Genomic DNA, 57,671 nt, shown 5'->3' on the forward strand with positions numbered 1-57,671 from the left:
TCGATTTGCTCGATATGCTCTTCGGCCAGCAGTTCCTGATCGGAGGCGTCGCCAAAAAATACAATGGTGTCATGCAGCAGCTCCGCCAGCTCTGCCGCCCGCTGCTGGTCGCGTTCGATAAGCTTGACGCTGTAATCTTTTTCCAGTCGCTGCGCCAGCCCCGCGCCGATATTGCCGCCGCCGACAATCATGATGCGTTTATAGGGTTTTTCCAGGCGCTGCAGCTCGCTCATTACCGCCCGGATATGGGGCGATGCGGCGACAAAAAACACTTCGTCGCCGGCCTCGATCACCGTCGATCCCTGTGGGCGGATCGGGCGATCCTGGCGGAACACGGCGGCCACGCGGGTATCGATATGCGGCATATGTTCGCGTAGGGAGGACAGGGCATTGCCCACCAGCGGCCCGCCGTAATAGGCTTTTACCGCGGCGATGCTGACTTTCCCCTGGGCAAAATTCACCACCTGCAGCGCCCCGGGGTATTCGATCAGTTTATAAATATTGTCGATCACCAATTGTTCGGGGGAAATAAGATGATCGATGGGCACCGCCTCGGGCGAAAACAGCTTGGCGGCTTCGCGGATATAATCGGCCGAACGGATGCGCGCAATACGATTGGGCGTTTTAAATAGCGTATAGGCAATCTGGCAGGCGATCATATTGGTTTCATCGGAATTGGTCACCGCCACCAGCATGTCGGCATCCTCCGCGCCGGCTTCACGCAATACCCGTGGATGCGAGGCATGGCCCTGGATGGCGCGAAGATCGAATTTATCCTGTAATTGGCGGAGCTGGGCCGGGTTGGTATCGACGATGGTGATATCGTTGTTTTCGCCCACCAGGTTTTCAGCCAGGGTGCCGCCCACCTGTCCCGCCCCAAGGATTATTATTTTCATAGTCGGTTCTTCATGCCCATTCTGTGCGGGTCAATATGCCCGGTGCGTCACTCTTTATCATCTTAGCGTAAAAGAAGCCGTCACCGTCATCTGCGGCGGGAAAACATTGCCGGCCGGGGTGGTCGGCGTCGCCGGTTTCAACCAAAACGGCGTCGGCGTGGCTTGCCAGGAAGGCGCCGATTTGTTCGCTGTTCTCTTCGGGCAGTACTGAGCAGGTCGCGTAAAGCAGCGTGCCGCCGGGTTTAAGCAACGGCCAGATCGCAGTGAGGATCTGCCGCTGCAATGCCGCGAGCTCCCCGATATCACGATCGCGCCGTAGCCACTTGATATCCGGATGGCGGCGGATCACGCCGGTGGCGGAGCAGGGGGCGTCAAGCAGTATGCGGTCCCAGGTCCGATCCTGGTTCCATTCGCCAGGGCGGGTGCCGTCGCCCACCAGCACCTGGGCCCGCTGTCCCAGGCGCTGCAGGTTTTCCTCAATACGCGCCAGACGCAGGGGGTCGATATCCACCGCCGTGACACGGGCGTCGGGGGCCAGCTCAAGGATATGGGTGGTCTTGCCGCCGGGCGCGGCGCACAGATCCAGAATATCCTCTCCCGCCTGCGGCGCCAATAGCAGCGCGCAGCCCTGAGCCGACGCGTCCTGCACCGTTACCCAACCCTGTGCAAAGCCGGGCAGCCGGCCGACATTGCAGGCAACGTCCAGTTTAACCGCCTCAGGCAGGCTTGGATGGGCGCTGGCGGCAATGCCCTCCTGCGCCAGCAGGGCGAGATACGCCGCGCGGCTGTGATGCAGCCGGTTAACCCGCAGCCACATCGGCGGCCGTTGGTTATTGGCCTCGATAATGGCCTGCCAGTGAGCGGGATATGCCTGCTGGAGACGTTTTACCAGCCAGGACGGGTGGAGGAAACGGCTTTCCTCTTGCGCGGACGCTGCCAGCAATGCCTCCTGCTGACGCTGGAACTGACGCAGCACGCCGTTCACCAGGCCCTTCAACTGCGGCGTTTTCAGCACTACCGCGCCTTCCACCGTCTCGGCCAGCGCGGCATGGGGCGGGATGCGGGTATAGAGCAGTTGGTAAATGCCGACCATCAGCAGATAGTGCACCGGCCGCTGTTTACCGGTCAGCGGTTTTGCCATCAACTGCCTGATTATCCATTCCAGCTGCGGCAGGGTACGTAAAATGCCAAAGCACAATTCCTGCAGCAGCGCGCGGTCCTTATCGGCCAGAGGACTTTGCAGCATCGGTAGCAATTGGCTCAGCGACTGGCCGTGATCCAGCACTTGGGACACCGCCTTTGCTGTAATGGCGCGGAGGTTATATCGTTTATTCATAGTTGACCGAAGGAAAGTGAAGGTGGCCGCAATTAAACCGCCCGCGCCATTGCTGGCATTGCCGGGCGGTAGCCGGGAGGCATCAATCCAGGATGGCGCCGGGGGTAAACCACTCACGGCGGGAATTCAGTAAATCCTGCGCCGCCATGGGCTTTTTTCCCGCAGGCTGGAGCAGCGTCAAATTGAGCGCGCCGCTGGACGTCGCGACCTGAATGCCGTTTTTATCGGCGTGTAGAATCGTGCCGGGGGCGGACTGCGCCGGTAAATCCAATGCCGCCGCCTGCCAGACTTTAATGGTCTGGCCGCCGACGGTAAAAAAGCTTATCGGCCAGGGGTTAAAGGCACGCACGCAGCGCGCAAGCATAGCGGCCGGGCATGACCAGTCCAGGCGCGCTTCTTCTTTGCTCAGCTTTTCGGCGTAGGTTACCAGGCTCTCATCCTGCTTTTCCGGCGCCAGGGTGCCGGCGGCGCTGCGCGCCAGGGTATCGAGCAGCGCCCGCGGACCGATTGCAGCCAGTTTTTCATACAGGCTGGCGCTGGTGTCCCCGGGCTCTATGTCGCAGGCTGATTGATACAGCATATCGCCCGTATCCAGGCCCGCGTCCATTTGCATGATGGTGACGCCGGTGACGCTGTCGCCCGCCCACAGGGCGCGTTGAATCGGCGCCGCGCCGCGCCAGCGCGGCAATAACGAACCATGGACGTTCAGGCAGCCCAGGCGCGGCATATCCAGCACCGCCTGGGGCAGTATCAGTCCGTAGGCCACCACCACCATGATGTCGGCCCCAAGCTCCGCCACCAGGCGCTGGCTGTCCGCGGGGCGCAGGGATTTGGGCTGGTATACCGGCAACAGGTGCTGTTGCGCCAGAATTTTTACCGGACTGGCCGTAAGCCTGTTGCCCCGGCCCGCCGGGCGGTCGGGCTGGGTAAAGACGCCCACCACCCGATGCGCGGAATCGAGCAGCGCCAGGAGATGGCGCGCGGCGAAATCCGGCGTACCGGCAAAGATGACACGTAAAGAATCGGACACGTTAATTCCTGTATGGCGACGGTTATTTTTCGGCGCGGGCGTTGATTTTGGCCAGTTTTTCCATTTTCTGGCGGATGCGCTGGCGCTTTAGCGGCGAGAGGTAATCAACGAACAGTTTGCCGACCAGATGGTCCATTTCATGCTGGATGCAAATGGCCAATAGCCCGTCCGCCTCCAGCTCGAACGGCTTGCCGTCGCGATCGAGCGCGCGCACCGTAACCTTCTCCGCGCGGGGTACGAAACCGCGCTGATCGGGTATGGACAAACAGCCTTCCTCGATGCCGGTTTCACCGCTTTTGGCAATCAGTTCGGGATTGATAAATACGTGGCGCTCGTTGTGGTCTTCCGACACATCGATCACGATAATCCGCTGATGTATATCCACCTGGGTCGCGGCCAGGCCGATGCCCTCTTCTGCGTACATGGTTTCAAACATATCATCCACGATACGCCGAACAGCGTCGTTAACTTCTTTTACCGGTTTCGCAATAGTGCGAAGCCGCTCGTCGGGGTAATGTAACACCTGCAATACTGGCATATGAGTCTATATCTGTGTCCGATTATGAAAACGATTCTGTCTCTTATTCTAGACATTTCCCGCCCTGATTGACAGCATCCGCAAGCAAATGTCACGACATACGCCGGCAAAAGGCGCGGGGGAACCATGACTGAACTGGAAATGTGGCTGCGCATGGCGGCGGTAAAAGGCGTTAACGGCGCCAAAGTGCAGCGTTGCCTGTTACAATTGCCCCTTCCCGGCGATTTTAGCCCGCAACCGCTCCTTTACGCCTGTCTCACCCCCGGCCAGCGTCAACGCTTCCTGCAATATCCCGCCGGTGACATTGAGGCCGCCCTGCGCTGGCTGGAGCATCCGCTGCATCATTTTGTGCCCTTTACCGATCCCGGCTACCCCGATGCGCTCAGGTCCCTCGCCTGTCCGCCGCCGGCGCTATTTATCATCGGCGACCCCGCCTGCCTGGCCTCCCCGCAGCTGGCCATGGTCGGCAGCCGGGTATGCAGCCGCTACGGCGAGCAGTGGGGCACGTTCTTTGCCGCCGATCTGGCGCGGTGCGGCCTGACCATCACCAGCGGGCTGGCGCTCGGCATTGACGGGATATGCCATCGCTCGGCGCTGGACGCGCAGGGCAAAACCATCGCGGTACTGGGCAGCGGCCTGCAGAACATTTATCCGTCGCGGCACCGGGGGCTTGCCGGGCGCATCGTGGCGCAGGGCGGCGCGCTGGTATCCGAGCTGGCATTAGACGCCCCGCCCCTGGCGGCGCATTTCCCCTACCGCAACCGGATTATCAGCGGGCTGAGCCAGGCGGTGCTGGTGGTGGAGGCCGCCGCCCGCAGCGGTTCGCTGATTACCGCCCGTTACGCCCTCGATCAGGGCAAGGATGTCTATGCCTTGCCCGGTCCGCTGGGCAACGCGGCGAGCGCCGGCACTCATTGGCTTATCCAACAAGGCGCTTACCTGGTAACCCAGCCGAAGGAGATTATTGAACAGCTCGGCGGCGGCCTGCATTGGCTGCCTTTGCCGCCGCCGGAAATTATTTCTGCGCCAGAATGCGAACTTGAATTGCCATTTGCCGAGGTGTTGGCTAACGTAGGAGATGAGGTTACACCTGTTGACGTCGTCGCTGAACGTGCCGGCCGGTCTGTACCAGAGGTAGTGTCAAAGCTATTGCAACTGGAGTTAGCAGGCTGGATCGCAGTTGTACCCGGCGGCTATGTCCGTTTAAGGAGGGCAGGCCATGTTCGACGTTCTAATGTACTTGTTTGAAACATACATCCACAATGAAGTGGAAATGCGGGTCGATCAGGACAAGTTAACCGACGATCTCACCCGCGCGGGTTTTCATCAGGACGATATCTACAATGCGCTCAACTGGCTGGAGAAGTTGGCCGATCTGCAGGACGGACAGGGCAAATCCTTCGCCATGGGCGGTGATCCGCTGGCATTACGCATTTACACGGATGAAGAGAGTCAGTTCCTGGATACGGAATGCCGCGGATTTTTATTGTTTCTGGAACAGATTCAGGTGTTAAACCTTGAAACGCGTGAAATGGTGATCGATCGCGTCATGGCACTGGATGCCGTCGAGTTCGATCTGGAAGATCTTAAATGGGTAATCCTGATGGTGCTGTTTAATATCCCCGGATATGAAAATGCCTATCAGCAGATGGAAGATCTTGTATTCGAAGAAGATGAGAGCCGTCTGCACTAGAGAATCACTGACGATATATCCCTATGGCAAAAGCTGCGCTCTTTAACGCAAGGCAAACCGAACTCTGCCCTGAATGCGGGGCAGAGCTCGTGATTCGTTCCGGGCAGCATGGACCCTTTCTCGGATGTTCCCAGTATCCGCGCTGCGGTTATATTAAATCGCTTAAACAGCAGGCTGACGGCCATATCGTCACGGTGCTTGAGGGGCAGTCATGCCCGGTGTGCCAGGGTAGCCTGGTGCTGCGCCAGGGCCGCTACGGCATGTTTATCGGCTGTGGCAATTATCCTGACTGTGATTATATTGCCGCCATGGACCAGCCGGATGAAACCGCCTTCAGTTGCCCCGAATGCAAAACGGGCAAACTGGTACAACGCACTTCCCGGTTTGGCAAAATCTTTTATGCGTGCGACCAGTATCCCCACTGCCGGTTTGTGCTTAATTTCAAACCGGTGGCGGGTGAATGCGAATTTTGCCATTTTCCGCTGCTATATGAAAAAAACACCGCGCGCGGGCCCCGGCTTTTTTGTGCCGATAAGCGCTGCGCCAAGCCGGTATCGATAAACGAAAATGATGAAAAATAATCAACCGCCGGCATTGGCCGGACTGGTGGACACGCTGCGGCAAGGGCGCATCGTTGCTTACCCCACCGAAGCGGTCTTCGGCCTGGGATGCGATCCGGATAACGAGTCGGCGGTCCAGGCGCTGCTGGCCCTTAAGCAGCGCCCCTGGACCAAAGGCCTGATTCTCATTGCCGCCAATTATCAACAGCTATTGCCTTATATCGACGAGACCGCGCTTACCCCGCAGCAGCGGGAGCGTGTCTTTGCCCGCTGGCCGGGGCCGGTGACCTGGGTGATGCCCGCCCGTCCGGAAACGCCGCGCTGGCTAACCGGCCGGTTTTCCACCCTGGCGGTACGGGTTACCGCCTATGAGCCGGTGCGGCGCCTTTGCCTGGCGTTCGGCAAACCGCTGGTTTCAACCAGCGCCAATGTCACCGGCCAACCGCCTGGCCGCACGCCCGCCGAGGTTCGCCAGCAGTTGGGCAATAACTTTCCTGTGATGGAAGACCGGGTGGAAGGGCGGCTGAACCCTTCGGAAATTCGCGATGCATTAACCGGCAGCCTTATCCGGCAGGGTTAATCAGGAGAACCGCTTATGGATACTTACGCCGTTTTCGGCAATCCGATACACCACAGCAAATCGCCCCATATCCATGCGCTGTTTGCCGCGCAAACCGGTATCGTCCATCCGTACGGGCGGGTGTTGGCCCCGGAGGATGCGTTTGAGCAAACCCTGCGCGATTTTTTTGCCGCCGGCGGCGAAGGCGCCAATATCACCATGCCTTTTAAAGAACGGGCGTTTGCGCTATGCGATCAGTTAACCGAACGGGCTTCTCAGGCAGGCGCGGTCAATACGGTTAAAAAACAGCAGGACGGTACGTTGCTTGGGGATAATACCGATGGCATCGGCCTGCTGGCGGATTTGCAGCGCCTGGGGCTGATAACCCATGACAGCCGGATTTTGCTTATTGGCGCGGGCGGCGCGGCGCGCGGGGTCATCCTGCCGTTGCTCTCTTTTGGCTGCGCGATAGTACTCACCAATCGCACCTTCAAACGGGCGCAGGAACTGGTGTCCTTCTATCACCATGCCGGCGAAATCAGCGCGCGGCCGCTGGATGAATTGGCCGCACCGGATTTCGATCTGGTGATTAATGCCACCACCTCCGGCATCCATGGCGAGATCCCGTCACTGGCAACAACGCTGATTACCCCGGAGGTTCGCTGCTACGATATGTATTACCAGCGCGGACTGACGCCGTTTTTGCGCTGGTGCGCCGTGCAGGGTGCCGGGCATAGCGCCGATGGCCTGGGAATGCTGGTGGGCCAGGCGGCTTATTCGTTTATGCTGTGGCATGGGGTGATGCCCGATATCGCACCGGTACTGGAACAGTTGCGCAGCGAGCTGTCTGTCTGAAACGGCGAATTCGCCTGCCCTTTGCCGCCGCCGGGCAGGCGGTGTTATCCGCTATCCGGTCTGCTCGGTGGCGCCGGCGGCTATTTTTCCTGGGCCAGGTACTGATCCTTCCAGCGCACATAATTATTGGCTGAATAGAGCAGGCCCGCTATTTCCGCGGGCGTAAGCGCCCTGACCCTGCGAGCCGGGCTGCCGAGATACAGATAGCCGCTTTCCAGCCTTTTGCCCGGCGACACCAGACTTCCCGCACCTATCATGACGTCATCTTCCACCACCACCCCGTCCAGCAGGATAGACCCCATGCCGACCAGGACGCGATTGCCAATGGTGCAGCCGTGCAGCATAGCCTTATGCCCCACGGTAACATCCTCGCCGATAACCAGCGGATTGCCCGCCGGATTATGTTCTGATCTATGGGTGACATGCAGCACCGTGCCGTCCTGGATATTGGTGCGGGCTCCGATGATAATATTGTTGACGTCGCCGCGCATGGCAACCAGCGGCCAGATGCTGACGTCATCCGCCAGGGTGATCTCACCGATCACCACGCTTGAGGGATCGATCATCACCCGTTGACCCAGGATCGGAAACCGCTCCTGGAAGGGGCGCAATGATTTTGACAATTCCGACATGTTTCTACCTTTCCATCGATCTGTTTTTATCGACTGTATCGCCGTAACGGCATAGATATCAACACTGGAGATCCGGAAAAATCCCCTTTTTGGGGAAGCGATCGCTCAAGATCGGGGCATAAGGGATGAAAAATAGACAGTTGGCAAGAAAAGATCAAAAAACGCTTGTGCAATATGTCCGGATCCCTATAATGCGCCTCCATCGACCGGCACCGTGCAGCACATCGCAGGGTAGCGGAAACGAGTCAGAAGACAGGCCGAACGGGCTTGACACTGAAAGAGGAAAGCGTAACATACGCCACCTCGCGCCAGACTGATTACAGCGGCGCACTGCTCTTTAACAATTTATCAGACAATCTGTGTGGGCACTCACAAGACCGTATCGAAACACAAAATACCAAGTCTTGAAGAGTGAACAAACAGTTAATTCATAAGATTAACAGTATGACAATCTTTGAGCATCAAGCTTTTAATTGAAGAGTTTGATCATGGCTCAGATTGAACGCTGGCGGCAGGCCTAACACATGCAAGTCGAGCGGCAGCGGAAAGTAGCTTGCTACTTTGCCGGCGAGCGGCGGACGGGTGAGTAATGTCTGGGGATCTGCCTGATGGTGGGGGATAACTACTGGAAACGGTAGCTAATACCGCATAACGTCGCAAGACCAAAGTGGGGGACCTTCGGGCCTCACGCCATCGGATGAACCCAGATGGGATTAGCTAGTAGGTGAGGTAATGGCTCACCTAGGCGACGATCCCTAGCTGGTCTGAGAGGATGACCAGCCACACTGGAACTGAGACACGGTCCAGACTCCTACGGGAGGCAGCAGTGGGGAATATTGCACAATGGGCGCAAGCCTGATGCAGCCATGCCGCGTGTGTGAAGAAGGCCTTCGGGTTGTAAAGCACTTTCAGCGGGGAGGAAGGCGATAAGGTTAATAACCTTGTCGATTGACGTTACCCGCAGAAGAAGCACCGGCTAACTCCGTGCCAGCAGCCGCGGTAATACGGAGGGTGCGAGCGTTAATCGGAATTACTGGGCGTAAAGCGTACGCAGGCGGTCTGTTAAGTCAGATGTGAAATCCCCGGGCTTAACCCGGGAACTGCATTTGAAACTGGCAGGCTAGAGTCTCGTAGAGGGGGGTAGAATTCCAGGTGTAGCGGTGAAATGCGTAGAGATCTGGAGGAATACCGGTGGCGAAGGCGGCCCCCTGGACGAAGACTGACGCTCAGGTACGAAAGCGTGGGGAGCAAACAGGATTAGATACCCTGGTAGTCCACGCTGTAAACGATGTCGATTTGAAGGTTGTGGCCTTGAGCCGTGGCTTTCGGAGCTAACGCGTTAAATCGACCGCCTGGGGAGTACGGCCGCAAGGTTAAAACTCAAATGAATTGACGGGGGCCCGCACAAGCGGTGGAGCATGTGGTTTAATTCGATGCAACGCGAAGAACCTTACCTACTCTTGACATCCAGAGAAGACTTCAGAGATGAGGTTGTGCCTTCGGGAACTCTGAGACAGGTGCTGCATGGCTGTCGTCAGCTCGTGTTGTGAAATGTTGGGTTAAGTCCCGCAACGAGCGCAACCCTTATCCTTTGTTGCCAGCGAGTAATGTCGGGAACTCAAAGGAGACTGCCGGTGACAAACCGGAGGAAGGTGGGGATGACGTCAAGTCATCATGGCCCTTACGAGTAGGGCTACACACGTGCTACAATGGCGCATACAAAGAGAAGCGAACTCGCGAGAGTAAGCGGACCTCACAAAGTGCGTCGTAGTCCGGATTGGAGTCTGCAACTCGACTCCATGAAGTCGGAATCGCTAGTAATCGTGGATCAGAATGCCACGGTGAATACGTTCCCGGGCCTTGTACACACCGCCCGTCACACCATGGGAGTGGGTTGCAAAAGAAGTAGGTAGCTTAACCTTCGGGAGGGCGCTTACCACTTTGTGATTCATGACTGGGGTGAAGTCGTAACAAGGTAACCGTAGGGGAACCTGCGGTTGGATCACCTCCTTACCGAAATAGATACTAATTGTGTAGTGTCCACACAGATTGTCTGATAACTGTAACGAGCAAGAAAAACCTTCTATAGGCTTGTAGCTCAGGTGGTTAGAGCGCACCCCTGATAAGGGTGAGGTCGGTGGTTCGAGTCCACTCAGGCCTACCAGTTCTACTTACCCTGGTCATTTTCACCGCTGCGTGACTCATGTGCTTGCGCACACTGCGTTACTCGCGACGAAACTGTCTGCGGCTAAGCGAACTGGTCCATTCTTTACTGTGCAGGATTACGGCGCCACTCGTTTATTTCAATAAACTTCGTGACCCCACGCCTTGCCTGGAAACGAATGGGCTATCAAGTTGTTCTCCTTTCTAAATGCCATTGCTTTGTAGCTTAATTGATGCACAGCAATTTCAGTGCGGAAAAGAGTCTGGTTGATGTTAAAAGGTTAAACGACTTGGGGCTATAGCTCAGCTGGGAGAGCACCTGCTTTGCACGCAGGGGGTCAGCGGTTCGATCCCGCTTAGCTCCACCATTTCCTGACGGGGATGGGTGGTAAGATTGTCTGGTTTTTCTTATTTATTTCAGAGCACATTGTTACGCAACCGCGTATCAGTATGCTGCGAAATACATGCTCTTTAACAATCCGGAACAAGCTGAAAATTTGAAAAAAACATGCTGAGCAAAATCAGTATGCGATTCTCTCAAAGCAAACAAACCTAATGATTGCCGTGTCGATGGCAATCTCTGTAGCCCAGGCGAGGGTTTACTCTCACCAGGGTGAGACTGTGCGAACAGTGTCAGGGCAAGGCGCACGGCGCGCAGCCAGCGGAGTGGACTCAATGTCCATGAGCATGGCGAGCACCGCGCAACGATGCCATGGCAGTGTGCAGCCAGTCGCAACACAGACACTTTAGGGTTGTGAGGTTAAGTGAATAAGCGTACACGGTGGATGCCTAGGCAGTCAGAGGCGATGAAGGACGTGCTAATCCGCGAAATGCGCCGGTGAGCTGATATGAAGCGCTATCAGCCGGCGATGTCCGAATGGGGAAACCCAGTGCAATTCGTTGCACTATCATTACGTGAATCCATAGCGTATTGAGGCGAACCGGGGGAACTGAAACATCTCAGTACCCCGAGGAAAAGAAATCAACCGAGATTCCCCTAGTAGCGGCGAGCGAACGGGGAACAGCCCAGAGTCACCATCAGCATTTGCATCAGGAGAACGGTCTGGAAAGTCCGGCAACACAGGGTGATAGCCCCGTATCCGAAGGTACAAGTGCTGTGAGCTCGATGAGTAGGGCGGGACACGTGATATCCTGTCTGAAGATGGGGGGACCATCCTCCAAGGCTAAATACTCCTGACTGACCGATAGTGAACCAGTACCGTGAGGGAAAGGCGAAAAGAACCCCGGCGAGGGGAGTGAAATAGAACCTGAAACCGTGTACGTACAAGCAGTGGGAGCCTTGATTTATCAGGGTGACTGCGTACCTTTTGTATAATGGGTCAGCGACTTATATTCTGTAGCAAGGTTAACCGAATAGGGGAGCCGTAGGGAAACCGAGTCTTAACTGGGCGTTAAGTTGCAGGGTATAGACCCGAAACCCGGTGATCTAGCCATGGGCAGGTTGAAGGTTGGGTAACACTAACTGGAGGACCGAACCGACTAATGTTGAAAAATTAGCGGATGACTTGTGGCTGGGGGTGAAAGGCCAATCAAACCGGGAGATAGCTGGTTCTCCCCGAAAGCTATTTAGGTAGCGCCTCGTGAATTCATCTTCGGGGGTAGAGCACTGTTTCGGCTAGGGGTCCACCCCGGATTACCAACCCGATGCAAACTGCGAATACCGAAGAATGTTACCACGGGAGACACACGGCGGGTGCTAACGTCCGTCGTGAAGAGGGAAACAACCCAGACCGCCAGCTAAGGTCCCAAAGTCATGGTTAAGTGGGAAACGATGTGGGAAGGCATAGACAGCCAGGATGTTGGCTTAGAAGCAGCCATCATTTAAAGAAAGCGTAATAGCTCACTGGTCGAGTCGGCCTGCGCGGAAGATGTAACGGGGCTAAACCATGCACCGAAGCTGCGGCAGCGGACATATCACTTAAGACAATTGTACGGAAAAACGATTGACGGAGCGCAGCGACGTCAATGCGTTCATCACGTCGAGTTGACTTAAGGATATGTCCGTTGGGTAGGGGAGCGTTCTGTAAGCCTGCGAAGGTGGCCTGTGAGGGCTGCTGGAGGTATCAGAAGTGCGAATGCTGACATAAGTAACGATAAAGCGGGTGAAAAGCCCGCTCGCCGGAAGACCAAGGGTTCCTGTCCAACGTTAATCGGGGCAGGGTGAGTCGACCCCTAAGGCGAGGCCGAAAGGCGTAGTCGATGGGAAACAGGTTAATATTCCTGTACTGGGTGTGACTGCGAAGGGGGGACGGAGAAAGCTAGGTTCGCCGGGCGACGGTTGTCCCGGTTTAAGCGTGAAGGTGGAAAAAGCAGGTAAATCCGCTTTTTCATTCAACACTGAGGCGTGATAACGAGCCACTACGGTGGTGAAGGAATTGATGCTACGCTTCCAGGAAAAGCCTCTAAGCTCCAGGTCACATCGAATCGTACCCCAAACCGACACAGGTGGTCAGGTAGAGAATACCAAGGCGCTTGAGAGAACTCGGGTGAAGGAACTAGGCAAAATGGTGCCGTAACTTCGGGAGAAGGCACGCTGGCATTAGGTGGAGGGACTTGCTCCCCGAGCTGAAGCCAGTCGCAGATACCAGCTGGCTGCAACTGTTTATTAAAAACACAGCACTGTGCAAACACGAAAGTGGACGTATACGGTGTGACGCCTGCCCGGTGCCGGAAGGTTAATTGATGGGGTTATCCGTAAGGAGAAGCTCTTGATCGAAGCCCCGGTAAACGGCGGCCGTAACTATAACGGTCCTAAGGTAGCGAAATTCCTTGTCGGGTAAGTTCCGACCTGCACGAATGGCGTAATGATGGCCAGGCTGTCTCCACCCGAGACTCAGTGAAATTGAACTCGCTGTGAAGATGCAGTGTACCCGCGGCAAGACGGAAAGACCCCGTGAACCTTTACTATAGCTTGACACTGAACATTGAGCCTTGATGTGTAGGATAGGTGGGAGGCTTTGAAGTGTGGACGCCAGTCTGCATGGAGCCAACCTTGAAATACCACCCTTTAATGTTTGATGTTCTAACTCCGGCCCATAATCTGGGTCGAGGACAGTGTCTGGTGGGTAGTTTGACTGGGGCGGTCTCCTCCTAAAGAGTAACGGAGGAGCACGAAGGTTAGCTAATCACGGTCGGACATCGTGAGGTTAGTGCAAAGGCATAAGCTAGCTTGACTGCGAGAGTGACGGCTCGAGCAGGTGCGAAAGCAGGTCTTAGTGATCCGGTGGTTCTGAATGGAAGGGCCATCGCTCAACGGATAAAAGGTACTCCGGGGATAACAGGCTGATACCGCCCAAGAGTTCATATCGACGGCGGTGTTTGGCACCTCGATGTCGGCTCATCACATCCTGGGGCTGAAGTAGGTCCCAAGGGTATGGCTGTTCGCCATTTAAAGTGGTACGCGAGCTGGGTTTAGAACGTCGTGAGACAGTTCGGTCCCTATCTGCCGTGGGCGTTGGAAGATTGAGAGGGGCTGCTCCTAGTACGAGAGGACCGGAGTGGACGCACCACTGGTGTTCGGGTTGTCATGCCAATGGCATTGCCCGGTAGCTACGTGCGGAAGAGATAACCGCTGAAAGCATCTAAGCGGGAAACTTGCCTCGAGATGAGTCTTCCCTGTGGCTTTAAGCCACCTGAAGGGACGTTAAAGACGATGACGTTGATAGGTCGGGTGTGTAAGCGCAGCGATGCGTTGAGCTAACCGATACTAATGACCCGTGAGGCTTAACCTTACAACACCTAAAGTGTTTGACGCGAAGAGAGCGTCGCCCCAAGGGGCGACGAGAGAATTTTCAGCGAAGTTCCGGATAAACGGACGTGGCATAGAAGGATATGCGGCGGACGGTAACGAATTTGCCTGGCGGCACTAGCGCGGTGGTCCCACCTGACCCCATGCCGAACTCAGTAGTGAAACGCCGTAGCGCCGATGGTAGTGTGGGGTCTCCCCATGCGAGAGTAGGGAACTGCCAGGCATCCATTAAGACCAATACCTTGAGCGAAGCGAAAGGCGTTGGTAAAAAAGCTTTGAGCGCTGATATGGCTCAGTTGGTAGAGCGCACCCTTGGTAAGGGTGAGGTCCCCAGTTCGACTCTGGGTATCAGCACCAGTTTTAACGGTAGAGTTCGGCAAATAAAGAATTTGCCTGGCGGCACTAGCGCGGTGGTCCCACCTGACCCCATGCCGAACTCAGTAGTGAAACGCCGTAGCGCCGATGGTAGTGTGGGGTCTCCCCATGCGAGAGTAGGGAACTGCCAGGCATCCAATTGACGAAGCCCTCTGTGTAAACAGAGGGCTTTTTCATGTCCGTGACCCTGGCGGTTCGCTACTCGAGTAAGAGAGTAGGACAACAGGCGGAGCCTGTTGAACGCCGCTTGCGGCGGCCCGCAGGGTGCCTGACGCCGTCAGGCATCAACTGCCAGGCATCCAATTGACGAAGCCCTCTGTGTAAACAGAGGGCTTTTTCATGTCCGTGACCCTGGCGGTTCGCTACTCGAGTAAGAGAGTAGGACAACAGGCGGAGCCTGTTGAACGCCGCTTGCGGCGGCCCGCAGGGTGGCCGCCGCAGGCGGACATCAACTGCCAGGCATCCCATTGGCGAAGCCCTCTGTGCAAACAGAGGGCTTTTTCATGTCCATGACCCTGGCGGTTCGCTACCCGGCTTGCGTATAACGGGTAACAAACATTTATCTGAAGCTCCATTGCACGCTGATGACAAGTACGGTAGGAATGATTATTCCAGTTTCAATACCGAAGTAATCTGTAAAATTGTATTGAATAGCATGATAAATATATGGCGCAAATCCTATTCCAGTCGCTTTCTTAAAATTGTTATAAGCGCCATGATCACCGCAACGACTGAAAGCGTCAAAAAAAAATTCCCCTGTATAACCATATATCCCTTTAAAAACCCAGCCGGAGTCACCCGATATCCAGTCCCTTCTCAATCCCATTGCCAGACAGCGGTCCCCGAAACTGTTGTTCATCGTCCCAAGCAATATACTGTAGTTGGAATCTTCAGAAAATTTGCGCTCGACTGATAAGAATTTATTATCAAAAAACTCATTATATTGCCCATAATTACCAGTCAAGTGATACACAAACGAACCGGTATTGGCGGAATATAAGTTTATCTCTCTGGCATACGTTCTGGTGGCGACGATAAGTATAAAAAAACATAAAGCTTTGCTTGAGTTTTTAAACATTTTAATAATCTCTTTGATAATAAAAATTATATCTTTTATCTGAAAATAATTAAAAAAAACATCAAGAGGGGGAGAGAGAATTCTGTAATGAATATATCTAAGATATAGTTTAAATTCGCACAAAGAAAAAGGCTTTATTTTTTCAATCAGATTTTGCCTGAGACCACCCGCTGCAAACCTGGCTGCCAGCCTGTGATTAACCACTTTCCGGTTGCGTTCAGCATATTCCCCCGGTCAGTATAACCGGCTACCCTGAGGTAGATAATGGCACAGCATTGTGTAATAAATCCCATTGGCCCAGGCGTTTTTTATTTTATAGTTTATCAGCCGGAGAGGTACAGGAAGGCGTCTGTGCCGGTAATGTTATTTAATGACGGGTCTGTGCCGATGACATTATGCGTCTTCGCAGCAACGTTGGCGTCAGAAGCAATCGTCAATTGTCAGGCATGCAATTGCAAAAAAACTCGGTGACAACAGAGGGCTTTTGCATAGACATCAACCCTGGCGGTTCGCTACCCGGACGAAGAGACGCGACTTAAGCTTTCAGAAACGCCCGCATCCATCATTGAAGCGCCGCCTGAGGCTGGCGCTGACCTGAACCTGGCGGCATCCCGCACCGGTGACATGCCGAACAGGCGTGCATATTCACGGCTGAATTGTGAGGCGCTTTCATACCCAACGGTAAATGCGATTGCGGCGGCGTCCTGAGGATCGAACAACAGCAACCAACGGGCCCTAAGCAGACGCAGACGCTTCTGGTATTGAATCGGCGTCATGGCGGTGATGGATTTGAAGTGACGATAGAAAGCCGCGACGCTCATATCGGACATTGCCGCGAGCGACTCGACGCGGAATGGTTCGGTGTAGTGCTCACGGATCCACAGGGTGGCGCGTCGAATCTGCGACAAACGGCCTTCGGGGCGGGCGATTTCGCGCAGCATACCTCCCAGCGGCCCTTGCAGTACCCGAAACAAAATTTCCCGCTCGATCATGGGGGCAAGGATCGCGGCTTCTCGCGGGCGATTAATAAGTCTCATCATACGCAACCATGCATCAATCATTTCAGCAGGCGCGGTCACCGCGGAAAAGCCCCCCGTGTTTGGACGCGCGTCCGCTTCGGACTCACCAGCGAGCAACGTGGCGATGACCTTGACATCAAGGGCCAGGCCGATCGCAAGATAGGGCTGCCCCGGTCCGCTCGAATGGATCTCGCCGGTGGCGGGTACATCCACGGGGACAAGAAAATAGGTCGCCGCTGCATAATCCAAAACCTGATCCCCAATGGAGAGCGTCTTGGAGCCCTGTAGAACCAAGTGCAGCATGGGCTGATAAACCCGATCCGCGCACGCCTCGGCCCGCACCATGGTCACGTGCGATAGGCCGGTATCTGTCCACGTGTTTCCTGCACGCATAACGATGCTGCGCAGCTCATCCATTGCATTGTTCATGCAATTGACTATGGGGTAAACCCGATGGCAAAGCAAGCGGAGTGAGAAAATCAGGCAAGGATGAGAGAAGAACGGGCACGCCGCTGGCCGGCTGTTGACCCTATGCTATTGGCAAGCGGGCGTTGCGTCCGGATCTCTGAGATCTGACCACCTTCACCCCCGCGAGCCATTACTCAACGATATAAAAGGTAATTATATGAAACTTAAAGGCAAAATAGCGGTTGTCACCGGCGCATCAAAAGGCATCGGCGCCGGCATTGCCAAAGCGTTTGGCGCTGCGGGCGCGACGGTCGTCGTAAACTATGCGTCAAGCAAGGACGAGGCCGACGCGGTTGTCGCGCAGATTCAGGCGCAGGGCGGCACCGCAGTCTCTATTCAGGCGGATATGAGCAAGGCACGCGACGTCACACGCTTGTTCGATACGGTCAGAGCGGACTACGGTAGGCTGGATATTCTGGTAAATAACGCCGGGGTCGCGGTGTTTCAAATGATTGAAGACCTTACGGAGGAAGCCTTCCATCAGCAGTTTAATATCAATGTGCTGGGGTATCTACTGGCTGTTCGTGAAGCGGTAAAGCATTTCGGCAAATCAGGGGGCAGCATCATCAATATTAGCTCCATCCTCAGCACCGACCCTTATCTTGCATCCAGTGTTTATTCAGCCACCAAAGGGGCGGTCGATACCCTGACCCTGGCGTTGGCCAGGGAGTTGGGCCCCCGTGGGATCAGGGTCAATGCCATTCTGCCCGGCCACACCAATACGCCTGCGACGAAAGGTCATTTTGCGGGCGAACTGGGGGAAAAACTTATTGCCGGAACACCCTTGGGCCGTTTCGGCGAGCCGGAAGACATTGCGCCCGTTGCGGTGTTCCTGGCGTCCGATGATGCACATTGGGTAACAGGCGAATACATTAGGGCCGCGGGCGGAGTGCGAGGCGTGGGTTACTGATCAACGCGGATTGCCGCCCGCGCCTACGCTTTAACGGGTCTCGCCAAGCCGGTTGCCGCTTTGCGTATCAAACAAATGCAGGCTTTCCGCCTTGGTTTCCAGCCAGAGCGGTTGCCCGGGCTGGCACAGGATCCGGCCGGCAAACTGGACATGCAGCGGGAAACCGCCCCAGTCTACGTGCAGCAGGCTGGTCTCGCCGGTTACCTCCATCACGCGCAACGTGGCGGCGGGCTGTTCCGAAGCATCAAGGCGCAGGAAATCATGCGGACGAATGCCAAGCGTCACCGGCGCGCCGCCCTGAAGCTTTGCCGCAGCGTGCCATTTTGCCGGCAGCGGGAACCACAGTGCGCCACAGCTTACGCCCGCAATCCCATCGCGTGTCTCAACCTTCCCTTCCAGCAGGTTCATCGGCGGCGAGCCGATAAAACGCGCCACGAAGGTATTGGCCGGCCGATCGTAAATTTCCAGAGGCCTGCCTTGCTGAACGATATTGCCTTCCTTCATCACCACAATTTGATCGGCCAGGGTCATGGCCTCCACCTGGTCATGGGTAACATATACCGTGGTGGTTTTGAGCTGCTGATGCAGCGATTTAATCTCGGCGCGCAGCTCCATGCGCAACTGGGCATCCAGATTGGACAACGGCTCGTCAAAAAGGAATACCCGCGGATTGCGCACCATGGCGCGGCCCATGGCCACACGTTGGCGCTGCCCGCCGGACAGCGCCTTCGGCAGCCGCCGCAACAGGCGTTCGATACCCAGCATGCGGGCGACTTGCTCAACTTTGCTTTGCTGTTCCTGGCGCGGTACTTTTTTTACCTGCATATGAAACGCCAGGTTTTCCGCGACCGTCAAATGCGGGTAAAGCGCATAGCTTTGGAACACCATGGCGATATCCCGATCCGCCGGATCCAGGTCGTTGATACGCTGTTTATCAATAAAGATATCGCCGTCGGAGACGGTATCGAGCCCGGCCAGCAGGCGCAGCAGGGTGGATTTGCCGCAGCCGGAGGGGCCGACTAACACCGTAAAGCTGCCGTCGGGGATGGTGAGATCCAGCGGATTAAGCACGGTATGTTTGCCATAACGTTTGGCGATCTTGACGAGTTCGACGCTGGCCATGGATTATTCCTCACCGGCAAGGGATTGAAGGGATGCCCGGTCAGGATACTGACGCGGCGAGCTGCCTATGGCCTGCCCGGCGACACGAATGCCCCAGCGCAGCGCCTGGCGGCGGTTATAACCGTACAGCAGGGCGCTGAGAAAACCGGCGTTAAAACTGTCGCCGGCGCCGATGGTATCTTTGATTTCGACCTGCTCGGCGGCGTGGGAAAATTCCCCCTGCCTCTCATATACCGTGGCACCCAACGCGCCGCGCTTGATGACGCAGGCGCCGCCGGGCGTGAGCTGCGCCGCCAGCGTTTTTCCGGCCAGCGCCAGATCGCCGCTGTCCGCCAGGCCCAGCGTTTCCACTTCATTCAATAATAAATAGTCACAGTAACCGAGCCAGCGGGCGATATCCCTACGCAGGCGCTCGTTCCAGCCGTCGGGGGGCCAGCCGGTATCCACCGCCACCTGAAAACCGCGGCGGCGCAGCGTAGCCAACAGCTCCGGATACTCCTTTAGCAGCCGCAGGCAGAGAAAGGTGCCGCATAATAAGACGATATCCCCCGGCGTCGCCTGCGGCGGCAGCTGCATCAGCACGTCTTGCCGCGTCAGGCGCACGATATGTCCCTGGTTGCTGAAAAAGGTGCGTTCGTTATCAGGATGGGTCAGGCCCACCGTCAGCGAGGTTTCGCAGGCATAACGCGGCCAGAAGGGCGCGCTGGCGGTAAAATAACCCGCCAGCCAGGAAGAAAAATGATCGTCTCCCTGATTGGCCACCGCCCGGTGCGGCGTGCCGAGCGCCGCCAGCGCCAGCGCGCAGTTGCCGGCCGAGCCGCCGGGCCGCATGGCGCTGTGTTCCAGCATCGCCTCGGTTCCGCGGGCGGGCCAATGGTGCAGGGTGCCCATAATCAGGTCGATATTGATATTGCCCACCACATACAGCGTGGCGTCGATCGCGGATGTTGTCATGAAGGTATCCAGTTCGTCCCTTTTTTAGCCCTTGCTGCCGCCGCTGGTTAAACCGCTGACCAGGGATTTTTGCAGCCAGATGGCGATAAACAGCGGCGGTACCGAGGCCAGGATGCCGACGGCGGCGATAAGCCCGTCGTCCGTGGCCCGGCCGGCGGTAAACCCGGCGATAGTGACCGGCAGCGTTTGCGCCTGGATATTGTTGGTAAATAGCAAGGCATAGAAAAATTCATCCCAGGCCAGCAGCCAGCCAAACACCGCCGAGGCGGCCACGGCCGGTTTGGCCAGTGGCAGGGTAATGCGCAACAGCACCTGCCAAAAACGCAGGCCGTCGAGGCGCGCCGCCTGTTCGATATCCAGCGGCAGCGCGTCGAACTGGTTTTTCAGCATCCAGGTCAGAAAAGGCAGGATCAGCGAACAGTACACCAACACCAGTCCCAGATGCGTATTCAGTAACGACAACTGCTGCAAAACAAAATACAGCGGCAGGACAAACGCCACCGGCGGCACCATATAAATAGCCAGGCTGCCCATCAACCAGCCCTCACGGCCGGGATAGCGGGAAAAACTGAACGCCGCCGGCACGGCCAGCAGCAGCGAAATCAGCGTCGCGCCGGTGGCAATCACCATACTGTTGGCCAGCGCGTGCAGGAAAAGCGCGCCCGGCTGGCCCGGCGCCAGCGATAGCAGGCGGGCGTAGCGGCTGAAGTCCCATTGTCGCGGCAGCCATTCCAGCGGGATGCGGGCTAAATCCGCCGCCGAGCTGACGCTCATTAAAAACAGCCACAGCATGGGCGCCAGTATGGTTATCGCCAGCAGCGCCGCCGCCGCGTAGCGTAAAACGATGCGGATCCTGCGTTTCATGATTCTATTCCCCGGCGGCGCTGACGGGACAGCATCAGCATGTAAACGGCAATCAGAATCCCGCACAGAATGGTCATCAGGATGGCATAGGCGGCGCCGCTGCCGGCGCGCAGGTAGCTGAACGATTCCTGATAGACGAAAAAGCTCAGGGTCTTGGTGCTGTCCACCGGGCCGCCCCGCGTCATGACATAAATAATGTCGAAGATCTTAAAGGCGTCGATGGTGCGTAAGATCAGCGCCACGCCAAGTGGAGCCAGGATGGCCGGCAGGGTGATGGCGCGAAATCGCCGCCAGGCGGAGGCGCCGTCGATACGCGCGGCCTCGAACAGATCGTCCGGGATCGATTGCAGCGCCGCCAGGGTCAGCAGCGTCACCAGCGGGTAATTTTTCCAGATATCGGCAATCATCACCGCGTTCATCGCCGAGTCGGGGGAGCCGAGCCAACTGCGGTAACGATCGATGACACCGGTTTGTGTCAGCAACGCGTTGACGCTGCCGTAATCGGGATTGAAATTAAGCCGCCACATCATGGCGTTAACAATGGTCGGCAGCGCCCAGGGCAGGATTACCAGCACCCGCAGCAGGCCGCGGCCGTAAAATTTCTGGTTCAGCAGCAGGGCCACCAGTACGCCGATAACGCCTTCAAAGGCCACCGACACCAGGGTAAAATAAAGCGTGCGCGCCAGCGCCGCCAGAAAGTCCGGGTCGGTCAGCGCATACAGATAGTTGGCGAAACCCACGTAAGCGGGCACGGCGCCGCCGCCAATCAGCGCGGCGTCGGTAAAGCTGAGCCACAGGGTCCGGCCCAGCGGCCAGGCGGTCAGCAAAAACATCATCACCAGCATGGGCGCCAGCAGCACCCATGCCTGACGACGCTCACGTTGCGGCAAACTGAGCATGGCTAAATCCTTAACGCAAACGTTCCGCGCCTTTCGCCGCCGCCTGCATGGCCGCTTCCGGCGTAGCCTGGTTCTGCAACACCTGCTGCAGGTTTTGCTGCAGCACGTTGGACAACTGTGAATAGGCGGGAATGGCCGGGCGGGACAACATGACATTCAGGGATTGTTTCGCAGCGGCGATTAACGGCTCCTGACCTTGCTGCACCTTGGGGTCATCATAGGAGGATTTCCAGATGGGCAGGCTCAGGCGCGAATATTTATCCTGTACCGGCTGCGAGGTGATATAGCTGATATATTGCCATGCCTGCTCGGGATGCTGGCTGGCCTTGGCAATACCCAGGCCCATCGAGCCGTTGACCGCCGAAACGCCGCCGGCCTGCGCGCCCGGTGCCGGCACTATGCCGACGTCGCCGGCCACTTTACTCTGTTTCGGGTCGTTGGCCATGTTGTACATATAGGTCCAGTTGAGCGCGAAGGCCGCGTCGCCGTTGGAGAATGCCTTGCGCACATCTTCTTCCAGGTATTCGCGCGAGTTGGGATTGGTCAGGCCCTTATCCAGCGTTTCCTTCATATAATTTACCGCTTGCAGCGAGCCCGGGTTGCTGAAATTCAGCTTGCCCGCGGTAAAGAAGTCGCCCTTAAAGGCTGATACCAGCGTGGTGTAATCACAAATCAGTGCTTCCGCCTGCGACCAGCTCCAGACCAGCGGATACTTCACGATGCCCTTTTGCTTTAAAATCTCGGACTGCTGCTCCACCTGCTGCCAGGTCTGCGGCGGCGTGGTGATGCCGGCTTTGCTCAACATCGCCTTGTTGTAATACAGGTATTTGGTGTCGAGGATCCAGGGCAGGCCCCAAACCTTATCCTGATAGGTAACGGTGCTCATGGCGCCGGGGAAAATCTTTTTGCTGTCGTCGGCGTTAATCCGTGCCGTGACATCCTGTAATAGGCCGAATTTGGTAAATTCCGCCGGCCAGATGGCGTCGAACAGCACCACATCGTACCCATTGCCGCCCGCGCCGCGCGCCGCGACGATTTTGTCGTGCAGGGCTTCGTAGGGTACAAATTCCAGGTTGACGTCGATATCCGGATGCTGCTGGGTGAAATCGGTGGTCATGGCGCGGATATCGTTTTCGCTGTAGGCGGCCTGGGTCATGAACAGCGCGTTGATTTGGGTTTTCGCCTGGGCCTGTGCCGGGAGTCCCAGCGAGAGGACCGACAATGCGCAGAGCGTCAGGGCGGGGTAGAAGGTCTTTATGTTCATGCTCTCTCCGGGATCAGATGGTTTGCGTGTGGGTAATTAAATCAATTTGATTGCTTTAATAGACGAAAGCAATGCTTAACTTCTCAGCTTGTGATCGCTATCGCGCCACATTCTCTTAACATACCTGGCAACAATTGCCGCTATCCTGCAGAGAAACTTGCAATAGCCATGCCGAAAACACTGCCCGGGAATTAATAAATCAATTTGATTGCTCTATAACAAGCACACATACTGGCGCCACAGGCAGTGAGGGGTATGGACTCATGAGAACATCAGGTACCAATTTGGAACATGCCAGGGCGCACAACCGGCGCGTGGTTATCGAGGCCATTCGGTTAAACGGCGAGTTGACGCGGGCGGAATTGGCGCGCCTGACGGCGCTGACGCCGCAGACCGTATCCAATATCGCAGCCGAGCTCGGCCAGGCCGGCATTCTCTCCTCCCATGCGCCACGCCATGTCGGCGGCCGCGGCCAGCCGGCGGTACCCATGACCCTGAATCCGGACAGCGCTTATTCGATAGGCATTCATCTCGATCACCAGACCCTGCTGATGGTCTTGGTCGATCTTACCGGCAATGTCCGCTTCCGGCGCCTTTGCCTGGTGCAAAAGCCCCAGCCCGGTGCAACGCTTGCGCTGATCAAAGAGCTGCTGGCGGAGATGAAGCAGCAGGCGCCGGTCGACTGGGGCAAAATGCTGGGGATCGGGGTGGTGATGCCGGGGCCGTTTGGCGTCGAGGGCCTATCGTCCGAAGGACCCACCACCCTGCACGGCTGGGAACATGTCGATGTGGTGGCGGAATTGACGACGGCAACCGGCCTGCCGGTGACCCTGGAGAACGACGCTACGGTGGCCGCCATCGGCGAGCGGTTCCACGGCATTGCCAAGCAGCTGGATTCGTTTATCTATCTTTATATCGGCACTGGCCTGGGCGCGGGCATTTTCACCGACGGCCATATTTACACCGGCCATGCGCATAATGCCGGCGAGGTCGGCCACATGGTGGTGCAGCCCGGCGGGCGCCTGTGCTCCTGCGGCAATCATGGCTGCCTGGAACGCTATTTATCCCTGCAATCGGCTTATGAGGCCTGCGGGCTGGATCCCATGATCGCCATGCCCGGGGACCTGCTGCACGTGGAACACGCCCGCTTTGACCGCTGGATCGACGCGGTCCTGCCGGCAACCCGGCAGGCAATCAATATCCTCGAATGCATTTTCGACGCCGAAGCGGTGATTATCGGCGGCCAAATGCCGCAGCCGCTGGTGGAAAAAATTGTCGGGCGCCTGCATCCGCTGCTGCGCTCGGTGCGCAGCAAATACAGCGACGGCCACCGCGTCAGGATTGGGCTGAACGGTACCGACACCGCCGCGCTGGGCGCCGCGGCGCTGCCGATATTCGATGAGTTTAATCCGCAATACGAGGTGCTGCTGAAATAACCGGGGCGGCGCCCCGGTGGCGATCAATGCAGGATCTGGGACAGGAAGGCGCGGGTGCGCTCTGATTTCGGCTGGGTGAAAAACTCGTCCGGCGCGGATTGCTCGACGATCTCCCCGCGATCCATAAAGATCACCCGATCGGCGACGGTACGGGCAAAGCCCATTTCATGCGTTACGCACAGCATGGTCATGCCGTCATTGGCCAGGCCGATCATGGTATCGAGCACTTCCTTGACCATTTCCGGATCCAGCGCCGAGGTGGGTTCGTCAAACAACATGATTTTCGGCTTCATGCATAACGAACGGGCGATAGCCACCCGCTGCTGCTGGCCGCCGGACAGCTGGCCGGGGAATTTATGCGCGTGCTCGGCAATCCGCACCCGCTGCAGATAATGCATGGCCAGCTCCTCGGCCTCTTTTTTCGGCATCTTACGCACCCAAATGGGCGCCAGGGTGCAGTTCTGCAGCACCGTCAGGTGCGGGAACAGGTTGAAATGCTGGAACACCATGCCCACTTCAGTACGCACGCGTTCGATATTGCGCAGATCGTCATTCAAAAGGGTACCGTCCACCACGATGGTGCCCCGCTGATGCTCTTCCAGATGGTTAATACAACGGATGGTGGTGGACTTGCCCGAACCTGAAGGGCCGCACAGCACGATGCGTTCGCCGGCTTTTACCTGCAAATTGATATCTTTCAATACATGGAACTGACCGAACCACTTATTGACGTTTTCCAGTGTAATCATCAAACGGTCAGACTGGATGGCGTTATTGTCGCTCATTATGTACCTCAATGGGTGGAGGAATGCCCGGTTTGAAAGCGCCTTTCCAAATGTTGGCTATAGCGGGACATGCTAAAACAAAAAATCCAGTAGACTGCCGCGGCGAAGACATACCCTTCCGTCGACATCCCGAGCCAGGCCGGGTCGACCGTGGCCTGCTGCACGCTGCTGAACAAATCGAATAAACCGATAATCACCACCAGGCTGGTATCCTTAAACAGCGCAATGATGGTGTTGACCAGGCCGGGAATCACCATTTTCAGGGCCTGCGGCAGGATCACCAGCCCCTGGGTTTTCCAATAACCCAGCGCCAGCGATTCGGCCGCCTCGTACTGGCCCTTGGGCAAGGCCTGCAGGCCGCCGCGCACCACTTCCGCCACGTAGGCCGACTGGAACATGATCACCCCTACCAGCGCCCGGATAAGCTTATCGATATTGGTCCCTTCCGACAGGAACAGCGGCAGCATGACCGACGACATGAACAACACGGTGATCAGCGGCACGCCGCGCCAGAACTCGATAAATATGATGCAAAACCATTGCACCACCGGCATTTTCGACCGCCGGCCCAGCGCCAGCAGCACGCCCAGGGGCAGCGCGCCCGCAATGCCCACCGCCGCGATGATGAGCGTCAGGGTCAACCCGCCCCATTGACGGGTTTCCACCCGGGATAAACCGAAAAAGCCGCCATACAGCATCACCCAGGTAAAAATGGGGAACAACACCGCCCAGCAGGCAATATAACGTCCGCGACGCGGCATGCCTTTCCAGAATATCGGCAGCAGGCTCAGCAATCCGACCACCAGGGTCAGGTTAATGCGCCAGCGCTGGTCGAAGGGGTACAGGCCATACATGAACTGGCCGAAGCGGGCGTGGATAAAGACCCAGCAGGCGCCGTCGCGGGTGCAGTCGGCGCGGGTGGTGCCCACCCAATTGGCTTGCAATATCAGCCAGTTGAACATGGGCGGGATAATAATCCACAGCAGCCACAGGCAAAACAGGGTCAGCAGGCTATTGGACAGGCTGGAAAACAGGTTCTGGCGTATCCAAAGCATAGCCAGGGCCAGCCGGCTGCGCGACGCTATCGCTACGGGTTCATGGGGATTGATTGTCATGGTCATGAAGGTCTCTTAGCGCTCAACCAATGCTTTACGCCGGTTGTAAATGTTCATTAAGAACGAAATCCCCAAACTGATAACCAGATAGACCGACATGGTGATGGCGATGGTTTCAATCGCCTGGCCGGTCTGGTTGAGCACCGACCCGGCAAATAGCGAGACCATATCCGGGTAACCTATGGCGGCCGCCAGCGAGGAGTTCTTGACGATATTCAGGTACTGGCTGGTCAGGGGTGGGATAATCACGCGCATCGCCTGCGGCAGGATAACCTGGTTTAACGTGACCGGATTAGGCAGCCCCAGCGAACGGGCCGCTTCATGCTGGCCGAAGGGTACCGACTGGATGCCGGAGCGAATGACTTCGGCGATAAAGGTGGAGGTATAAACCGAAAGGGCCAGCGTCAGGGCGGCCAGTTCGGGGATAAGCACCATGCCGCCGCGAAAGTTAAACCCGCGCAATTGCGGCAAATCCCAATGGAGGGCCGCGCCGAATAGCCACTGCGCGCCGGCGGGCAGCGCAATCAACAGCAGGACAATCCAGGGCCAGCTGCGGCGCAGTTCGCCGGTGGCCATCTGGTGGCGGCGGTTAATGCGAAACAGGATAACCGACGCCAGGATGGCGGCAACCAGCGCAACCAGGGTGGCGGCCGCGCCTTCGCCCATCATCGGGGTGGGCATATAAAGGCCGCGGTTGCTGAGAAAGGCCACGTCAAAGGCATTAACCGCCTGGCGCGGACCGGGCAGGTTGCGCAGCACGGCGAAATACCAGAAAAAGATTTGCAGCAGCGGCGGAATATTACGAAAAGTCTCGATATAGATGGTCGACAGTTTACGTAACAGCCAGTTTTCCGACAGTCGCGACAGGCCGATAAAAAAGCCGAGCAGGGAAGCGAACACGATACACAGCGCGGAGACGAGCAATGTATTGAGGAGCCCGACGATAAACACCCGTCCGTAGGTATCGCCCTGTTCGAAAGGAATAAGATGCTGCACGATGCCGAAACCGGCGGCGTCATGCAGGAAACCAAAGCCGGACGTGATGCCGCGGTTGCTGAGATTAGTCAGCGTGTTGTGCAGGATATAGCCGCCAAAGGCTACCACCACCACCACGGCCAGTATCTGGTAGACCCAGGCGCGAACCGCAGGGTTGGTCAACGAAAAGGCACCTTTTACGGTTTGGCGTTGTTGCATGCGCAAAGCCTCAGTATAAATTTATCTGCTGGAAAAGCGCCGGCGGACTACGCCGGCGCTCTCGCACTGTGGCTGGTATTAACGTACCGGCGGCGCGTACTGGATGCCGCCCTGATTCCATAATGCATTCAGGCCGCGCTTGATTTTAAGCTCGCTGCCGGCGCCGACGTTACGATCGAAAATTTCGCCGTAATTCCCTACTTGTTTAACGATTTTGTATGCCCAATCGTTAGGCAGCTTCAGCTGTTCGCCGAAGTTACCTTCTTTACCCAGCAGATGGGCCATATCGGGTGTTGCCGGCGAGGCCGCCAGCTGATCGACGTTTTTCGAGGTCACGCCCATTTCTTCGGCATCGAGCATGGCGAACAGCGACCATTTGACAATGGTGAACCAATCTTCATCACCGCGACGCACCACCGGTCCCAACGGCTCTTTGGAAATCACTTCAGGCAGTACGACATAATCGTCGGGCTTGCCCAGCTTGATACGCAGCGCGTAGAGCTGTGACTGGTCGGAAGAGAGGGTGTCGCAGCGGCCGGACTCGAGCGCCTTGGCGCTTTCGTCGGAACGATCGAAGGTCACCGGGGTAAATTGCATTTTATTGGCTTTGAAATAATCCGCTACGTTCAGCTCGGTATCGGTACCGGCCTGGATACAGACGGTAGCGCCGTCGAGATCCTTGGCGCTTTTCAGTCCGGCCTTGGTATGGGTCAGGAAGCCGATACCGTCATAATAGTTCACGCCGGCGAACACCATGCCCATGGACGCATCGCGGGACGAGGTCCAGGTCGTGTTGCGCGACAGGATATCCACTTCCCCGGATTGCAGCGCGGTAAAACGCTCTTTTGCCGTCAAGGGCGTGTATTTGACCTTGGTATCGTCGCCGAAGACGGCGGCGGCGACGGCGCGGCAGACGTCCACGTCGATACCGGTAAATTTACCGCTGGCATCGGCATAAGAAAAGCCGGGCAAACCGTCACTGATACCGCATTGCACAAAACCTTTTTTCTTTACCGCGTCCAACGTCGCGCCTGCATGTGCCTGATTGGCTATCGCAAAAAGGGTGGCTGCGGCAACCAAGGTGGAAATCATCATTTTTTTCATAAAGCATCCTGTGAGGCAGAAAATTAAAGCCAGTGGTTTTGATGCACTTTCGCTGCGCATCCATCCTGTCTGTTGGCATAGTGCCAGTTACCTCTATAGCAAAGGGGATGCCAATCTGGCAGTTGCTTGCCTGGCGGGTGAACTCACACTTTATTAACAGCCGCGCCGCGCCAAAACGGGACAGTTATGCACAAATATAGTGCAGTGATTCGGCGGACGCACCACTATGACGCCCCGGGTTCCGTTATCTGGGAGCGGGTTGGCAAAAATTGTTGTCGAACCGCCTTGATTGGGCGCATGGGATGCGGGCGCAACATCGCCTTGGGTGCAGTCATTGCACCTTAAAAATTCATTTGATAATTAAAGCTTGCGCGGCGGGGGGTTTTATGAGTAAATAGCGTCAACGGTTTGTAGTACAGACCTATTTATGTAAGTCATTTTAGTAAAGTTGTTCAAGTAAAAGCGATAGCAGACCATCACTTCTTCGACGAATTTCCTTCTTAAGTGCCCATAAGTAAGTATTCCCTGGCAAACAGACCTATTCACCACGCCACATTGTGGCACAAATAATTATGAAGGAAGTATCTATGTCTGACAAAATGACTGGTATCGTTAAATGGTTTGACGCTGGTAAAGGTTTCGGCTTCATCACTCCTGCTGACGGCAGCAAAGACGTGTTCGTACACTTCTCTGCCATCCAGAGCAATGATTTCAAAACCCTTGACGAAGGTCAGCGCGTTGAATTCACCATTGAAAGCGGCCAGAAAGGCCCGTCTGCTGCCAACGTTGTTGCTCTGTAATTTAATTACTCAGCCATAACCACGCAGAAGCAGGTTACCGGACATTCTTAAACGAATAGCCCTTTGGTCGCGCGGCGCAGTCGCCAGAAAATCCAAAGCATCCGGAACCTGACAATGAATTAAAGAGCCTCGACATCGTCGGGGCTTTTTTTCGTCCCCAGAAACCACCGCCTGATCAAAACCTGTTTTGTCGCTTGACTTAGCGCGCGCTCTAACCCTTAGCATGGGTAAGGTCGGGACGAAATAAGGACAGATATGAAGATCGGTGATATAGCAAAAAAAAACCGGGCTGACAGCCCATACCCTGCGTTATTACGAACGCATTGGATTGCTGCCGTATGCCCGGAGGGATGATGCCGGACAGCGTTATTACGACCGCGCCATCCTGCCCTGGATTGCCTTTTTGCAGCGGTTGAAAACTACCGGCATGCCGATACGCGATATGTTGCGCTATGCCGCCCTGCGCGACGGCGGCACGGCAACCCTACCCGATCGCCGGCGCCTGCTGGAGGCGCATCGCCAAAAGGTACGGGCGCATATCACGGAACTGCAATCCTCACTGCTCGTCCTCGACGCTAAAATCGCCGGTTATACCGATGCCAACGTTACCGAGGAATAATGCATGACGATACAGAATATAACCCTATCCAGACTGGAACAGGGTAAAAAAGCCTTAGCCGCTATCGACGGCAGCGCCGGAGAAAACGTGATTGACGCCTTAGCCGATATCGCGCCCGATTTCGCGCGTTATCTGCTTGAGTTTCCGTTTGGCGATATTTATTCACGTCCCGGGCTTGACCTGCGCGCGCGTGAAATCGCCACCATCGCCGCGCTAACGGCGATGGGCAACTGCGCGCCGCAGTTGAACGTCCATATCCAGGCCGGCCTGAACGTAGGGTTAACGCGTGAGGAAATCACCGAAATCATTATGCAGATGGCGATATACGCGGGCTTCCCGGCGGCGTTGAATGGGCTGTTTGTGGCGAAAGCGGTGTTTAATCCATCCTGATATCCCCGTATCGTTGCCGATCGCTTAGTCCTGCGGGAGGCGGATGAAGTACCACTGCGCAATGGCGGGTACAGTGAGTGATAAGCCTATGCGTAAATTATATCCGGGCAAGATAGAAACGGCCGGCAGCAGGCTGCGGCGCGAGCGGGCGTACCTGGAAACGCTGCGGCAGCAGGGTAGCGCGCCGATAGCCATGTCCCCGGCATCGCCGGATCTGCCGGTGAAGATGGGCTGACCGCCTGGCTGGAGGGCACATGTTGTGATGGAAACGGCAAAACAGATTAATACGGGTAATGAGTGCGCATGGATTGTTAAAAAAAATAGGTTGCTACCGGTAATAATGGTTTCCTTTTTTTTAGAGATGGCGCCATGTCCTTTCTTGATACCCCTCGCTTTTCTGTCTGGCTGGCAGTCGGCGTGTCCCTGTTCACCTTGATCCTATGGTGCCTGATGCCCACCGACATATTGGTGCATCTGGTCGAAGAGGGGCAGCTGGTGGAAAACCTGACTCTGGTGGGATACGGCATCGCCGTCCTGTCGCTGGCGCTGCTGCCCCTGCCGCTATGCCGGCGGCGCACCCGTGTCGCCGTCATCGTGGCCCTGCTGGCGATGATGGCGCGCGAGGCGGACCTGCATAAATATATCGATCATATGAGCATGCTTAAACTGCGCTTCTGGACCGGTTCCCTGCCCACGCTTGATAAGCTGTACGCCGTGCTGTCGCTGGTGCCTATTGTCGTTGCCTGCCTGTATCTGCTGGTCAGGCATGCGTTGCCTGTTTTGCGCGCGGTGCGCATGGGCAAAGCCCATGCGGTGACCATCGCCACTTTTGTGTTCCTGATTGGGCTGACCAACATTATCGACCGTTCCCTGGGCATGATTAAGGGCACTTTCGGCTGGCACGCGCCTGAATGGCTGGTGGCGTTGCAAACCTCGCAGGAAGAATTTCTGGAGCTGTCGCTGCCGTTCCTGGCGTTGGTGGCGGCAATACAGTATCGACGCGCAATGGCAAGAAGCCTGGCGGCGCTGCCGGCCGGACGCGGCCAATGGGTTAAATAGCCGACGGCAGGGCAATAAAAAGGCGTTATTGGTTGCCCAATAACGCCTTTATTTTTATTCAGTTAGCAGTGGTATTAGTTCATACCATACTTTTTCAATTTCTTACGCAGTGTACCGCGGTTAATGCCCATCATCAGGGCCGCGCGGGTTTGGTTGCCACGGGTGTATTGCATGACCATGTCCAACAGTGGCTGTTCTACTTCAGCCAGTACCAGCTCATACACATCATTTACATCCTGACCGTTTAATTGAGCAAAATAGTTCTTCAGTGCTTGTTTCACCGAGTCCCGCAGCGGTTTTTGAGTTACCTGATCCTGAGAGTTAACGGTGGAAACGGTCAGTACGTCAGAATTTACGCGTTGTTCGAACATAGTTCTGTCAGCTCTTTTTTCTATTACGCAAGATTTTCAAAATATGCCTTCAACGCCTCCAGCTGTTCGCCGGCATCCTCAATGGCGTTGAATGTGCGCCTAAACTGGTTGTCGGGGGCATGCTCCTGCAGATACCAGGAGACGTGCTTACGAGCAATGCGGAATCCTTTGCCTGGACCATAAAAGTCGTGCAGTTCCCGTACATGCTCTATCAACAAACGCTTCACCTCGCCTAACGGCGGCGGCGGCAGCAGCTCCCCCGTATCCAGATAATGCTGGATTTCCCGGAAGATCCAGGGTCTTCCCTGAGCGGCGCGTCCTATCATCAGGGCGTCGGCCCCGGTGTAGTCAAGCACCGCTCTGGCTTTATGCGGGTCAGTAATGTCGCCATTCGCGATAACCGGAATGGTAACAGACTGCTTAACTGCCCGAATACTGTCGTACTCCGCGTTGCCGTTGAACAAGCAGGCGCGGGTTCGGCCATGTATTGTGATGGCCTGTATACCACAATCTTCGGCCAATTGGGCAATTTCTACACAATTTCGGTGTTCCGGCGACCAGCCCGTGCGTATTTTCAGCATCACCGGCACGTCCACCGCCTTTACCACGGTCAGCAGGATCTGTTTCACCAGATCCGGAAACTGCAGCAAGGCGGAGCCCGCCATTTTCCGGTTAACCTTCTTGGCGGGGCAACCCATGTTGATATCAATCAGCTGCGCGCCGTTTGCCACGTTAATGACGGCGGCGGCGGCCATATCAGCAGGATCGCATCCGGCAATCTGCACGGCCCGGATACCGGGTTCATCACTATGTACCATACGTAGACGGGACTTATCCGTGCGCCATACCTCAGGATTCGAGGAAAGCATCTCGGAAAAGGTCAACCCCGCTCCCATCGCATGACAGAGTGCTCTGAATGGGCGGTCTGTCACTCCGGCCATCGGGGCGGCTATCAGGCGATTATCGAGCTGCAGGTGTCCAATACGCATAGACAAAGAGAGACCATACTGTGTCCGCAAGGGCGCGTATATTACGCATTTTTTTCGTCAGATGAAAGGCCAAACTTTGAACAATCCGCTGCTATAGATCAATGAAATTGTTCTTTGCATGTCATCTTTCGAATTTTTCACAATAAAAACAAAAAGTTGTAGCTGAAAAATATTTGGTGCGGTCGCGATTTTTTCCTGAATCGCTCCCGCCCCGTCCCCGGCGACGCGGCGGGACGCGCTTGCCGCCGGATTAGCGGCGGCGGCCGGTTATCCGGCACCACTCGTCCTTTTCCGCCACCGGGTCGAGCGAAAACGCGTCGGCGTAAGCCGCCTTGACGTTTTCCGCCTGGCTTGCCAGGATGCCCGACAGGCCGAGATAGCCGCCCGGTTTCGGCAGGAGGGAGATAAGCGGCGCCAGTTCGCGCAGGGGGCCGGCCAGGATATTCGCCACCACCACGTCGGCGCTCAGGTCGTCGGGTTTGTCATGCGACAAATACAGGTCGAGCCGATCGCCCACCGCATTGCGTTGGGCGTTGTCACGGCTGGCCTGGATGGCCTGCGGATCGATATCGATGCCGATGGCGTGCGCCGCGCCCAGTTTCAACGCCGCGATGGCCAGGATGCCGGAACCGCAGCCAAAATCGATTACCGTTTTACCCGCCAGGTCCAAACCGTCCAGCCATTGCAGGCAAAGGGCGGTGGTGGGATGGGTGCCGGTGCCGAAGGCCAGGCCGGGGTCGAGCATGACGTTTACCGCCGTGGCGTCCGGCACCGGGCGCCAGCTGGGGCAGATCCACAGCCGTTCGCCAAAGCGCATGGGGTGGAAATTATCCATCCATTCGCGTTCCCAGTCCTTATCTTCCAACTGCTCGATTTTAGGATGGAAATCCTGTCCCAGCAGGGCATGGCCCGATAAGGCGTCTATAAGCGCCGCTATGTCGATATCGGCCGCAAAAAGGCCTATGACATCGGTATCGCCCCATAACCGCGTCTCGCCCGGCAGCGGCTCGAATACCGGGTTGTCGTGGGTATCCTGAAAGGTGACCGATACCGCGCCGCATTCCATCAGCGCGTCGCTGAGTTCCTCGGCGTTAGCGCCGGTGGTGTTGATCTTCATTTGAATCCAGGGCATCTGTTGCTCCCAATAAAAAAATTAAAGGCCGGGCCGGGCAACGGGCCGGGCGGCGGGGCGAAGGCAGTTGCCCGCCAGGAACGCCGCCAGGCTCAGCGCCAGGGCGGGCACAATGGGATGGAAACCGCCGATATGCACATCAAGGGTGGCGAGCACGGCGTAACAGACCCCGCCGGCGATCATCGCGCTCAGGGCCCCGGCCGCGTTGGCGCGTTCCCAGTATAGCCCCAGCACCAGCGGCCACAGAAATACCGCCTCGAGCCCGCCGAAGGCCAGCAGGTTGAGCCAGATGATCATCTCCGGCGGGCGCCAGGCGGCCACCATTAATAACAGGCCCAGCGCCAGCGTGACCGTGCCCGACATCCGCGTCAGCAAGCGTTCGTTGCCCGCCTGGGCGGGACGCAGGCTGAGATAGAGATCCTTGACGATGGTCGCCGAGGATTGCAGCAGTTGCGCGTTGATTGTCGACATGATCGCCGCCAAAGGCGCGGCCAGAAATATGCCGGCCACCACCGGCGGCAGGACGGTGATCATCAGCGTCGGGATCACCTGGTCGGGAATGGTCAGGTCGGGTAGTATCGCCCGGCCCAGGGCGCCGGCAAGGTGCATGCCCAGCATCAGCACGCCGATCACCAGGGTGCCGATAATAATGCCGCGATGTACGGCTTTGCTGTCCCGGTACGAAATGCAGCGCACCGCGGTATGGGGCAGGCCGATAACGCCGAAGCACACCAGGATCCAGAACGACGACATAAACTGCGGCGTCAGCACGTGGTCGACGCCTGTCGGGGATACCAGCGCCGGCTGGATGTGCTGGAGTTTGGTCACCGCTGCGGACAGGCCGCCCGCGGCGTGGATAACGCTGAACAGCAGGATAAAAGTGCCCAGCAGCATGACCAGTCCCTGGAAAGCGTCGTTGAGCACGCTGGCGCGAAAACCACCGAACGACGTATACAACGCGATGCTGATGCCGAAAATCAGCAGCCCGGTATCGTAGGGGATGCCGGCGGCGGTTTCCAGCAGGCGCGCGCCGCCGATAAACTGCACCGTCATGGCGCCGATAAAGGCCACCAGCAGGCTGATGCTGGCAAGCCATACCAGCAGCGGGCTTTGATAGCGGGCCAGCAGCATATCGTTGAGAGTGACCGCGTTGTAGCGGCGGGCGAGGATGGCGAATTTCTTGCCGAGCACGCCCAGGGACAGCCAGACCGTCGGCAGTTGGATCATCGCCAGCAGTACCCAGCCGAGTCCATATTTGTAGGCCGCGCCCGGCCCGCCGATAAAGGAGCTGGCGCTGATATAGGTGGCGGTGAGGGTCATCGCCAGCACAAACCCGCCCATCGAGCGGTTGCCGAGGAAATATTCCGTCAGGAACTCGCCTTTCTGGCGGCGGCGGTAGGCATAGAACGAAAGCGCGAAGACCAGGACCAGGTAGGCAATCAGCGGTAAAAGGATCTCACTTTGCATCATTATCCTCCAGGGGGATATCGCGGTAGATAACGCGCACCATCAGCCAGCAAAGCGCCAGGAACAGCAGCGGCACCCACAGGCAGGCCATTTCAAACCAATGGGGCAGGCCGGTGATCCCCTGCCGGTCGTCGGGCAGGTAGGCGGCCAGCACCCAGGCAATCAGATAGGCCACCGCCAGGCCAAACGCCCACCGGGCTTCGCGGTGAGCCTGAAGAAATCGTTTATCCATGATGTCTTGGTACCGGGATGAATGAATGATAACGAAAAAAAGGCGATTTTACGGCATGCAGCCGATTTGCATAGTGCTAAAGGGGATTTAAACGGAAAAGGCCGGTGACAACCGGCCTTTTGCAGCGCGGGTTATTTTTCCACTAAACCGAGCTTTTTCTCCAGGTAATGGATGTTGGTGCCGCCGTGCTGGAAGTTTTCGTCGTTCATGATTTTCAGCTGCAAATCAATGTTGGTTTTGATGCCGTCGATGATAAGCTCCGCCAGCGCATTTTTCATGCGCGCGATGGCCACGTCGCGGTTCTCGCCATAACAAATCAATTTACCAATCATGGAATCATAATACGGCGGTACGGTATAGCCCGCGTAGATATGTGATTCCCAGCGCACGCCGAAACCACCCGGCGCATGGAAGCGGGTGATCTTGCCCGGACTAGGCATAAAGGTGTTGGGATCCTCGGCGTTGATACGGCATTCCACCGCGTGCCCCGTAACCCGTACTTCGTCCTGCTTGATGGACAAAGGCTGGCCGGCGGCGATGCGCAGCTGTTCCTTGATGAGATCCACGCCGGTAATCATTTCGGTAACCGGATGCTCCACCTGGATGCGGGTATTCATCTCAATGAAATAAAACTCACCGTTCTCATACAGGAATTCAAAGGTGCCGGCGCCGCGATAGCCGATATCCCGGCACGCCTTGGAACAGCGTTCGCCGATGTAGCGGCGCATGGCTTCGGTAATGCCCGGCGCGGGCGCTTCCTCCACCACTTTCTGGTGGCGGCGCTGCATGGAGCAGTCGCGTTCCGCCAGGTAGATGGCGTTGCCCTGGCCGTCCGCCAATACCTGGACCTCGATATGCCGGGGATTTTCCAGGTACTTTTCCATGTAAATGACATCGTTGTTAAACGCCGCCTTGGCTTCGGCGCGGGTCATTTTGATCGATGATTCCAGCTCGTTGTCGCCGCGCACGACGCGCATGCCGCGCCCGCCGCCGCCGCCCGAGGCCTTGATGATAACCGGGTAACCGATACGCTTGGCCACCGCGCGGTTTTTTTCCATATCATCGCCGACCGGGCCGTCGGAACCGGGCACGCAAGGCACGCCGGCTTTTTTCATCGCGCTGATGGCCGAAACCTTGTCGCCCATCAGGCGAATGGTTTCGGCGCGCGGCCCGATAAAGATAAAGCCGGAGCGTTCAACCTGCTCGGCAAAATCCGCGTTTTCGGACAGGAAACCGTACCCGGGATGGATGGCCACCGAGCCGGTAATTTCCGCCGCCGAAATAATCGCCGGGATGTTGAGATAGCTTTTTACCGAAGGCGCGGGCCCGATACAAATGGTTTCATCGGCCAGCAGTACGTGTTTCAGATCGCGGTCCACCGTGGAATGCACGGCCACGGTCTTAATACCCAATTCCTTACAAGCGCGCAAAATACGCAGCGCAATTTCACCACGATTGGCGATAACAATTTTATCTAGCATGTGGCGCCTCGTTATTCGATGACGACCAGCGGCTCGTCGAATTCAACCGGTTGACCATTGTCCAGCAGAATGGCTTTGACCACCCCGGCTTTGTCGGACTCTATCTGGTTCATCATTTTCATGGCTTCGACGATGCACAGCGTGTCGCCGACATTGACCTTTTGTCCGACTTCGATAAAAGGTTTCGCGTCAGGGCTTGGGGTGCGATAAAACGTGCCGACCATCGGGGAGCGCACCAAATGGCCGCTCATGGCGGCGGGTACGGCGGCGGCCTGCTCGGCCGCAGGCGCGGCGGCGACCACCGGGGCCACCTGCTGCTGGACCGCGGGGATATAAGCCTGTTGCATCATGGGATAGGCAGGCATGGCCGGAGCACGGCTGATACGAACCGATTCCTCACCTTCGGAGATTTCCAGCTCTGAAATGCCGGACTCTTCAACCAGTTCAATCAGCTTCTTGATCTTACGAATATCCATGAGTGGGGTTCCATACTCTAATTAATTGGATGCAGACAGACGATTGACCGCCGTCTGAAAAGCAAAATTATAACCATCGGCGCCGAGGCCGCAGATAACGCCAACCGCAATATCGGAGAGATAGGAATGATGTCGGAATGGCTCGCGCGCATGCACATTGGATAAGTGAATTTCAATAAATGGGATGTTTACCGCTAACAGCGCGTCGCGCAACGCTACGCTGGTATGGGTAAACGCCGCGGGATTGATCACGATAAAATCGGTATTACCGCGGGCCTGATGGATGCGATCTATCAGGACATGTTCCGCATTGGATTGCAGGTGGCTTAACGTCACGCCGAGAGCCTGCGCCTGTGTTTCAAGGCTGCTGATGATATCGGCGAGCGTGGTGTGGCCATACTTATCCGGCTCACGGGTCCCGAGCAGATTCAGGTTGGGACCATTGAGGAGCAAAATGTGAAACTTATCCGCCATCGTGCCGCTATCTCCGGTTAATTAACGAAGCCCCGTAAAAAATAACCTTCCGTAACCGTTTTGTCACCTTTTTGATGAAAAATCCGGGCCAGAGTGTTAACAGGGTCAAGCATTATAATGATATCGCAACTTTTCGCAGCAACATACTGGCGTTATCTGCGAAGATAAGCTGGACGCGGTATCCAAAGTGGAGTGCAAGATAGCGCATTTTGGCGGGGGAATGAAATAAAAAATTCCGCGGCTAGCGCCACCAGCCGCGAAATTTTTTGTAACGCAGTGCTAACAGAACCGCCGCCGCCAGAGCATACAACACCGGCTGGGGCGAGAGAATTTTGACCGACCAGAGATAGTGTATCGGCGCCAGGATCGCCACCACATAGACCAGATTGTGCAGCGTTTGCCACCGGCTTTTCAATTGCCGCTGGGCGCGCTGGGTGGAGGTCAGCGCCAGCGCCAGTAAAATCAGCCAGCTGATGATGCCCAGCGTCAGGTAGGGGCGGGAGACCAGTTCCCGGCCCAGCAGGCCGAGATTGTCGATGCCCAGTTCAAGCACGGAATAGCTCAGCAGATGCAGGCTTACCCAGGCGAAACACCACAGGCCGATAAGACGGCGGCAGCGGATCAGCAGGGGTTGGCGGCCATACCGGGCCAGCGGGGTTATCAACAGCGACGCTAGCAACAGTTTTAGCCCCATGCGCCCGGTAAAGTGCTGGATATCCTTGGCCGGGTCGGCGCTGAAATCGCCCTGGCTGACCGCATAGACCAGCCAGACCAGGGGCAGGAACGCCGCCAGGTGAATCAGTACCTTTAGCCAGAAAATGTGTTTAAGGTTAAGCCGCACTCAGAAATTCTCCCGCAAATCCAGGCCACGATATAAGCCGGCCACCTGTTCGGCGTAGCCGTTGAACAACAGGGTCGGCTGGCGTTTTACATCCAGGATGCCGCCGGCGCCGATAGCCCTTTCCGTTGCCTGGGACCAGCGGGGGTGATCCACATGCGGATTCACGTTAGCGTAAAATCCATACTCGTTCGGCGCGGAAAGATTCCAGGTGGTGGGCGGCTGCTCGCGCGTCAGCCGGATATGGACAATGGATTTGATGCCCTTAAAACCATATTTCCAGGGGGTAATCAGGCGGATGGGCGCGCCGTTTTGCGGCGGCAGCGTTTTGCCGTAAACGCCGACCGTCATCAGCGCCAGCGGGTTCATGGCCTCATCGATCCGCAGCCCCTCCACATAAGGGTAATCCAGGCCGCCGCCGATATAACGGTCTTTTTCTCCCGGCATCTGCTCTGGATCGTCCAGGGTCTGGAACGCGACATAACGCGCCTGGCTGGTGGGCTCCGCCAGCTTAAGCAGTTTTCCCAGCTCAAAACCGGTCCAGGGCACGACCATTGACCAGGCCTCCACGCAGCGCAGCCGGTAAATACGTTCTTCCAGCGCAAAACGTTTCAGGATGTCGTCCATGTCAAGCGTCATGGGCTTAGCCACTTCGCCGTCGATGACCACTTTCCAGCCGTCGGTTTTCAGGCCGCCGGCGTTGGCCGCCGGATCGGCTTTATCCAGGCCGAATTCGTAGAAATTATTATAGCCGGTGACTTTATCATACGGCGTCAGCGGCAAATCGGCATGCCAGGCGGCGGGCCGGCTGAAAGACAGATCCTTGCCCGTCGGCGCGGCGGGGGCGGCCTTGTCGCCCTTAAACCAGGACAATACGTTGGCCCGGGCCGACAGCGGCAGGCTGAGCGAGGCCGCGGTGATGCCCAGCGCTTGCAACACCTTACGCCGCTGGAAAAACACGGCCTCGGCGGTAACGTCGGCTTCCCGCAGTTTGCGGTTTCGGGTCATAATCGTCTCCATTAAGCAATTAAGGCTCTGTAGCCAGTATGACGTATAAAACGTTTTTTTATTCCGGCGTCCCGGCGACTATTTTTCCACGCCACCCGTCGGCTGGCGATATTTTGCCCGCTTTGGTTGAAAATATGTCATTTTGTCCGTACTGACGATAAAATATCGTCAGGCTTACCTCAGATATTTTACCGGGGCACAGGGATGCGATTACTCGTCAGACTTTCCGCTATGGTGGCCTTGCTGTGCGCGCTGGTGATGTTATTGATGCTGGCGGGCAGCGCGTTAAGTTTTTTTTACCTCAACGAGCACCGTACCGATCGGCAAATGGCGGCGCTTGCCGCGGCGCTCGATGAGGCGCTGTCGACCCAATCACCCGCCGACCTGGCGCGCTGGCTGCCGTTTGCCCTGCAAAGCGGCGGCATCAGCGAGCTGGAAATCCGCCGCGGCGAGACCACGCTGAACCGTTTCCTGCCCGCCGGCCTGGCGGAGAGCGGCCATCCTCCCTCCGATTTCCTGCGCCGCAGCCTGGCGTTGCCCCATCATCCCGACTTGCTGGTCCGGCTGACCTATCCCACGGCGCTGTTAAGCGAGGTGCGCTCGCTGGCGGTGACCGCGCCGGTAAGCATCGCCATCGTCCTGATGGTGCTCTCTTTGCTGATGGGGTTACGCTGGCTGCGCCGCCAAATCCAGCCGCAGGAAACCCTGGAATACCGTGCCCGGCGGATTATGCATGGGGAGCGCGACAGCGTGTCGGGCAATGCCGGCGAGCCGCCGTCGCTGACCAGCAGCGCCATCGATCGCCTGCTCAGCGACCTTGCGCAGGCCCGCGAGCAGCGTAGCCGGGTGGATATCCTGATCCGGGCGTTCGCGGCGCGCGATGCCAAGACCGGGCTGAGCAACCGGCTGTTTTTTGACAACCAGCTGTCGCTCCAGCTGGAAGACAGCCAGGAAATGGGGCCGCATGGCGTGGTGATGATGCTGCGGCCGCCGGATCCCGAGCTGCCGGAAACGCGCCAGGGCAAAACACAGGCCCTGGAACTGATACAGGCGCTGATACAGCTGATCGCCACCTATGTGATGCGTTATCCCGACGCGCTGCTGGCGCGTTATTTCCGGCGCGATCTGGCGGTGCTGCTGCCGCATTGCTCCCTCAAGGAGGCCGAGTCGCTGGCGGCGCAACTGGTGGCGGCGCTTGCCACCCTGCCGGGCGTAGCGGGCCATCACCGCGACGATGTGCTCCATATCGGCATTTGCGTCTATCGCCAGGGCCAGACGGCGGTGGAGGTGATGGAGTCCGCTGAGCAGGCCGCCCGCGAAGCGGAATTGCAGGGCGGCAACGCCTGGTCGGTATTCGACAAGCGGGTACCGGAGCAGGTGCGGGGCAATGTCAAATGGCGCACCTTGCTTGAACAGACCCTGGCGCGCGGCGGGCCGGAGCTGTTTACCCGCGCGGCCTACCGGCGCGATGGCCGTCTGGATCATCATGTGGTGATCAACCGTATCCCCGAAGGCGGCCAGGCGTTGGCCGCCGCCGAATTTATGCCGATGCTGCGCCGCCTTGGACTGATGGAGCGCTACGACCGGCAGCAGCTGACCCGTATCCTGCCCCTGCTGGCGCAATTGCCGGAACGGGTGCTGGCGATAACCCTGAGCGTTGACTCGCTGCTGCAACGCGACTTCCGGCTGTGGCTGCGCAATACGCTGATGCAATGCGAAAAAACACAGCGTCGGCAAATTATGTTTGAACTTGTGGAGGCCGATCTTTGTCAACACTTGGTGCGGTTGCGTCCGGTGTTACGCTTGCTGGACGCGCTGGGCTGTCGTCTAAGCGTGGTACAGGCGGGGCTGACGGTGGTGAGTACCGCCTATATCAGCGCGGTGACGATATCTCTCATCAAGCTGCATCCCGGCCTGGCAAGGGAAATCGATCGCCGTGCTGAAAATCAGCTGTTCATCCAGAGCTTGCCCGAAGCCTGCGTCGGCACCGCGACCCAGGTTTTCGCCACCGGCGTAAGGACCCAACTGGAATGGCAAACGCTGGTGGATAACGCGGTCGCAGGGGGACAAGGGGACTTTTTTGCCCCGATAGTGCCTCTGGACGAGATGGTAAAAAAATATTCACGCCAGGATGCGTGAATAGTATAAAAGTTCGTGAAAAATTAACGTACAATACGCCCATTAACCTAATTGGTTAGTAGGTACTTACATTACCTGGAATCAGGTGCACTGCCAGATTTTCTGCCTGCGGTTGCCAATCTGTCGCTCCTTTGCCGTTTATCAGTGGCCACGCCGCCGGCGCGTCCGCCCGTATACGGCAGGCAGAGCGATAAGTGCCGACACCGGCGCCGGAAGTAATCTCGCATTTCATCTGACTAAAAACCGCGTCAGGGATTTCTTCGGTGTGTGGGAATGTTAACGAGGACGTATTTTCATTGAAGCAGCGCGTTATTGCGCCTTGTCGCTGCTTCTCGTGGTTGGTAAAGTAGGCGGATTTTATCTTTCGCCCCAGCTTGCAGGATTATCCTTCAGTTATGTTTAAAAAATTTCGTGGCATGTTTTCCAACGACTTGTCCATCGACCTGGGTACAGCCAATACCCTGATTTATGTAAAAGGACAGGGCATTGTCCTGAACGAACCTTCCGTCGTCGCGATTCGTCAGGATCGCGCCGGCTCGCCGAAAAGCGTCGCCGCCGTCGGCCATGAAGCCAAACAGATGCTGGGTCGCACACCCGGCAATATCGCGGCGATTCGTCCGATGAAGGACGGCGTCATCGCGGATTTCTTCGTCACCGAAAAAATGCTGCAGCACTTCATCAAACAGGTTCACAGCAACAGCTTCATGCGCCCGAGTCCGCGGGTGCTGGTTTGCGTCCCGGTCGGCGCCACCCAGGTGGAACGCCGCGCGATCCGTGAATCGGCCCAAGGGGCGGGGGCGCGCGAAGTGTTCCTGATTGAGGAACCCATGGCCGCCGCCATCGGCGCCGGGCTGCCGGTGTCAGAAGCCACCGGCTCCATGGTGGTGGATATCGGCGGCGGCACCACGGAAGTGGCGGTGATCTCCCTGAACGGGGTGGTTTATTCTTCTTCCGTGCGTATTGGCGGCGATCGCTTCGATGAGGCTATTATTAATTATGTGCGCCGCAATTACGGCTCATTGATTGGCGAAGCCACCGCCGAACGCATCAAGCATGAAATTGGATCCGCTTATCCTGGCGATGAAGTCAGGGAAATCGAAGTCCGCGGCCGTAATCTGGCCGAGGGCGTGCCCCGGGGCTTTACCCTGAACTCCAATGAAATCCTTGAAGCGCTGCAGGAGCCGTTAACCGGCATCGTGAGCGCGGTCATGGTGGCGCTGGAACAGTGCCCGCCCGAGCTGGCCTCCGATATCTCCGAGCGCGGCATGGTCCTGACCGGCGGCGGCGCGTTGCTGCGCAATCTCGACCGTCTGCTGATGGAAGAGACCGGCATACCCGTGGTGGTGGCGGAAGATCCCCTCACCTGCGTCGCCCGTGGTGGCGGCAAGGCGCTGGAGATGATCGATATGCACGGCGGTGATTTGTTCAGCGAAGAATAACCTGCCTCGAAAAGGGGGGAACCACCCGGGTGAACGCTGAGATTTCTCATCCTGGTCGGCGCCCCCCTTTTTTGTTGAGGAAAATGCATAGCTTATGAAGCCGATTTTTAGCAGGGGACCTTCTCTGCAACTCCGACTGTTCCTGGCCGTGATGGTGGCTATCGCCATTATTATCGCCGACAGCCGGCTCGGGACCTTTGTGCAGATACGCACATACATGGATACCGCCGTCAGCCCGTTCTATTTCCTGGCCAATGGTCCGCGCAAGATGCTGGACAACGTGTCGGAAACGCTGGCGTCGCGCGGACAGCTCGAGCAGGAGAACCATACCCTGCGCCAGGAACTGCTGCTCAGGAACAGCGAACAGCTGCTGCTGGGGCAATTCCGGCAGGAGAACGCGCGTCTGCGCGAGCTGCTCGGTTCGCCCCTGCGCCAGGATGAGCAGAAGATGGTCACCCAGGTTATCTCCACCAGTACCGATCCTTACAGCGACCAGGTGGTGATCGATAAAGGTCTGGACAGCGGCGTTTATGTCGGCCAGCCGGTCATCAGCGACAAAGGCGTGGTGGGCCAGGTAGTGGCCGCCGGCAAAATGACCAGCCGGGTGTTGCTGATTTGCGATGCGTCCCATGCCTTGCCCATCCAGGTCTTACGCAACGATATCCGGGTCATCGTGGCCGGCAACGGCTGCACCGAAGATCTGCAACTGGAGCATTTACCGGGCAACACCGATATCCGCGTCGGCGATGTGCTGGTGACCTCCGGTCTTGGCGGCCGTTTCCCCGAAGGATATCCGGTGGGCGTGGTGTCGTCGGTTAAGGTCGATACCCAGCGTGCCTACACCGTGATCCAGGCCAGGCCGACCGCCCAATTGCAGCGGCTGCGCTATTTGCTGTTGTTATGGGGAGCCGACCCCCGGGGCGAGGTGCCGCTGCCGCCGGCGGAGGTCCATCGGGTGGCCAATGAACGCCTGATGCAGATGATGCCGCAGGTGTTGCCGTCCCAGGATAGCATCATGGGGCCGGAAGCGCCGGCAAGCGCACCGGCCGCGGCGCCCGCCGCCGCTGCGCCGGCGGCGGACGCCAGGGCGGGGACCTCCCGCGCGGCACCGGCCGGCAATGCGTCGCCGGCCAATCACGCGGCGACGGGTCGCGCCGCGCCGGCGGGCAATCGCACCGCGGCGGATAGCGCTGCGCCGGCATCCAGCCGTACGGCCCCCGCCGGCAGCGCGCCGGACGCCAACCCGACGTCCCCCGCCGGCAACGCGCCGGCAGCCGGCCATACGGCGCCGGCTTCAGGGCGGTCCACGCCGGCGGTGAATCCGTTTTCCGGGTCCCGGCAATGAACCGTTATCGCCGCAACGGCACCTGGGTCATCTGGCTCTCATTTCTTCTCGCCATCGTATTGCAAATCATGCCGTGGCCCGAGCAGCTTTACCTGTTCAGGCCCTCCTGGCTCAGCCTGGTGCTGATTTACTGGGTGATGGCGATACCACACCGGGTTAATGTCGGCACCGGCTTCGTGCTGGGGCTTATCATGGATCTCATCCTGGGTTCCATCCTGGGCGTCAGGGCGCTGGCGTTAAGCATCCTGGCCTACCTGGTGGTCTTCAAATTCCAGTTGTTTAGGAATATGGCCCTATGGCAGCAGTCGCTGATCGTGGTAATGCTATCATTGACCATGCATGTCATCGTGTTCTGGGCTGAGTTCCTGGTGATCAATATTTCATTCAGGCCGGAAATTTTCTGGAGCAGCGTCGTGGACGGCGTGTTATGGCCGTGGCTGTTTTTACTGATGCGTAAAGTGCGCCGCCAGTTTTCCGTGCAATAGGGGCTGTTATGACCGCGATATATCTGGCTTCCGGCTCACCCAGGCGCAGGGAATTGCTCACATTGCTGGACGTGCCGTTCGACGTGCTCTGCGCCCCGGTGGCGGAACTGCGCCGCGCGGGGGAGAAGGCGCCGGAATATGTGCGCCGGCTGGCGCTGGAAAAAGCGTTGGCCGGCGTGGCGATAGCTCCTGAACCGCGTCCGGTGCTGGGAGCGGATACCATCGTGGTGCTGGATGGCCGCATCCTGGAAAAACCGCGCGACGGCGCCCATGCCGCCGAGATGTTAACGGCCCTCTCGGGACAATGCCACCAGGTGATGACGGCGATCGCTTTTGCCGACGCCGGGCATCAGCTTTGCCTCAGCGTCGTGACCGAAGTCACATTCCGCCTGTTGTCGCCGCAGGAGATTCATCGCTATATTGCCTCCGGTGAACCCATGGATAAAGCCGGGGCTTACGGCATCCAGGGATTGGGCGGGGTTTTTGTCAGGGCTATCAATGGAAGCTATCACGGCGTGGTGGGTTTGCCGCTGGTGGAAACCTCTGAATTGCTTTGCCAGTTTATTGCTTTACGTAGTCTGAGAGGACAACATGGCTGCTGAATTACTGGTTAATATCACGCCTTCCGAGACGCGGGTCGCTTATATCGACGGCGGCATTTTGCAGGAAATCCACATTGAACGCGAGGCCCGGCGGGGTATTGTTGGTAATATCTATAAAGGCCGGGTCAGCCGCGTACTGCCGGGCATGCAGGCGGCGTTTATCGATATCGGCCTGGATAAGGCGGCGTTTTTGCATGCGTCCGATATCATGCCGCATACCGAATGCGTCGCCGGCGAAGAGCAGAAAAACTTCCATGTGCGCGATATTGCCGAACTGGTCAGGCAGGGACAGGACATCATTGTACAGGTGGTCAAGGATCCGTTGGGCACCAAAGGCGCGCGCCTGACCACCGACATTACGCTGCCCTCGCGTTACCTGGTGTTTATGCCCGGGGCGTCCCATGTCGGCGTATCCCAACGCATCGATAGCGAGGAAGAGCGCGAGCGCCTTAAGCGCACCGTGGCGGATTACTGCGATGAGCACGGCGGGTTTATTATCCGCACCGCGGCGGAAGGCATCGGCGAGGAGGAACTGGCCCAGGATGCCGCTTTTCTCAAACGCCTGTGGACCAAGGTCATGGAGCGCAAACGCCGTAACCAGAGCAAATATATGCTTTACGGCGAGCTGGCGCTGGCGCAGCGCATCTTGCGTGATTTTGCCGGCGCCGCGCTGGATCGCATCCGGGTGGACTCCCGCCTGACCTTTGATCTGCTGGTGGAGTTTACCGGTGAATATATTCCGGAGATGACCCACAAGCTCGAGCATTACAACGGCAAACAGCCTATCTTTGATCTTTATGACGTGGAAAACGAAATCCAGCGCTCACTGGAACGTAAAGTCGAGCTGAAATCGGGGGGATATCTGATCATCGACCAGACCGAGGCGATGACTACCATTGATATTAATACCGGCGCGTTTGTCGGCCACCGGAACCTGGATGAAACCATCTTCAACACCAATATCGAGGCCACGCAGGCCATTGCCCGCCAACTGCGGTTGCGTAACCTGGGCGGCATTATTATCATCGATTTTATCGATATGGTTAATGAAGAACACCGGCGGCGGGTATTGCATTCGCTGGAGCAGGCGCTGAGCAAGGATCGGGTAAAAACCGGCATCAACGGCTTCTCCCAGCTCGGCCTGGTGGAGATGACCCGCAAACGCACCCGTGAAAGTATTGAACATGTGCTGTGCAGCGAGTGTCCTACTTGTCATGGCCGCGGCACGGTGAAAACCATTGAGACCGTTTGTTATGAAATTATGCGCGAGATCGTGCGGGTGCACCATGCCTACGAATCCGACCGTTTTTTGGTATACGCCTCGGCGGCGGTGGGCGAAGCACTGAAAAGCGACGAATCCCATGCGCTGGCGGAGGTGGAGATTTTTGTCGGCAAGCAGGTTAAGGTGCAGATCGAACCGCTCTACAGTCAGGAGCAGTTCGACGTCGTGATGATGTAGCCAGAGGATTCAGGCCCGGCGTAGAGCATGACACGCGGGCAGGAGATAAAAATAAATACTTGCCGTAAGCGGTGCGACGGGAAGCAAGGAGAAAGGCGTGAAGCGACTGCCGGGGATATTGCTGGCCCTATGTGCAACCCTGATTGTCCTGGTGGCATTAGCGGTCAGTGCGTTACGCCTGGCGTTGCCCCATCTGGACAGCTTTCGCCCGCAAATTGTCCAAACCCTAAACAACGCTACCGGACTCCATGTCCAGATCCGTGAAATGCACGGCACTTGGCAGTCCTTCGGCCCGACGCTTGATATCCGCGCCATTGAATCCGTTACCGCCGATGAACAGCTGCGTATCCAGCGCGTTACCCTGGCCCTGGACGTCTGGCAATCGCTGCTGCACTGGCGCTGGCAATTTCGCGACGTCACGTTTTATCGATTGCAGCTGGATTTAAATACCACCCTGCTGGGCCGCGACCATCAGGGCAGCCCCATTAAATCCGACCAGCTTTCCGATCTGTTTTTACATCAGTTCGACCACTTTATCCTGCGCGACAGCGAGCTCTCTTTCCTGACGCCCTCGGGGGAGCGCACCATGCTTTCGGTGCCGCAACTGACCTGGCTCAACTCACGCCAGCGCCACCGGGCGGAAGGACAGATAGCCTTATCCAACGTTGATGTGCAGCAGGGCGCGATCCAGTTGCGCATGGACCTCAATGATGAAAACGGTCTGCTGGACAACGGCAAGATCTACTTGCAGGCCGATAATATCAATCTCAAGCCATGGTTCAGCCAGTGGGTGCAAAGCCAGACCGGCTTGCAACGGGCCGATTTTAGCCTGGCCGCCTGGCTGAGCCTGGATCATGGCGATATTACCGGCGGCGACGCCTTTTTCAGCCAGGGGACGGCTAGCTGGCAGGACGGAGACCAGGACCACCGCGTGGACGTGGCGAAATTGGCCCTGCACCTGAGCAAACAGGGCGACGGATGGCAAATGGACGTGCCGGTGCTCAACATCGCCACCGACGGGGAATCCTGGGCGCCCGGCGCGCTCTCGCTGTTCTGGCTGCCGGAAAAGAATCATCTGTTCGCGCCCGACAGGGCCGGGGAAATCCGCCTGCGGGCGAAAAACCTGGAGCTACAGCGTTTCAGTCCCTTCTTGCCGCTGATATCCATTATTACACCTAACCTGCGCGCCCGCTGGCAGGATCTGCAGCCCAAAGGGGTACTGTCCACCCTGGCGCTGGATATTCCGCTTAATAACCCGGAAAAAATCCGTTTCCAGAGCGACTGGCGCGATCTCAGCTGGCAGCAATGGCAACTCCTGCCGGGCGTGGATCATGTCGGCGGTTCGGTGGCGGGAACCCTTGCCGCCGGCCGGCTAAACCTGGCGCTGGATAACAGCACCTTGCCGTATAAAGATATGTTCCGCGCGCCGCTGGAAGTGCAGCGGGCCAGGGCCGCCCTTGACTGGCGCAATGATGAGCAGGGCCTGCGGTTATGGGGCAGCGATATCGATCTGCAGGCCACCTCGCTGTGGGCGACCGGGGACTTTTATTTTCATCAGCCCCTCAACGGTGATCCGTGGCTGGATGTGCTGTCCGGTCTGCGCTTGTATGATGCCGCCCAGGTCTGGCGCTATTTTCCCGAGCCGTTAATGGGCACCCACCTGGTCAATTACCTCACCGGCGCGTTGAAAGGCGGGCAGGTGGATAACGCCACGCTGGTCTTTGCCGGCGATCCCAAACAATTCCCGTTTAAGCATAACGACGGGCAATTCGAGGTACTGGTGCCGCTGCGCCATGCGGACTATGAATTTGAACCCGGCTGGCCGCGGCTGACCGATCTGAGTATCGATCTGGACTTCCTGAACGACGGTTTGTTTATGCGCGCGCCGCAGGCGAAACTGGGCGAGGCGACCGGCAGTAATATCGTGGCCGCCATCCCCGATTATTCCAAACAGCTGCTGTTGGTGGATGCGGATGTCAGCGGGTCCGGCCCGGCCATCGGCGCCTATTTTAACCAGACTCCGTTGCAGAAATCCCTTGGCGCGGCGCTTGCCGAGCTGCAGGTCGGCGGCAATGTTAGTGGGGACTTACACCTATCCATACCCCTTAGCGGCCAGGCAGTCACCGCATCGGGTCAGGTGAATCTGGCCGACAACAGCCTGCTGATTAAGCCGCTGGGCACCACTATGAACAACCTGAACGGCCAGTTCCGCTACCATAATGGCAACCTGGACAGCGATATGCTGTCGGCAAAGTGGCTGGGACAGCCGGTAGCGGTGCGCTTCACGACGCAAGAGCTGCAAAAAAGCTTTGATATCAACGTCGATATGCAAGGGGACTGGTCGGTGGCCCATCTGTCCGGCCTGCCCGAACCCATGGCGAAAGCGCTGGGAGGACGGGCCTCCTGGCAGAGCGTGATGGCGATAACCTTGCCGTTGCAAGGCAAACCCGCGTATACCGTGGATGTCACTGCCGATTTAAAAAATGTAAGCAGTCACTTACCTGCGCCATTGGATAAAGCGGCCGGCCAGCCGTTCCCATTAGCGGTCAAGGCCCAGGGCGGTCTGACGGGCTTTACGTTGAGCGGACATGCCGGCAAGAATAATGCCTTTAACAGCGAATGGCAGTTGGGCAAGCTGGTTACGCTTGCGCGCGGCGCCTGGGCCACCGATAACGCCAGGATACCGCCGCTGCCGGACGGCAAAAGCCTGACGCTGAATCTCCCGGCGCTGGACGGCGAAAAATGGCTGGCGTTAATGACGCCGCAGTCCCGCTCGGCGGGCAAAGCGGTGGCCAGCCGGTTCCGTTTCCCGGATGCCCTGACGCTGAATACGCCGTTATTGGCCCTGGGCGGCCAGCAATGGCACGCGCTGTCGCTGACGCGCCGCAATACCCTGGGCGGCAGCGTCGTTGAAGCCCGCGGCAAGGAAATCGACGGCAAGCTGGCGCTAGCGAACCAAGGCCCCTGGCGGGCGGATATCCGTTACCTTTATTATAATCCGCTGTGGCCGAAAAACGGCGCGGCTGGCGATACGCTCTTCCAGGATGACGACCCGGCCGCCGGCTTTAGCGACTGGCCGGCACTGCAGCTGCGCTGCCAGGAGTGCTGGCTGCTGGGGCAAAATCTGGGCCGGGTCGAGGCGGATGTGACGCCGCAGAAAAATACCCTGGCGCTGAGCCATGGCCTGGTGGATACCGGCAAATCCCGGCTGACGCTTGAAGGCGGATGGTCGCGTACCGGCCGGCAAAACCTGACCTCGGTCAAAGGCAAGCTGAGCGGTAAAAATATCGGCGAGGCGGCGGACTATGTCGGCATCGACACCCCATTGCGCGACGCGCCTTTTAACCTGGATTACGATCTGCACTGGCAGTCGCTGCCCTGGACACCCGAGATCGCCAGCCTGAACGGCGTATTGCACACCAATCTCGGCAAAGGCAAGATCGATAATCTCAGCAGCGGCCAGGCGGGCAGGCTATTGCGCCTGATTAGCTTCGACGCGCTGTTGCGCAAGCTCCAGTTCGATTTCCGCGACACCTTCGGTAAAGGATTCTATTTTGACTCCATTAAAGGTACCGCCTGGATTAAAGACGGTGTGCTGCATACCAACGACTCGCTGATTGATGGCCTGGAAGCGGACATCGCCATGAACGGCCAGGTGGATTTGAACGCGCAGCGCATTGATATGGAAGCGGTGATAGCGCCGGAAATCTCCGCCACCGTCGGGGTTGCCGCCGCGTTTGCCATCAATCCGGTGGTCGGCGCCGCGGTATTCGCCGCCAGCAAGGTCCTGGCGCCGCTGTGGAACAAAATCTCGGTGATTCGCTATCACATCACCGGCAGCCTGGATCAGCCGAAAATCGAGGAAGTGCTGCGCCAGCCGCGCACACCGGCGGGTCATAGTAAATAATCAGCGTGCATTTGACGCCGGCGTTGAATTGCCGCAGTCTATAAATATGACTATAACGATTGTTAGTACGATTATTATTCCAGCCGTTGCTGGCCAATCCATCATTAATAAGAGTGAAAACCTATGAGTCTGACTTTTGTCAGTGAGCAATTACTCGCGGCCAACAACCTGAGTCACGAAGATCTTTTTTCGCTGTTAGGCCAGATGAGCGAACGTCGTTTGGATTATGCCGATCTCTATTTCCAATCCAGCTACCACGAGTCCTGGGTGATTGAGGACGGCATCATCAAAGATGGATCCTATAACATTGACCAGGGTGTCGGCGTGCGTGCGGTCAGCGGGGAAAAAACCGGCTTCGCCTATGCCGATCAGCTCACCCTTAACGCGTTGCAATTAAGCGTCAACGCGGCGCGCAGCATTGTCAGCGAGCAGGGCAACGGCCGGGTGCATACCCTGGGCGAAGTTCCTTATAAATCCCTCTATACGCAGCGTGATCCGCTTAACAGCCTGCCGCGTGAAGAGAAAATCGCCTTATTGCATCGGGTGGATAAAGTCGCGCGCGCCGCCGACCCCCGGGTGCAGGAAGTGAATGCCAGCCTGTCCGGCGTGTATGAACAGATCCTGGTGGCGGCCAGCGACGGTACCCTGGCGGCGGATGTGCGCCCGCTGGTGCGCCTGTCCATCAGCGTTCAGGTTGAGCAGGACGGCAAACGCGAGCGTGGTTCCAGCGGCGGCGGCGGCCGTTTTGGTTATGACTTTTTCCTTGAGAGCGTCGACGGCGACGTGCGTGCCGACAGCTGGGCGCGGGAAGCGGTGCGCATGGCGTTGGTTAATCTGTCCGCCGTGGCGGCGCCGGCCGGTGCCATGCCGGTGGTGCTGGGCGCCGGCTGGCCTGGCGTGCTGCTGCATGAAGCGGTGGGCCACGGACTGGAAGGCGATTTTAACCGTCGCGGCAGCTCGGTGTTCAGCGGACAGATGGACCAATTGGTGGCCTCGCCGTTATGCACCGTGGTGGATGACGGCACGCTGGCCGGCCTGCGCGGTTCGCTTGCCATTGATGACGAAGGGGTGCCCGGACAATATAATATGCTGATCGAAAACGGCATTCTCAAAGGGTATATGCAGGATAAGCTCAATGCCAGGCTGATGGGCGTAGCGCCCACCGGCAACGGCCGGCGCGAGTCCTACGCGCATTTGCCGATGCCGCGCATGACCAACACCTATATGCTGGCCGGTCAGTCCACGCCCGAGGAGATTATCGCCAGCGTCGAATATGGCCTGTATGCGCCCAACTTCGGCGGCGGCCAGGTGGATATCACCTCCGGCAAATTTGTTTTCTCCACGTCCGAGGCCTATCTGATCGAAAACGGCCGGGTAACCCATCCGGTTAAAGGCGCGACCCTGATCGGTTCCGGCATCGAGGCGATGCAGAAAATCTCCATGGTCGGCAATGACCTGGCGCTGGATAAAGGGGTCGGCGTGTGCGGCAAGGAAGGCCAGAGCGTGCCGGTCGGCGTCGGCCAGCCCACGCTTAAGCTCGACAATATCACCGTCGGCGGCACCGCCTGAGTCCTGCCCCGCCGGGATATCAGAACATGGTATCCTGGCGGAACGCCTGGTAGACCGCCGTGACATTGTTAAAGTATTCATGCATGGCGTTGATGCACACCTGCACCTTCAGCGGCAATTTATCCTTCTGGGTATACACCGCATACACCGGCCGCGGGTCGGAAAGATAGCGATTGAATAAAATCTCCACATTGCCCTGCTTTATCTCATCCAGAACCCACATGATCGGCACATAGGCGATGCCGGCGCCGGCGGTCAGCCAGCGGATCAGCGTCTGTGAGTCGTTGGTGGCGAAACGGCCCTGCGGCGCCAGATGCAGGGTGATGCCCTCCGGGGCCACCAGCTCGAATTCGCTGTCCGGCCTGACGTCATACTCCAGCCAGGAAAAATTAGCCATGTCGCTGGGCTTTTCCGGCGTGCCGTGGGCGGCCAGGTAGCTTTTGGCGGCGCAAACCACCATCGGCATGGCGCCGAGACGGCGTGAAAAAAGACTGGAATCCTGCAGCGCGCCCACCCGCACCACCAGATCCAAGCCGTCGGCGATCAAATCCGGCGCCGGTATGCCGGTTACCAGGTTTACCGACAGTCCCGGATATTCCTTCAGCATATCGGCGGTGATGGTCGCCAGGACGTTATGGGCCATGGTGGACGAACTGCCGACGCGCAGCGTGCCGATCGGGGTATTGTTAAAAGCGTAGAGCTGCTCATGCACCTCCTGGAACTCCAGTAGCATACGGCGGCAGCCCTGATAATAAATCTTGCCGGCCTCGGTCAGGCCCAGGCTGCGGGTGCTGCGGTTAAGCAGTTTTACCTGCAGTTCGTTTTCCAGTTTCGCCACGGTCTGGCTGATGGACGATACGCTCATCTGCAGTTGCCGGGCGGCGGAGGTAAACGAGCCGCCTTCCACCACCTTGGCGAATACCATCATACGTTTCAGTCTTTCCATTGTTAAGCCTGAGTGAAAAGTGATTTAGATCACATAATATTGAAAATGCCAGTCAGTAAAGGCTACTATATACCCGTCGGTTCATCTGATCGCGCATTGCCGCCCCTGTTTTGCAGATGTCTTTATTGCTTTGAAATAAACAGTAACATTGTGGGGGCGTTTTCGCCACACGGTCTCAGTGCGTTTTATCCGCCGGGAATAACCCTCGATCACCTTCCTGAGTTCTATACTTAGCCGCGTTAACATCCGCGAATGCCGCCCATGGCCGTGAGGAAGGATGCCGTGGCGGGCGGGACGCGTTTGGGGTTGCCGGCAACGGTCAAACGGGAAAAGGTAAGGAAAATGTCATGAGTTTGCTGCCGGTTATGGTGATATTCGGCCTGTCGTTTCCCCCGGTGTTTTTTGAGCTGCTGGTGTCGATGGCCGTGTTCATGCTGCTGCGTCGCCTATTGCAGCCGACGGGCATTTACGATTTCGTCTGGCATCCGGCCTTGTTTAATACCGCATTGTATTGCTGCGTGTTTTATCTGATTTCGTGTCTTTTTGTTTGAGGTCGCTGTGAAAACTGTTGCAATAAAAATAATCAGGATTGCGATTACTCTGCTGTTGGTACTGATTGCCGCCGTCGCTATTTTCCGGGCATGGACGTTCTATACCGAATCGCCCTGGACGCGGGATGCCAAATTCACCGCCGATGTGGTGGCGATTTCGCCCGATGTCAGCGGCCTGCTTACCGAGGTGCGGGTGAGCGATAACCAACTGGTGAAGCAGGGACAGGTGCTGTTCGTGGTCGATCAGCCGCGCTACCAGCAGGCGCTGGACGAAGCGCAGGCCGATGTGGATTATTACCAGGCCCTGGTGGCCGAGAAACGTCGCGAGGCGGGACGCCGGCTGCGGCTGGGCACCAATGCCATGTCCCAGGAAGCCATCGATCAGTCCAGCAATGATTTGACCACCGTCGGCCACCAGTTGGCGAAAGCGGTGGCGGTCAGGGATCTGGCGAAAATCGACCTGGAGCGCACCACGGTGCGCGCCCCCGCCGAGGGCTGGATAACCAACCTGAATGTCCATGCCGGTGAATTTATTACCCGCGGCGCGGTATCGGTGGCGCTGGTGAAACGCAATTCGTTCTACCTGCTGGCCTATATGGAAGAAACCAAACTGGAAAAAGTGCGTCCGGGCTTTCGTGTGGAAATCACGCCGCTGGGCAGCAATCTGGTGCTCTACGGCACGGTGGACAGCATTGCCGCCGGGGTGACCAACAGCAGCAGCGCCGTGGATGCCAAGGGCATGGCGACCGTGGACTCCAACCTGGAATGGGTGCGGCTGGCGCAGCGGGTACCGGTTAAAATCCGCCTCGACGCGCAGCAGGGAGATCTTTATCCGGCCGGCACCACCGCGACGGTGGTGATCACCGGCAGTAAGGATCGCGACCGGCGCGAGCTGTCGCCGATGATGCAGCTGATGCATCGCCTGCGCGAGTTCGGCTAAACGGATGGCCCGATAATGTTGCAACTGCTGGCGCCGATATTTTTCCGCTGCCGTTTTGCGGTCAAGCTCACCTTTGCCATTCTGCTGGCGTTGTTCCTGGGCTTTCATTTCCAGTTGGAAACGCCGCGCTGGTCGGTGCTGACCGCCGCCATCGTGGCCGCCGGCCCGGCCTTTGCCGCCGGCGGCGAGCCTTTTGCAGGCGCTATCCGCCATCGCGGCATGCTGCGCATCATCGGCACCTTTATCGGCTGCGCCGGGGCGCTGGTGATTATTACCCTCACCATCCGCGCCCCGGTGGTGATGCTGCTGTTAAGCTGTATCTGGGCCGGCGCCTGCATGTGGATCTCCACGGTGGTGCGGGTACAGAATTCCTATGCCCTGGGCCTGGCCGGATACACCGCGCTGATTATTATCGTCAGTATCCAAAGCCAGCCCCAGGTGACGCCGCAGTTTGCCGTTGAGCGCTGCAGCGAAATCGTGCTGGGTATCGTCTGCGCCATCCTGGCGGATATCCTGTTTTCGCCCCGCTCGATAAAACAGGATATCGACCGGGCGGTGGACCAGCTACTGCTGGATCAGTACCGGCTGCTGCTATTGTGCCTTAACGGCGCGGCGAAAGAAGAGGTGGATAAAGCCTGGGGCGATCTGGTGAAATTTACCACCGCCCTCGACGGCATGCGCGTCAACCTGATGATGGAATCCTCGCGCTGGCAGCGCTGCAACCGGCGCCTGCGCGCGATCAATACCCTGTCGCTGACCCTGATTACCCAGGCCTGCGAAGCCTTCCTGATCTTGCAGGTGCGCCCTGAGTTTATCGCGCCGCATCTGCGGCTGCTGTTAAACGAGCCGGTGGACACCGTGGGGGATATCCATAAGCGCATGAAGCTGATGCGCCAGGTCATCGCCGCCACGCCCGCCCGCGATACCCCGCAGGTCCTGTATACCTGGGTGGGCGCGGCAACCCGGTTTTTGCTGCTGGCGAAAGGGGTAAAGAGCAACGCGCGTATCAGCAAAATTGAGGAGCAGGTGCTGGTCGATCAGGTGATCATTTCGGCCCCCTCCGCCGAACGGCATCACGCCATGATTAACGGACTGCGCACCGGCGTCGCCACCGCGCTGGGCTGCCTGTTCTGGCTTTGGACCGGCTGGACGTCCGGCAGCAGCTGCATGGTGATGATTGCCGTGGTGACGTCGCTGGCCATGCGCTTGCCCAACCCCTGGATGGTCTGCAAGGATTTTATGATCGGCATGTCGGCGGCGCTGCCCATCGGCGCGCTGTATTATATGGTGATCATGCCCGCCACCCAGCAAAGTCTGCTGTTGCTGTGCATTGCGCTGGGGGTACTGGCGTTTATCATCGGCATCGAGGTGCAAAAGCGGCGCCTCGGCACGCTCGGCACCCTGGCGGGGACCATCAATGTGCTGGTGCTGGCCAATCCCATGAGCTTTTCCATTAACACCTTCCTCGACAGCGCCATCGGCCAGATTATCGGCTGCGGCCTGGCGACGCTGGTGATCCTGCTCATCCGGGACGGTTCCAAGGCGCGCATCGGCCGGGTATTGCTGAACCGCTTTGTGTACGGCGCGGTATCGGCCCTGTCCACCAACAAGGCGCGGCGCCAGGAAAATCATCTGCCGGCGCTGTATCAGCAGCTGTTCCAGCTACTGACGCTATTCCCTGTGGATATCGCCAAATACCGCCTGGCGCTGACGCTTATCATTATCCACCAGCGACTGCGCCTGGCGGATATTCCGGCCAATGCCGATCTCTCGGCGTACCATCGCCAGATCCGCGCCACCGCCGACCGGGTGCTGGTCGCCCGCAGCGACATCCGCCGCCGGAAACATTTCGATCAATTACTGGCGGAATTGCGTATTTATCATGACAAACTGCTTCATTACCAGGCCACGCCCGATATTACCGAATCCGTGCAGCGCCTGACCGACACCCTGGTCCGCTACCGTCACGCGCTCAGCGATTAACCCGCCGGGGCGGCTTTTCCCCGTACCCGGCTGCCCATCCCGCAACCAGCATCTATACTTAAACCATATTTCTTACGCCGCGGCGCGTCCGGGAGCCGGTATCCTGCGGCGGCCGGGGCGTTACACCGCAACTGCACGCCGTCCCGCGACGGGAGGCATAAAAGGGGAGGATAACAATGAGCGAGCACTTACACCTACAGGACCACCCGCTGTTCAAGACCGGCTATCTGGTCAACGGCGAATGGCTGGGCGCTCAGGACACCTTTGAGGTCGTGAATCCGGCCACCGGCCAGCTTATCGCCAACGTGGCCAAAAGCGGCAAACGGGAAACCGAGGCCGCCATCGCCGCCGC

General features: G+C 57.7%; 51 protein-coding genes, 3 tRNA genes and 4 rRNA genes (2 of these 58 only partly in view). 31 read left to right on the forward strand and 27 right to left on the reverse strand.

The window, feature by feature from the left end; genetic code table 11:
• The 4 genes from trkA to def all read right to left on the reverse strand — a co-directional run.
• Window positions 1-896, reverse strand: the 5' portion of a protein-coding gene (gene trkA / locus ACL2XM_RS24710) for a Trk system potassium transporter TrkA (RefSeq protein WP_413721557.1). Its footprint begins 481 nt before the window's first position; the window shows 896 of its 1,377 coding nt (coding positions 1-896); its start codon is at window positions 894-896; its stop codon lies off the left edge, out of view.
• A 10-nt stretch (window positions 897-906) separates the two neighbouring features.
• Window positions 907-2,232 carry a 16S rRNA (cytosine(967)-C(5))-methyltransferase RsmB gene (gene rsmB / locus ACL2XM_RS24715; protein ID WP_410013287.1) on the reverse strand — a complete coding sequence of 442 codons (1,326 nt, stop codon included), beginning with the start codon at window positions 2,230-2,232 and terminating at the stop codon, window positions 907-909.
• Window positions 2,233-2,314: 82 nt separating this feature from the next.
• Window positions 2,315-3,262 carry a methionyl-tRNA formyltransferase gene (gene fmt, locus ACL2XM_RS24720; protein WP_413731855.1) on the reverse strand — a complete coding sequence of 316 codons (948 nt, stop codon included), beginning with the start codon at window positions 3,260-3,262 and terminating at the stop codon, window positions 2,315-2,317.
• 22 nt (window positions 3,263-3,284) lie between these two features.
• The gene (gene def, locus ACL2XM_RS24725; RefSeq protein WP_410013289.1) at window positions 3,285-3,800 is read right to left on the reverse strand and encodes a peptide deformylase; all 516 of its coding nucleotides are present in this window, start codon (window positions 3,798-3,800) and stop codon (window positions 3,285-3,287) included.
• Window positions 3,801-3,926: 126 nt separating this feature from the next.
• On the opposite strand from def, the gene dprA reads away from it, so the two are divergent.
• From dprA to aroE, 5 genes are read left to right on the forward strand one after another with little or no spacing between them, the layout of a single operon-like run.
• Window positions 3,927-5,048, forward strand: coding sequence for a DNA-protecting protein DprA (gene dprA / locus ACL2XM_RS24730; protein WP_413731857.1), 1,122 nt, complete (start codon window positions 3,927-3,929; stop codon window positions 5,046-5,048).
• Complete coding sequence (locus ACL2XM_RS24735; protein WP_410013291.1) at window positions 5,020-5,493, forward strand: DUF494 family protein; 474 nt, start codon at window positions 5,020-5,022, stop codon at window positions 5,491-5,493. Before dprA ends, ACL2XM_RS24735 begins: the two co-directional genes overlap by 29 nt.
• A 23-nt stretch (window positions 5,494-5,516) precedes the next feature.
• Entirely contained in the window at window positions 5,517-6,074 is a 558-nt protein-coding gene (locus ACL2XM_RS24740) for a topoisomerase DNA-binding C4 zinc finger domain-containing protein (protein ID WP_413731859.1), read from the forward strand.
• Window positions 6,064-6,633 carry an L-threonylcarbamoyladenylate synthase type 1 TsaC gene (gene tsaC, locus ACL2XM_RS24745; protein WP_410016715.1) on the forward strand — a complete coding sequence of 190 codons (570 nt, stop codon included), beginning with the start codon at window positions 6,064-6,066 and terminating at the stop codon, window positions 6,631-6,633. The genes ACL2XM_RS24740 and tsaC overlap by 11 nt, the downstream gene beginning before the upstream one ends.
• Window positions 6,634-6,648: 15 nt before the next feature.
• Entirely contained in the window at window positions 6,649-7,467 is an 819-nt protein-coding gene (aroE, locus tag ACL2XM_RS24750; RefSeq protein ID WP_410013293.1) for a shikimate dehydrogenase, read from the forward strand.
• 80 nt (window positions 7,468-7,547) lie between these two features.
• On the opposite strand, the gene ACL2XM_RS24755 is transcribed toward aroE, so the two are convergent.
• Window positions 7,548-8,090: a gamma carbonic anhydrase family protein gene (locus ACL2XM_RS24755; RefSeq protein ID WP_410016716.1), complete on the reverse strand. Its 543-nt coding sequence runs from the start codon at window positions 8,088-8,090 to the stop codon at window positions 7,548-7,550.
• A 479-nt stretch (window positions 8,091-8,569) separates the two neighbouring features.
• On the opposite strand from ACL2XM_RS24755, the gene ACL2XM_RS24760 reads away from it, so the two are divergent.
• The 7 genes from ACL2XM_RS24760 (at window position 8,570) to rrf (ACL2XM_RS24790) (ending at window position 14,539) form a co-directional block, all read left to right on the forward strand.
• A 16S ribosomal RNA gene (locus ACL2XM_RS24760) occupies window positions 8,570-10,112 on the forward strand.
• A gap of 74 nt (window positions 10,113-10,186) precedes the next feature.
• Window positions 10,187-10,263 (forward strand) — tRNA-Ile (locus ACL2XM_RS24765).
• A gap of 291 nt (window positions 10,264-10,554) precedes the next feature.
• Window positions 10,555-10,630: transfer RNA gene (locus ACL2XM_RS24770), tRNA-Ala, on the forward strand.
• 390 nt (window positions 10,631-11,020) lie between these two features.
• Window positions 11,021-14,014: ribosomal RNA gene (locus tag ACL2XM_RS24775) — 23S ribosomal RNA — on the forward strand.
• A gap of 124 nt (window positions 14,015-14,138) precedes the next feature.
• Window positions 14,139-14,254, forward strand: a 5S ribosomal RNA gene (gene rrf, locus ACL2XM_RS24780).
• 58 nt (window positions 14,255-14,312) lie between these two features.
• Window positions 14,313-14,388: transfer RNA gene (locus ACL2XM_RS24785), tRNA-Thr, on the forward strand.
• 35 nt (window positions 14,389-14,423) lie between these two features.
• Window positions 14,424-14,539: ribosomal RNA gene (gene rrf / locus ACL2XM_RS24790) — 5S ribosomal RNA — on the forward strand.
• Together the 16S, 23S and 5S rRNA genes with 3 tRNA genes alongside form the textbook arrangement of a ribosomal RNA operon.
• Before the next feature lie 426 nt (window positions 14,540-14,965).
• On the opposite strand, the gene ACL2XM_RS24795 is transcribed toward rrf (ACL2XM_RS24790), so the two are convergent.
• On the reverse strand, window positions 14,966-15,484 hold the full coding sequence (locus ACL2XM_RS24795; protein ID WP_413733265.1) for a hypothetical protein: 519 nt from the start codon (window positions 15,482-15,484) through the stop codon (window positions 14,966-14,968).
• A 512-nt stretch (window positions 15,485-15,996) separates the two neighbouring features.
• Window positions 15,997-16,920, reverse strand: coding sequence for an AraC family transcriptional regulator N-terminal domain-containing protein (locus ACL2XM_RS24800; RefSeq protein WP_410013294.1), 924 nt, complete (start codon window positions 16,918-16,920; stop codon window positions 15,997-15,999).
• 208 nt (window positions 16,921-17,128) lie between these two features.
• On the opposite strand from ACL2XM_RS24800, the gene ACL2XM_RS24805 reads away from it, so the two are divergent.
• The gene (locus tag ACL2XM_RS24805) at window positions 17,129-17,881 is read left to right on the forward strand and encodes an SDR family NAD(P)-dependent oxidoreductase (protein WP_410013295.1); all 753 of its coding nucleotides are present in this window, start codon (window positions 17,129-17,131) and stop codon (window positions 17,879-17,881) included.
• Window positions 17,882-17,911: 30 nt separating this feature from the next.
• Here ACL2XM_RS24805 and ACL2XM_RS24810 read toward each other — a convergent pair whose 3' ends face one another.
• From ACL2XM_RS24810 to ACL2XM_RS24830, 5 genes are read right to left on the reverse strand one after another with little or no spacing between them, the layout of a single operon-like run.
• A complete protein-coding gene (locus ACL2XM_RS24810; protein WP_410013296.1) occupies window positions 17,912-19,003 on the reverse strand; it encodes an ABC transporter ATP-binding protein in 1,092 nt (363 codons plus the stop codon).
• 3 nt (window positions 19,004-19,006) lie between these two features.
• Entirely contained in the window at window positions 19,007-19,957 is a 951-nt protein-coding gene (locus tag ACL2XM_RS24815; protein WP_413721553.1) for a carbohydrate kinase family protein, read from the reverse strand.
• Window positions 19,958-19,981: 24 nt separating this feature from the next.
• Entirely contained in the window at window positions 19,982-20,821 is an 840-nt protein-coding gene (locus tag ACL2XM_RS24820) for a carbohydrate ABC transporter permease (protein WP_410013298.1), read from the reverse strand.
• On the reverse strand, window positions 20,818-21,720 hold the full coding sequence (locus tag ACL2XM_RS24825; protein ID WP_410013299.1) for a carbohydrate ABC transporter permease: 903 nt from the start codon (window positions 21,718-21,720) through the stop codon (window positions 20,818-20,820). Before ACL2XM_RS24825 ends, ACL2XM_RS24820 begins: the two co-directional genes overlap by 4 nt.
• A 10-nt stretch (window positions 21,721-21,730) precedes the next feature.
• Window positions 21,731-22,984, reverse strand: a complete 1,254-nt coding sequence (locus tag ACL2XM_RS24830) for an extracellular solute-binding protein (protein WP_413731861.1) — start codon at window positions 22,982-22,984, stop codon at window positions 21,731-21,733.
• A 263-nt stretch (window positions 22,985-23,247) separates the two neighbouring features.
• On the opposite strand from ACL2XM_RS24830, the gene ACL2XM_RS24835 reads away from it, so the two are divergent.
• Window positions 23,248-24,420, forward strand: coding sequence for an ROK family protein (locus ACL2XM_RS24835; protein ID WP_410013301.1), 1,173 nt, complete (start codon window positions 23,248-23,250; stop codon window positions 24,418-24,420).
• A 23-nt stretch (window positions 24,421-24,443) separates the two neighbouring features.
• Here the strand turns inward: ACL2XM_RS24835 and ACL2XM_RS24840 are convergent, their stop codons facing one another.
• The 4 genes from ACL2XM_RS24840 to ACL2XM_RS24855 form a co-directional block, all read right to left on the reverse strand.
• The gene (locus ACL2XM_RS24840) at window positions 24,444-25,205 is read right to left on the reverse strand and encodes an amino acid ABC transporter ATP-binding protein (protein WP_410013302.1); all 762 of its coding nucleotides are present in this window, start codon (window positions 25,203-25,205) and stop codon (window positions 24,444-24,446) included.
• Between the two features lie 8 nt (window positions 25,206-25,213).
• Window positions 25,214-26,320 carry an amino acid ABC transporter permease gene (locus ACL2XM_RS24845; RefSeq protein ID WP_413733266.1) on the reverse strand — a complete coding sequence of 369 codons (1,107 nt, stop codon included), beginning with the start codon at window positions 26,318-26,320 and terminating at the stop codon, window positions 25,214-25,216.
• Window positions 26,321-26,335: 15 nt separating this feature from the next.
• Window positions 26,336-27,514: an amino acid ABC transporter permease gene (locus ACL2XM_RS24850; protein ID WP_410013303.1), complete on the reverse strand. Its 1,179-nt coding sequence runs from the start codon at window positions 27,512-27,514 to the stop codon at window positions 26,336-26,338.
• 78 nt (window positions 27,515-27,592) lie between these two features.
• Window positions 27,593-28,618, reverse strand: a complete 1,026-nt coding sequence (locus ACL2XM_RS24855) for an amino acid ABC transporter substrate-binding protein (RefSeq protein WP_410013304.1) — start codon at window positions 28,616-28,618, stop codon at window positions 27,593-27,595.
• Between the two features lie 587 nt (window positions 28,619-29,205).
• Here ACL2XM_RS24855 and cspA point away from each other — a divergent pair.
• The 5 genes from cspA to ACL2XM_RS24880 all read left to right on the forward strand — a co-directional run bounded on the left by cspA (window position 29,206) and on the right by ACL2XM_RS24880 (window position 31,486).
• Window positions 29,206-29,418 (forward strand): RNA chaperone/antiterminator CspA, encoded by a 213-nt coding sequence (cspA, locus tag ACL2XM_RS24860; RefSeq protein WP_410013305.1) that lies wholly within the window; start codon window positions 29,206-29,208, stop codon window positions 29,416-29,418.
• A 289-nt stretch (window positions 29,419-29,707) separates the two neighbouring features.
• A complete protein-coding gene (locus ACL2XM_RS24865) occupies window positions 29,708-30,037 on the forward strand; it encodes a MerR family transcriptional regulator (protein ID WP_413733267.1) in 330 nt (109 codons plus the stop codon).
• An 18-nt stretch (window positions 30,038-30,055) separates the two neighbouring features.
• Entirely contained in the window at window positions 30,056-30,427 is a 372-nt protein-coding gene (locus ACL2XM_RS24870; RefSeq protein ID WP_410016719.1) for a carboxymuconolactone decarboxylase family protein, read from the forward strand.
• Between the two features lie 88 nt (window positions 30,428-30,515).
• Window positions 30,516-30,662, forward strand: a complete 147-nt coding sequence (locus ACL2XM_RS24875; RefSeq protein ID WP_410013307.1) for a hypothetical protein — start codon at window positions 30,516-30,518, stop codon at window positions 30,660-30,662.
• Between the two features lie 134 nt (window positions 30,663-30,796).
• The gene (locus tag ACL2XM_RS24880) at window positions 30,797-31,486 is read left to right on the forward strand and encodes a hypothetical protein (protein WP_410013308.1); all 690 of its coding nucleotides are present in this window, start codon (window positions 30,797-30,799) and stop codon (window positions 31,484-31,486) included.
• 74 nt (window positions 31,487-31,560) lie between these two features.
• On the opposite strand, the gene fis is transcribed toward ACL2XM_RS24880, so the two are convergent.
• The 10 genes from fis to msrP form a co-directional block, all read right to left on the reverse strand.
• Window positions 31,561-31,857 carry a DNA-binding transcriptional regulator Fis gene (gene fis / locus ACL2XM_RS24885; RefSeq protein WP_410013309.1) on the reverse strand — a complete coding sequence of 99 codons (297 nt, stop codon included), beginning with the start codon at window positions 31,855-31,857 and terminating at the stop codon, window positions 31,561-31,563.
• A 23-nt stretch (window positions 31,858-31,880) separates the two neighbouring features.
• On the reverse strand, window positions 31,881-32,846 hold the full coding sequence (gene dusB, locus ACL2XM_RS24890; protein WP_410013310.1) for a tRNA dihydrouridine synthase DusB: 966 nt from the start codon (window positions 32,844-32,846) through the stop codon (window positions 31,881-31,883).
• A 250-nt stretch (window positions 32,847-33,096) separates the two neighbouring features.
• Window positions 33,097-33,978, reverse strand: coding sequence for a 50S ribosomal protein L11 methyltransferase (gene prmA, locus ACL2XM_RS24895; RefSeq protein ID WP_413727608.1), 882 nt, complete (start codon window positions 33,976-33,978; stop codon window positions 33,097-33,099).
• A gap of 21 nt (window positions 33,979-33,999) precedes the next feature.
• The gene (panF, locus tag ACL2XM_RS24900; protein ID WP_410016720.1) at window positions 34,000-35,445 is read right to left on the reverse strand and encodes a sodium/pantothenate symporter; all 1,446 of its coding nucleotides are present in this window, start codon (window positions 35,443-35,445) and stop codon (window positions 34,000-34,002) included.
• A complete protein-coding gene (locus ACL2XM_RS24905; RefSeq protein WP_410013312.1) occupies window positions 35,435-35,677 on the reverse strand; it encodes a YhdT family protein in 243 nt (80 codons plus the stop codon). The genes panF and ACL2XM_RS24905 overlap by 11 nt, the downstream gene beginning before the upstream one ends.
• Before the next feature lie 131 nt (window positions 35,678-35,808).
• On the reverse strand, window positions 35,809-37,158 hold the full coding sequence (accC, locus tag ACL2XM_RS24910; protein WP_410013313.1) for an acetyl-CoA carboxylase biotin carboxylase subunit: 1,350 nt from the start codon (window positions 37,156-37,158) through the stop codon (window positions 35,809-35,811).
• Window positions 37,159-37,169: 11 nt separating this feature from the next.
• Window positions 37,170-37,634 carry an acetyl-CoA carboxylase biotin carboxyl carrier protein gene (accB, locus tag ACL2XM_RS24915; protein WP_413731863.1) on the reverse strand — a complete coding sequence of 155 codons (465 nt, stop codon included), beginning with the start codon at window positions 37,632-37,634 and terminating at the stop codon, window positions 37,170-37,172.
• A gap of 21 nt (window positions 37,635-37,655) precedes the next feature.
• A complete protein-coding gene (gene aroQ / locus ACL2XM_RS24920) occupies window positions 37,656-38,108 on the reverse strand; it encodes a type II 3-dehydroquinate dehydratase (protein ID WP_413721548.1) in 453 nt (150 codons plus the stop codon).
• Window positions 38,109-38,349: 241 nt separating this feature from the next.
• Complete coding sequence (gene msrQ / locus ACL2XM_RS24925) at window positions 38,350-38,949, reverse strand: protein-methionine-sulfoxide reductase heme-binding subunit MsrQ (protein WP_410013316.1); 600 nt, start codon at window positions 38,947-38,949, stop codon at window positions 38,350-38,352.
• Window positions 38,950-39,954, reverse strand: coding sequence for a protein-methionine-sulfoxide reductase catalytic subunit MsrP (gene msrP / locus ACL2XM_RS24930; RefSeq protein ID WP_410013317.1), 1,005 nt, complete (start codon window positions 39,952-39,954; stop codon window positions 38,950-38,952).
• Between the two features lie 204 nt (window positions 39,955-40,158).
• Between msrP and csrD the strand changes: the two genes are divergently transcribed.
• The 8 genes from csrD to tldD all read left to right on the forward strand — a co-directional run bounded on the left by csrD (window position 40,159) and on the right by tldD (window position 52,899).
• Complete coding sequence (gene csrD / locus ACL2XM_RS24935; protein WP_413729348.1) at window positions 40,159-42,093, forward strand: RNase E specificity factor CsrD; 1,935 nt, start codon at window positions 40,159-40,161, stop codon at window positions 42,091-42,093.
• A 395-nt stretch (window positions 42,094-42,488) separates the two neighbouring features.
• Window positions 42,489-43,532, forward strand: a complete 1,044-nt coding sequence (gene mreB / locus ACL2XM_RS24940) for a rod shape-determining protein MreB (RefSeq protein ID WP_004385136.1) — start codon at window positions 42,489-42,491, stop codon at window positions 43,530-43,532.
• A 94-nt stretch (window positions 43,533-43,626) separates the two neighbouring features.
• Window positions 43,627-44,877 carry a rod shape-determining protein MreC gene (gene mreC / locus ACL2XM_RS24945; protein WP_410013319.1) on the forward strand — a complete coding sequence of 417 codons (1,251 nt, stop codon included), beginning with the start codon at window positions 43,627-43,629 and terminating at the stop codon, window positions 44,875-44,877.
• Window positions 44,874-45,362 (forward strand): rod shape-determining protein MreD, encoded by a 489-nt coding sequence (gene mreD / locus ACL2XM_RS24950; protein WP_410013320.1) that lies wholly within the window; start codon window positions 44,874-44,876, stop codon window positions 45,360-45,362. Before mreC ends, mreD begins: the two co-directional genes overlap by 4 nt.
• 8 nt (window positions 45,363-45,370) lie before the next feature.
• On the forward strand, window positions 45,371-45,964 hold the full coding sequence (locus tag ACL2XM_RS24955) for a Maf family protein (protein WP_413721545.1): 594 nt from the start codon (window positions 45,371-45,373) through the stop codon (window positions 45,962-45,964).
• Complete coding sequence (rng, locus tag ACL2XM_RS24960) at window positions 45,954-47,423, forward strand: ribonuclease G (RefSeq protein WP_410013322.1); 1,470 nt, start codon at window positions 45,954-45,956, stop codon at window positions 47,421-47,423. Before ACL2XM_RS24955 ends, rng begins: the two co-directional genes overlap by 11 nt.
• Window positions 47,424-47,520: 97 nt before the next feature.
• Window positions 47,521-51,330, forward strand: coding sequence for an AsmA2 domain-containing protein YhdP (gene yhdP / locus ACL2XM_RS24965; protein ID WP_413731864.1), 3,810 nt, complete (start codon window positions 47,521-47,523; stop codon window positions 51,328-51,330).
• Window positions 51,331-51,453: 123 nt separating this feature from the next.
• Window positions 51,454-52,899, forward strand: a complete 1,446-nt coding sequence (tldD, locus tag ACL2XM_RS24970) for a metalloprotease TldD (RefSeq protein ID WP_413721543.1) — start codon at window positions 51,454-51,456, stop codon at window positions 52,897-52,899.
• Window positions 52,900-52,918: 19 nt separating this feature from the next.
• On the opposite strand, the gene aaeR is transcribed toward tldD, so the two are convergent.
• On the reverse strand, window positions 52,919-53,845 hold the full coding sequence (aaeR, locus tag ACL2XM_RS24975; protein ID WP_410013325.1) for an HTH-type transcriptional activator AaeR: 927 nt from the start codon (window positions 53,843-53,845) through the stop codon (window positions 52,919-52,921).
• Window positions 53,846-54,192: 347 nt separating this feature from the next.
• Here aaeR and aaeX point away from each other — a divergent pair, with 347 nt between their 5' ends.
• From aaeX to ACL2XM_RS24995, 4 genes are all read left to right on the forward strand, one after another.
• Entirely contained in the window at window positions 54,193-54,396 is a 204-nt protein-coding gene (gene aaeX / locus ACL2XM_RS24980) for a p-hydroxybenzoic acid efflux pump operon protein AaeX (protein ID WP_413721542.1), read from the forward strand.
• Between the two features lie 7 nt (window positions 54,397-54,403).
• A complete protein-coding gene (gene aaeA / locus ACL2XM_RS24985; protein WP_413731866.1) occupies window positions 54,404-55,336 on the forward strand; it encodes a p-hydroxybenzoic acid efflux pump subunit AaeA in 933 nt (310 codons plus the stop codon).
• Between the two features lie 15 nt (window positions 55,337-55,351).
• Complete coding sequence (aaeB, locus tag ACL2XM_RS24990; protein ID WP_413727612.1) at window positions 55,352-57,319, forward strand: p-hydroxybenzoic acid efflux pump subunit AaeB; 1,968 nt, start codon at window positions 55,352-55,354, stop codon at window positions 57,317-57,319.
• Between the two features lie 176 nt (window positions 57,320-57,495).
• Window positions 57,496-57,671, forward strand: partial view of an NAD-dependent succinate-semialdehyde dehydrogenase gene (locus ACL2XM_RS24995; protein ID WP_413727613.1) — the 5' portion only. It continues 1,282 nt past the right edge of the window; 176 of the gene's 1,458 nt are visible here — the first part of the coding sequence; its start codon is at window positions 57,496-57,498; its stop codon lies beyond the right edge, outside the window.

It is taken from the genome of Sodalis sp. RH20, from assembly GCF_047324205.1.
GTDB lineage: Bacteria > Pseudomonadota > Gammaproteobacteria > Enterobacterales > Enterobacteriaceae > Acerihabitans.

Bases quoted from the DNA above. Each gene is read 5' to 3' on its own strand.
- rsmB (WP_410013287.1), bottom strand. From the start codon at position 2,232: ATGAATAAACGATATAACCTCCGCGCCATTACAGCAAAGGCGGTGTCC.
- def (WP_410013289.1), bottom strand. From the start codon at position 3,800: ATGCCAGTATTGCAGGTGTTACATTACCCCGACGAGCGGCTTCGCACT.
- dprA (WP_413731857.1), top strand. From the start codon at position 3,927: ATGACTGAACTGGAAATGTGGCTGCGCATGGCGGCGGTAAAAGGCGTT.
- ACL2XM_RS24735 (WP_410013291.1), top strand. From the start codon at position 5,020: ATGTTCGACGTTCTAATGTACTTGTTTGAAACATACATCCACAATGAA.
- ACL2XM_RS24740 (WP_413731859.1), top strand. From the start codon at position 5,517: ATGGCAAAAGCTGCGCTCTTTAACGCAAGGCAAACCGAACTCTGCCCT.
- tsaC (WP_410016715.1), top strand. From the start codon at position 6,064: ATGAAAAATAATCAACCGCCGGCATTGGCCGGACTGGTGGACACGCTG.
- aroE (WP_410013293.1), top strand. From the start codon at position 6,649: ATGGATACTTACGCCGTTTTCGGCAATCCGATACACCACAGCAAATCG.
- ACL2XM_RS24795 (WP_413733265.1), bottom strand. From the start codon at position 15,484: ATGTTTAAAAACTCAAGCAAAGCTTTATGTTTTTTTATACTTATCGTC.
- ACL2XM_RS24800 (WP_410013294.1), bottom strand. From the start codon at position 16,920: ATGGATGAGCTGCGCAGCATCGTTATGCGTGCAGGAAACACGTGGACA.
- ACL2XM_RS24805 (WP_410013295.1), top strand. From the start codon at position 17,129: ATGAAACTTAAAGGCAAAATAGCGGTTGTCACCGGCGCATCAAAAGGC.
- ACL2XM_RS24810 (WP_410013296.1), bottom strand. From the start codon at position 19,003: ATGGCCAGCGTCGAACTCGTCAAGATCGCCAAACGTTATGGCAAACAT.
- ACL2XM_RS24815 (WP_413721553.1), bottom strand. From the start codon at position 19,957: ATGACAACATCCGCGATCGACGCCACGCTGTATGTGGTGGGCAATATC.
- ACL2XM_RS24820 (WP_410013298.1), bottom strand. From the start codon at position 20,821: ATGAAACGCAGGATCCGCATCGTTTTACGCTACGCGGCGGCGGCGCTG.
- ACL2XM_RS24825 (WP_410013299.1), bottom strand. From the start codon at position 21,720: ATGCTCAGTTTGCCGCAACGTGAGCGTCGTCAGGCATGGGTGCTGCTG.
- ACL2XM_RS24830 (WP_413731861.1), bottom strand. From the start codon at position 22,984: ATGAACATAAAGACCTTCTACCCCGCCCTGACGCTCTGCGCATTGTCG.
- ACL2XM_RS24835 (WP_410013301.1), top strand. From the start codon at position 23,248: ATGAGAACATCAGGTACCAATTTGGAACATGCCAGGGCGCACAACCGG.
- ACL2XM_RS24840 (WP_410013302.1), bottom strand. From the start codon at position 25,205: ATGAGCGACAATAACGCCATCCAGTCTGACCGTTTGATGATTACACTG.
- ACL2XM_RS24845 (WP_413733266.1), bottom strand. From the start codon at position 26,320: ATGACAATCAATCCCCATGAACCCGTAGCGATAGCGTCGCGCAGCCGG.
- ACL2XM_RS24850 (WP_410013303.1), bottom strand. From the start codon at position 27,514: ATGCAACAACGCCAAACCGTAAAAGGTGCCTTTTCGTTGACCAACCCT.
- ACL2XM_RS24855 (WP_410013304.1), bottom strand. From the start codon at position 28,618: ATGAAAAAAATGATGATTTCCACCTTGGTTGCCGCAGCCACCCTTTTT.
- cspA (WP_410013305.1), top strand. From the start codon at position 29,206: ATGTCTGACAAAATGACTGGTATCGTTAAATGGTTTGACGCTGGTAAA.
- ACL2XM_RS24875 (WP_410013307.1), top strand. From the start codon at position 30,516: ATGCGTAAATTATATCCGGGCAAGATAGAAACGGCCGGCAGCAGGCTG.
- ACL2XM_RS24880 (WP_410013308.1), top strand. From the start codon at position 30,797: ATGTCCTTTCTTGATACCCCTCGCTTTTCTGTCTGGCTGGCAGTCGGC.
- fis (WP_410013309.1), bottom strand. From the start codon at position 31,857: ATGTTCGAACAACGCGTAAATTCTGACGTACTGACCGTTTCCACCGTT.
- dusB (WP_410013310.1), bottom strand. From the start codon at position 32,846: ATGCGTATTGGACACCTGCAGCTCGATAATCGCCTGATAGCCGCCCCG.
- prmA (WP_413727608.1), bottom strand. From the start codon at position 33,978: ATGCCCTGGATTCAAATGAAGATCAACACCACCGGCGCTAACGCCGAG.
- panF (WP_410016720.1), bottom strand. From the start codon at position 35,445: ATGCAAAGTGAGATCCTTTTACCGCTGATTGCCTACCTGGTCCTGGTC.
- ACL2XM_RS24905 (WP_410013312.1), bottom strand. From the start codon at position 35,677: ATGGATAAACGATTTCTTCAGGCTCACCGCGAAGCCCGGTGGGCGTTT.
- accC (WP_410013313.1), bottom strand. From the start codon at position 37,158: ATGCTAGATAAAATTGTTATCGCCAATCGTGGTGAAATTGCGCTGCGT.
- accB (WP_413731863.1), bottom strand. From the start codon at position 37,634: ATGGATATTCGTAAGATCAAGAAGCTGATTGAACTGGTTGAAGAGTCC.
- aroQ (WP_413721548.1), bottom strand. From the start codon at position 38,108: ATGGCGGATAAGTTTCACATTTTGCTCCTCAATGGTCCCAACCTGAAT.
- msrP (WP_410013317.1), bottom strand. From the start codon at position 39,954: ATGACCCGAAACCGCAAACTGCGGGAAGCCGACGTTACCGCCGAGGCC.
- csrD (WP_413729348.1), top strand. From the start codon at position 40,159: ATGCGATTACTCGTCAGACTTTCCGCTATGGTGGCCTTGCTGTGCGCG.
- mreB (WP_004385136.1), top strand. From the start codon at position 42,489: ATGTTTAAAAAATTTCGTGGCATGTTTTCCAACGACTTGTCCATCGAC.
- mreC (WP_410013319.1), top strand. From the start codon at position 43,627: ATGAAGCCGATTTTTAGCAGGGGACCTTCTCTGCAACTCCGACTGTTC.
- mreD (WP_410013320.1), top strand. From the start codon at position 44,874: ATGAACCGTTATCGCCGCAACGGCACCTGGGTCATCTGGCTCTCATTT.
- ACL2XM_RS24955 (WP_413721545.1), top strand. From the start codon at position 45,371: ATGACCGCGATATATCTGGCTTCCGGCTCACCCAGGCGCAGGGAATTG.
- rng (WP_410013322.1), top strand. From the start codon at position 45,954: ATGGCTGCTGAATTACTGGTTAATATCACGCCTTCCGAGACGCGGGTC.
- tldD (WP_413721543.1), top strand. From the start codon at position 51,454: ATGAGTCTGACTTTTGTCAGTGAGCAATTACTCGCGGCCAACAACCTG.
- aaeR (WP_410013325.1), bottom strand. From the start codon at position 53,845: ATGGAAAGACTGAAACGTATGATGGTATTCGCCAAGGTGGTGGAAGGC.
- aaeX (WP_413721542.1), top strand. From the start codon at position 54,193: ATGAGTTTGCTGCCGGTTATGGTGATATTCGGCCTGTCGTTTCCCCCG.
- aaeB (WP_413727612.1), top strand. From the start codon at position 55,352: ATGTTGCAACTGCTGGCGCCGATATTTTTCCGCTGCCGTTTTGCGGTC.